Source organism: Pseudomonas sp. TWI923 (assembly GCF_039673365.1).
GTDB classification, from domain to species: domain Bacteria; phylum Pseudomonadota; class Gammaproteobacteria; order Pseudomonadales; family Pseudomonadaceae; genus Aquipseudomonas; species Aquipseudomonas sichuanensis.
Genome location: NZ_JBDJLM010000007.1, coordinates 54,419 through 108,586, shown reverse-complemented (window position 1 = coordinate 108,586; position 54,168 = coordinate 54,419). Strand labels below are relative to the sequence as shown.

Genomic DNA, 54,168 nt, shown 5'->3' with positions numbered 1-54,168 from the left:
TCGATGTAGCAGCCGTCGTCGTTGGGTGTGTCCAGGCCCAGGTGGTAGCGGTAGGACCCGGCGTACGGGTCGCGGTGGCGCACCAGTTTGGCGCCCGGTGGCAGGGTGGCGAACATCGCCGCCTTGACCGTGCCGATACCCTGCAGCAGCTCGGTGGTGCGCGGGCACAGGCTCATCGCCGAGGGATGGCTCTCGCCGTACCACTTAAGGTAGAAGCGCTTCCAGCCGGTCTTGAAGAATGAGTTGAAACCGACGTCATCGTAATTCTCGGACTTCTTGATCTCGCCGGCATGCAGCAGTTGCTGGGCCTCGGCACGGATCTCCTGCCAGTGGTCCTTGAGCGGTTGCAGCTCGGGGAACGCCTCGACCGGCAGGTAGGGTTTGGCGGGGAGCCTGGAGAACAGGTAAAGGAAACTGTTGACCGGGGCGAGGAAGCTGGAGTGGTCGCCCAGCTGGCGGGTCAGCTTGTGACGAACCCGACCGCGCAGGTGAACATAGGCGATCGAGAGGACGAAGATCAGTACGAGTGCAATTTTCATGGACGGTTACTTGTCTAAAAAATGGCCATGCGCCATGGCATAAGCCCGCCAGCATAAACAAACATCGTCAGGGATTGTACTTATTGTTACGTAAATTCCGGGCGACTTAGGTGTAATGGCCTACAGCTTGCGCAAACGATTCAACTGGTTTTTCCATGCGCTTTGTGTTTTGGATTGCCCCAATCTTCTGACAAGGAACGCCCTATGGTCCAGGAATCCCGCCCCAGCGGCGCACCGTTCAAGCGCCTGTTCTTCGCCCTTTCGGTCAGTGATGGACAGCGCCGCGCCATCGCCCAGTGGCGCCGTGGCCTCAATCTGCGCAGCGGCAAGCCGGTGCCGGCGGACAACTTCCATGTGACCTTGTTGTTCCTGGGGGATGTGGATGCGGCCTTGGTGCCGGCGGTGTGCGCCGCCGTCGAGCCGTTGCCGCGCCCGGATGCGCCGCTGCGGGTGGTGCTCGACCGGTTGCAGGTGTGGCCGCGGGCGAGCGCCCTGGTGCTTGAGCCCGAGCAGGCGCCAGCGGCCCTGCGCCAGTTGGTCTATGCCCTGCAGCAGGCAGTGCTGCCGCTGGGTATCGAGGCGCAGGTGCGCGAGTACCGGCCGCACCTGACGCTGTCACGGGACTTTCGCGGGCCGCTGCCGGAGGCGGCGCAAGCGCCGGAGTTCTTCCTGGCGGCGCGCAGCTTCACCTTGTACGAGTCGCGCAAGGGCCAGTACTGGCCGCTGGCAGAATGGCCCCTGGCGGATTGAGGCGGATCAGAACTGCGGCGTGTACTTGACCGTGAACATGAAGTTGCGTGGCTCACCGTAGTTGTTGCTGCCATTGAGCTGGTTGAAGCCGGCCACCCAATATTTCTTGTCGAACAGGTTGTTGGCATTGACCGCCAGGTTCACCTCGGGCGTCAGCTGGTAGGCCAGGCGTGCGTTCCAGACCGTGTAGCCTGCCACTTCATAGTTGCGCTCGTAGCCCAGGGTGTGGCTCTGGCTGGTGAAGCCCAGCCCGGTGCTCCAGCGCTGGCCGTCCAGCGGCAGGGTGTAGTCGGCCCAGGCGCGCAGCATGTGCTTGGGGGTCCACTGGCTGAATACACGGCCCTTGTTGTCCGGGTCGTCGAGGAACTTGGTGGTGTTGTAGGTATAGCCGGCGAACAGTTGCAGGCCGCTGAGCACTTCGCCGCTGACCTCGGCTTCGACGCCCTGGCTGCGCACCTTGCCTGCAGCGGTCGAGCAGTACCAGTCATCGCAGGCAAAGCCCGAGGCGACGTCGGTGACGGCACGATTTTCCTGGTCATAGCGGAACACGGCCAGCGAGGCATTGACGCGGCCGTCGAGCAGTTCGCCTTTCAGGCCGGTCTCGTAGTTGCTGCCCACCACCGGCTTGAGCGGCGTGTTACCCACGGCGCGCTCGGTCTGCGGCACGAACACATCGGTGTAGCTGGCGTACCAGGCCCATTCACGGGTCAGGTCGTAAACAAAGCCGGCATAAGGCGTGACCTGCCCGGTCTCGGTCATGCGGCTGGTCGGGTGTTGGTTACCGGGCTCGTTCGGGCCATTGAAGTCGGTCGAATCCCAGCGGTAGTCGAACCAGCTGACCCGCGCGCCGAGCACCAGGGTCAGGTCCTCCACCGGCTTGACGCGCCAGGCGCCATACAGGCCTTTCTGGCGGATGTCGTAGCTGGCGCGGTTGGCGCGGCCCATGTCGCCGGCGAGCAGGCTGTCGCGGCTAGGTTCCGGGCGGTTGTGATCGATGGCGAAGATGTTGTCGTCGGGATCGTCGACGAAGTTGCGCCAATAGGCATCGTCGGAGGTCAGCTTGGCGTAGTTGCCACCCAGGGTCACCTCGTGGGCCACGGAGCCGGTATCGAAATGCCCGACCAGGTTCATGTCCAGGCCGAGCTTGGTGTTGTGGAAGTCGGTGATCCAGTCGGCATAGCTGACGCCCGTGCCATCGGGGGCCAGGCCTTGGTCGATGGTCTGCACGCGCTGGTGGGTAGAGGTATTGGTTTCGTCCATGCGCACGGCGGCGGTCTTGAACGTCCAGTCGTCGTTGAAACGGTGCTCGAGGTCGAGGTAGTAGGTGGTGACGTCGGTCTCGGCGCGGCTCCAGCGCGCACCGGTGTAGGTGGAGCGGGGCAGGTCCACCGCCTTGCCGGTCGCGTAGCGGGGGATGCCGCGCAGCATCGGGCGCGACTGTTGGCGGCTGTAGCTGATGCCGCCACCCACGGTGGTGGCGTCGTTCAGGTCGATGTCCAGGGCGCCATACAGGGAGTGGTTCTTGCTCCACTGGTAATCGATGTAACTGTCGCTCTGGTCTTCGTCCAGCACCACGCGCCCACGTACCCGGCCATCACTGGTCAACGGGCCGCCGGCGTCCAGCTGCAGGCCGTAGTGATCCCAGGAGCCCGCCTTGCCGGTCAGGGCGACGGTCGGGGTAGCCTGGCCGCGCTTGCGCACCAGGTTGATCGCGCCACCCGGGCTGCCGGTACCTTGCAGCAGGCCGGAGGCGCCGCGCAGGATTTCCACGCGGTCGAAGAACACCAGGTCCTGGGTTGCCCAGTTGCCCAGCGAGTAGTTGTTGCGCTGGATCGGCACCCCGTCGTACTGCCAGTCGTCGATCTGGAAGCCGCGCGAGGTGATGACCACGCCTGGGCCGATGCCTTGGGCACCGACCAGGCCGGTGGTGTGGTTGACGGCGTCCTGCAGGTCGGTGATGCCCTGGTCGTCCAGCTGCTTGCGGGTGATGACGGTGACCGACTGTGGGATCTCCTTGAGCGTGTGCACGCCCTTGCCGAGGGTGACGGCACGCGCGGCGTAGCTGCCGCTGCCTTCACTGGTGGCGTCCAGGTAGTTGTCGCTGATGCTGGTGCTGCCCAGCTCCAGCGCGTTGCCCTCCAGGGTGGCCGGCGCCACGCTGAAGTGGCCGCTGGCGGTCACCCGCAGTTGCAGGCCGCTACCGGCCAGGGCGGCCTGCATGGCTTGTTCGGCACTCATCTCACCGACCACCGCCGGGGCCTGCTTGCCGCGCACCAGGCCGGGCTCCAGGGCGATGATGTGCCCGCTCTGGCTGGCAATGCGGTTGAGCGTGGTGGCCAGGTCTGCCGCCGGCAGGTTGAACGACTGAGTCTGCGCCTGGGCAAAGCCGCTGAGGCTGCTCAGGGCGATGACGAGGGGCAGGGCGCGGGGCCATAGGTTGTGCACGGTGTTCTCCCGAGTTTGAAGTTGGCTGTCAGGAGTTAGGTGCAACGAGAAATGAAAACCGGACACCTTTGCGAATGATTTTCAAAAATATTTTCAACCCGCAGCCGCCGGCCCGATCAGGGTCAGCCACGGGCCGTAGTGTTCGATGCGGATCGGCAGGGTTTCGCTCATGGCCTGCAGGGCCTCCCGGGGCTGATCCAGGGGGAACACGCCTTGTACCCGCAGGCTGCGCACTTCGGGAGCCAGGCGGATGAAACCGGGCTGGTAGTCGCGCAGGGCGTCGATCACCTGGTGCAGCGGCTCGTCGAGCACCTCCAGGCGGCCTTCGAGCCAGGCTGCGCGCTGGCGTTGTTCCTGCGCGAGCAGCTCGATACCGCTGCTGCGCAGCAAGGCGGCCTGGCCTTCCTGCAGGTCGAGCTGGCGGCCGTCGGCGAGGCTGGCGCGTACGCTGTGTTGCAGCACCACCACACGGGTCGAGCTTGCCTCCTGGCGGACCAGGAAGCGCGTGCCCAGGGCCTGCACCTGGCCTTGCGCGGTGCGTACCCGCAGCGGGCGTTGCGGGTCGGCCGCGACCTGGATCAATAGCTCGCCGCGGCGTAATACCACCAGGCGTTGGCCGGCATCGAACAGCACGTCGACCGCGCTGTGGCTGTTGAGGCTCAGGCGGCTGCCATCGTCCAGGGTGAAGCTGCGGCGCTGGCCGCTGGCGGTATGCAGGTCGGCCCGCCAGCCCAGGGCCGCGTCACTGCGCCAGCCGGCCCATAGCCCGCCGCCCAAAAGACCAAGGCCGGCCATGGTGCGCAGCACGTCGCGGCGGCTGCGGGTGGGTTGCAACAGGAGGCGGCGGGTCGCTTCGGTCTGGCCGGGGGCGCGTGCATCGAGGCCACGCAGTACCGCGCAGGGGCGGCCAAGGCGCTGTTGCAGCAAGTCCCACGCTTGTTGGTGCCGAGGGTCCTGGCCCAGCCAGTGCTGCAGGCGCGCGGGCAGGCTGGCGTCATGGCCGCCAGCGTTGAGTTCCACCATCCAGTCGATGGCTTGTTCGCTGATGCTGTCGAGCACTTGGCGGCTCATGGCTGCAGCTCGCACAGGTAGCATTGGCGCAGCGCCTGCTTCATGTAGCGGCTGACGGTGCGCTCGGACAGGTTCAGCTTGGCGGCGATGTCGACGTAGCTCAGGCCATCGAGCTGGCTATAGAGGAAGGCCGCCTTGACGATATCCGGCAGGCCATCGAGCACCTGGTCAATGGTGACCAGCGCTTCGAGCAGCAGCAGTTGTTCCTCGGCCGAAGGGGCCACTGGCTCCGGCAACAGGGCCAGGCGGTCCAGGTAGGCCTGTTCGAGTTGGCGGCGACGGTGACGGTCGAAGATCAGCCGGCGGGCGATGGTCGACAGGTAGGCGCGGGGCTGCTGGATGCTATCTGGGTCGACCCGCGCGCCGAGCATCTGGCAGAACGCTTCGGCGGCAGTGTCCTCGGCGTCGGCACGGTTGCGCAGGCGCTTGTTGATGTGTTGCAGCAGCCAGCGATGGTGGTCGCTGAAGAAGAAGCCCAGCTTGCGGGTTGAAGTGCTGTCCAACGACCGGTTTCCAGAGTGTTAGTGAAAATCGTTCTCAATAGTAGCCGGGTCGCTCGGGTTGCTGCAATGGGGCGGTGGTCTGCCGCCCCCGGTTAGTGCGGCTCAGGCGAGGGCGAGATGGCCTTCGAACAGTCGCTCGCCCAGTTGCCGTGCACGTTCGAGGTTGGCGTGGTTGTCCTGGATTTCGCTGTCGGTGAGCAGCGTGGTGCTGAGCACCTCGGCGCCGCAGTAGTCGAAGATGCCGTGTTCGATCTGCGTCGTCATCGCCTGGTTGTAGCCGTGGCGCTCGAAGGTGCTAGCGTCGGCCCCGGCCACGCCGACCAGGTGCACGGTCAGGCCATCGAGCTTTTTGATCAGCTTGCCGTCGGCGTGGTAGTCGAATGCCCAGCCATTGCTGAACACCCGCTCCACCCAGCCCTTGAGCAAGGCTGGCAGCGACCACCAGTAGATGGGGTAGACCAGCACCAGGGTGTCGGCCCGTGCGATGCGCGCCTGCTCGGCCAGCACGTCTGCCGGGGCCGCAGCCTGGCGCCGGTGCACGGCGTGGTCGGCAAGGCCGAAGCGCGGATCGAACTGCTCGGCCCCCAGGTCGGCGAACTCGCTGGTATGGCCGGCGGCGTGCAAACCGGCAGCGATCTGCCCGGCGAGCGCGTGGGTGAGGGATGCTGGGTCGTGGTGACCAATGACGATCAGGGCATGCATGGCGAAGACTCCATCAAGCTGTGCAGGAAAACCGTGAGCGCTATATACTCGCGGTAAGTTACCCTTGGTAAGTTACTTTTGGTAGGTAAGCGATGTCAAGCGATGACAAGACCCCCTCGCGCAAGCGCCTTTCACGTGAGCAGCGCCGCCGTCAGTTGCTCGATGTGGCCTGGCAGCTGGTGCGCGAAGAGGGTACCGAAGGTTTGAGTCTGGGTCGGCTGGCCGAACAGGCCGGGGTCACCAAGCCTGTGGTGTATGACCACTTCGAGACCCGCACCGGGCTGCTGGTGGCGTTGTACCAGGAGTACGACGCCCGCCAGACCGCCATGCTCGACAGCGCCCTGGCCGGCGGCCCGGCCGACCTGGCAGGGCGGGCGCAGGTGATCGCCGACGCCTATGTCAATTGCGTGATGAGCCAAGGGCGGGAGATTCCCGGGGTCAGCGCGGCGCTGGCGGGTTCACCGGAAATGGAGGCTCTCAAACGCGCCTACGAGGGGCCGTTTCTCGACAAGTGCCGACAGGCGCTGGCGCCGTTCGCCGCAGGTGGCGACATCGATGCCGCTGGCTTGCGGGCCTTGGTCGGGGCTGCCGAGGCACTGTCGCAGGCAGCCGCTTGCGGGGAGCTTGCGCCTGAGGCCGCCCGCCAGGAATTGCAGGCGACCATTGTCGCGATGGTCAGCCGGCGATGAGCCGGCGCTGGTGGGATAACCCCCGGACTCAAGCATTGGTCATGCTAGAATCCGCCCCTTCGAATCTGGAGGTACACGCGTGCGCAAACTGGCTGTGGTAATGGCGGTGTTGGCCCTGGCGGGCTGTAACAACGAGGTCGAAGGGGTACACAACCAGGTGGCTGAGCACCTGAAAAACCCCAAGACGGCCAAGTTCGCCAATGTGCGCTTCGACACCCAGGGCTCCATCTGCGGCCAGGTGCGCGGCAAGGACGATGCCGGACAGTACGAGGCGTATCGCAGCTACGTGGCGATCAAGCGCGACGGCCAGTACCAGATCATCATCGATGAAACCGGCAATGACCTGCGCATCCGCGAAATCTGCGGCGGCGCCGAGCTGCAGCGCCGCGCCGAAGCCCTGGCTGACCAGCCGGCGCCGGAAGGCTGGGATGTGGAAGTGATCCAAGGGCCGAACATGGGCGCCCTGACCGACATGACCGCGCGCCTGATCGAGAAGGGCATCCCGTCCTGGGTCGAATACCGCGAGGGCAAGCCGGTGGTGTTGATCGGGCCGTACCCGAGCAAGGCCGAGGCCGATGCGCGCAAGGCGGAGGTGATGGCCAAGCTTGGGACCGACTCGGTGGTTATCCAGCACGGTGTCGAGCGCTGACAGGACCGTCAAGAAGCTGTCATGTTGCGAGCGGCTTACCCTTGGCAGGGCCTTGATGTCGAAGGACATTTTTACCGGCTATGCTGAGGGGGCGAACGCTGAGCAGGAGAGCCACATGGCAACGCTGGAACGTGCCATCGCGCTGGCCATCAAGGCCCATGAAGGGCAGTACGACAAGGGTGGGGCGGCCTATATTCTCCACCCGCTGCGGGTGATGGCGCGGGTGACCACGCCCGAGCAGCGGATCGTCGCGGTGCTGCACGATGTGCTGGAAGACACCCCGTTCACCCTCTCCGACCTTGCCCGCGAAGGCTTCCCGCTGAAGATACTCGCCGCGCTGCTGGCCCTGAGCCGGCGCGAAGGCGAAAGCTACGAAGCCTTCGTCATCCGCCTGGGCGTCGACCCGCTGGCCCGTGAAGTGAAGCTGGCAGACCTGGCCGACAACAGCGACCTGTCGCGCATCGCCTGCCCGGGCCCGGCGGATCTCGCCCGTCTGGTCCGCTACCAGCAGGCCAGCGCCTACCTGCAAACACTGGGCTGAGCGCCGTCAGCCACAGGCCTTGAGGTTGACCGGCCCGACGAATGCGTTGCCATGGCCCATCACGCACGCAACCCGCTGGTTGCGCTGCTGTTCCCACGCCTGCGGCGGGTAGGTCTTGTTCCACGCCTCAAACAGCTGGCGATCCTGTTTCGACAGGCGCAGGTCGTACTGCTGGCTCATGTAGAAGTAAGTGCGCGCGATCATCCCGCGGATCGACGGGCGCGGCATGACTTTTTTCGCCTTGAAGTCGACCTGGGTCAGGCAACTGCCGTACTGGCCATGCTGCACCGGCAGCCAGCCGAAGCTGTAGTTGCTGCGGTCGCCGTTCACTTCACCAATGCTCGGTACAAGGTTGTGCAGGTCGGCTTCGGCGCGCTGGTAGGCGACATCGTTGCGCGCGCAGTTCTTGCGCCCGCCGCTCTGCCAGCACTGGCGCTGGTGGCCGATCTGCCAGGCCGGAACGATATGCTCCCATTCGATGCGCGCGGCGCGCTGGGCGTTCTTGCGCGGCGTGTAGCCGCAGGAGGCCAGGTCGACCTTGTTGCCGTTATATTTGCAGCCGCAGTAGAACTCGGTGGATTGCGGCGCATACAGGCGCCAGGCGACCTGCTTGGCTTCCTGGAAGGTGCGTGGGGCGTCGGCTTGGGCAAGCGGGGTGGTCAATAGCAGGCAGGTGGCCGCGTAAAGCAGAACTCTCATGGGCGGTCAGTCTTCCTGCGGAACGGTCCAGAAGATCTGCACGCCGCCGTCATCGCGGTGGGCGAGGGTGACGTTGTCGTTCTCGGCGATTTCTGCGAGCAGGGTGTCCCAGTCTTCGGGCGTTTCCTGTTCGAGGCGGAAGATCAAGGCGGCGCGGCTGCGCTGGGCGATTGGGCTGTTGATGATCTTCTGGATGCGCTGACCCAGTTGTTCATAACTGCTTGGCGTTGCTGCGGAGGTGCTGGCCACGGGCTGTTCCTTGTTTTGCTGTATGTGCATACAGTATTTCACTGTAGGCAATTTCGCAATAACAGGCAGGAAGAAAGCCGTGATCGAAGGGGTTGGGGCCGCAAGGCGGCCCCAGGCGTTGCTCAGTGATTCAGCGCGAATCACGCACCATGTCGACGTGCGGGATACCGGCCTCGAGGAACTCCTCGCTGACCACGCGGAATCCCAGGCGCTCGTAGAAGGGGGTGGCGTGCACCTGGGCGCTGAGCATCTGCTGCTTGAGGTCGCGGTTCTGCGCCTCGCTGATGACCGCATGCATCAGCGCATCGCCCACGTGCAGGCCACGCCAGTCCTTGAGCACCGACACCCGGCCGATGGTGCCGTCGGGCAACAGGCGCGCGGTGCCGATCGGGTATTCGCCTTCCATGGCCAGGAAATGCACGGCCGTAGGGTCTTCGGCGTCGAACTCGAGCTCTGGCGGCACGTGCTGTTCAGCGATGAACACGGCGCTGCGGATGCGGTGGATGTCGGCGTTGTCTTTGTGCCAGTCGGCCAGGCGAACGCTGATCTTATTCATCGGCGAACCCCAGGCTGCCTTGCATGACCAGCTGCTGGACCAGCATCAGGCCGTCTTCGTCCTGCAGCCACTCGGCCAGGTTTTCACTGTGCAGGGCGTCGGCGGAGCAGATCAGTTTCAGCAGCTCGCGCAGTTTCCCCGGCAGCGGGCAACTGCGGCCGCTGGCGAACAACAGCAGGTCATCGCCGAACTCCGACCAGGCCAGGCGTGCGCTCGGGTTGCGGATCAGGATAGCGCCCTGGCCGAGGTGGTCGAGCAGATCCTGTTCGGACAGCTCCTCGCCTACCACCTGCTCGGGGTAGCGCGGCTCGGTCATGAACTGGCCGAACCAGGTCAGCAGCAGGTCCTTGTCGGACATGTGCTTGTCGATCAGGGCCTTGAGGCGGTCGAGGGCGTCGTGCTGGATCTCGTGCGGGTCGCTGACCGGTTGGGCGTCGGCGTCGCTGTAGCGCTCTTCTTCGGGCAGGAACTGGCCGAGGAAGTCGGTGAAGTGGGTCAGCACTTCGGCGGCGCTCGGCGCGCGGAAGCCTACCGAGTAGGTCAGGCATTCGTTTTCGGCAACGCCGTAGTGGGCCAGGCGCGGCGGCAGGTAGAGCATGTCACCTGGCTCCAGGGTCCACTCGTCGCTCTGTTCGAAGTCAGCGAGGATGCGCAGGTCGGCGTGGTCGATCAGCGGGCTGTCGCTGTTGCACATCTGGCCGACTTTCCAGTTGCGCTTGCCGTCGGCTTGCAGCAGGAACACGTCGTAGTTGTCGAAGTGCGGGCCGACGCTGCCACCGGGGGCGGCGTAGCTGATCATCACGTCATCGATACGCCAGCTGGGCAGGAAGCGGAAGTTTTCCAGCAACTCGGCCACTTCCGGCACGAACTGGTCCACGGCCTGGACCAACAGGGTCCAGTCGCGCTCGGGCAGGTCGCTGAAGGCGTCTTCGGCGAACGGGCCGCGGCGCAGCTCCCATGGGCGCTCGCCGTGCTCGAGCACCAGGCGCGACTCGACTTCTTCTTCCAGGGCCAGGCCGGCCAGTTCGTCGGCGTCGATCGGGCTGGTGAAGTCGGGGAAGGCCTGACGCACCAGCAGCGGCTTCTTCTGCCAGTAGTCGCGCAGGAATTCACGGGCCGTAAGGCCGCCCAGCAGTTGCAGTGGAGTAACAGAATTCATGTTCAACCTATTGATAAAACGTAATTTTTGTACGGGAATAAAAACGCCCGGCCAGGCCGGGCGTTGAACGCGACGGTCAGCTTAGACGCGTTTGGCCTGGGCCACGGCGTTGCCGATATAGGTTGCAGGCGTGAGCTGCTTGAGCTCGGCCTTGGCGTCGGCCGGCATATCCAGGCCGTCGATGAAGGTCAGCAGCGCTTCAGGGGTAATGCCCTTGCCACGGGTCAGCTCTTTGAGCTTCTCGTAGGGGTTCTCGATGTTGAAGCGGCGCATCACGGTCTGGATCGGCTCGGCGAGGACTTCCCAGCAGGCGTCCAGGTCGGCGGCGATGCGGGCTTCGTTGACTTCCAGCTTGCCGATGCCCTTGAGGCTGGCTTCGTAGGCGATGACGCTGTGGGCGAAGCCCACGCCCAGGTTGCGCAGCACGGTGGAGTCGGTCAGGTCACGCTGCCAGCGCGAGATCGGCAGCTTGCTGGCCAGGTGCTGGAACAGTGCGTTGGCGATACCCAGGTTGCCTTCGGAGTTTTCGAAGTCGATCGGGTTGACCTTGTGCGGCATGGTCGAGGAGCCGATTTCGCCAGCGACGGTCTTCTGTTTGAAGTAGCCCAGCGAGATGTAGCCCCAGACGTCGCGGTCGAAGTCGATGAGGATGGTGTTGAATCGGGCGATGGCGTCGAACAGCTCGGCGATGTAGTCGTGCGGTTCGATCTGGGTGGTATAGGGGTTGAACACCAGGCCCAGCTCGTCTTCGATGAAGGCGCGGGCGTTCTGCTCCCAGTCGATCTGCGAGTAGGCCGACAGGTGGGCGTTGTAGTTGCCCACGGCGCCGTTGATCTTGCCCAGCAGCGGCACGGCGGCTACCTGGGCGATCTGGCGCTCCAGGCGGTAGACGACGTTGGCCAGTTCTTTGCCCAGGGTGGTCGGCGAAGCCGGCTGGCCGTGGGTGCGCGACAGCATCGGCACGGCAGCGTGGGTGTGGGCCAGGGTGCGGATCGCTTCGGCGATCTGACGCATCAGTGGCAGCAGCACTTCGTCACGGCCAGCGCGCAGCATCAGGGCGTGGGACAGGTTGTTGATGTCCTCGCTGGTGCAGGCGAAGTGGATGAACTCGCTGACCTTGGCCAGCTCAGGCAGTTGAGCGGCCTGCTCCTTGAGCAGGTACTCGATGGCCTTGACGTCGTGGTTGGTGGTGCGCTCGATTTCCTTGACGCGTTCGGCGTGCTCAAGTTTGAAATCAGTGGCCAGGCTGTCCAGCACGGCGTTGGCTTCGGCGGAGAACGCCGGCACTTCGCCGATTTGCGGATGGGCGGCCAGGCGCTGGAGCCAGCGCACTTCGACCAGGGCGCGGAAACGGATCAGGCCGAATTCGCTGAAGATGGGGCGCAAGGCCTGGGTTTTGCCGGCGTAACGGCCGTCTACAGGGGAAACCGCAGTGAGCGAAGAGAGCTGCATGGGGTGTTCTCGGACAGTCAGGCTTTTGGGGGGCGCATATCATACATGAAAAAAGCAGTGGCGAGTTGCAAGCTACAAGCGGCAAGTAGAAGCAGTACGCTGTATCGCCTTTACTTGCCGCTTGAAGCTTAGAGCTTGCAGCTTATCCCTGCATCATGCCGTACAGCTCGTTGAGCAATTTGCGTCGGCTGAACACCAACTGCCAGCGGTGCCCGCCCAGCTGGCGCCACAGGCGCGCGGCGCGGATGCCGGCCAGCAGCAGGGCGCGAATCTTCGAGGCATTGTTGGCTTGCTGCAGGAAGCGCATGTCGCCGTGCACCTGGATGCGCTGGCGCAGGGTGCTCAGGGTGTCCTGGTACAAGGCTCCGCTGGAAGCGATGACGTTATCGTGAACCAGGCCGAAATGCTCAGCCTGGGACTGGATCTGCGGCAGGCGGTTGCCGATGGTGTCGAGCAGGTCGCCACGCTTGGCCAGTTGGCGTTCCAGGCCGAGCATCGACAACGCATAGCGCAGTGGTTCGCGCTGCAGGCTGCTGGGGTCGCGCTCCAGGGCGCCGACCAGCGCGCGGTAGCCGTCGCGCAGGTTGAGGTCGTCGCCGCCAAATACTTCCAGGGTGTCCTTGGGGTCGCGCACCAGCAGGCTGCCGAGCATGCAGCCCAGCGTCGCTTCGCTGGCCTGGCCGGTGCGGGCGATGCGGTCTACCAGCACGGCGGCCTGGAACACACCGCCCAGGGCGATCAATTGCTCCTGCAGGTTGCTCATGCGCGCGGGCTCCACGGCTCGGCGATTTCGATCACGCCGCCGCCCAGGCACACTTCACCGTCGTAGAACACCACCGACTGGCCGGGGGTGACGGCGCGTTGCGGCTCGTCGAACACGGCGCGGTAGCCGTTTTCGGTCTGTTCGAGGGTGCAGTGCTGGTCACCCTGGCGGTAGCGCACCTTGGCGGTGAGGCGGCGCGGGCTGCTCAGGTCGATGGGGTTGACCCAGAAGATTTCCGAGGCCAGCAGGGCACGGGAGAACAGCCACGGGTGCTCGTTACCCTGGCCGACCACCAGTACGTTGCGGGCCAGGTCCTTGTGCAGCACGTACCATGGCTCGTCGCCGGCATCCTTGAGGCCGCCGATACCCAGGCCCTGGCGCTGGCCGATGGTGTGGTACATCAGGCCGTGATGGCGGCCGATCACTTCACCGTCGGTGGTCTGGATATCGCCGGGTTGGGCCGGCAGGTACTGCTTGAGGAAGTCGCTGAAGCGGCGCTCGCCGATAAAGCAGATGCCGGTGGAGTCCTTCTTCTTGGCCGTGGCCAGGCCGTGTTTCTCGGCAATGGCGCGCACTTCGGGTTTTTCCAGTTCGCCGACCGGGAACAGCGTGCGGGCGATTTCCTTGCCGCCGACGGCGTGCAGGAAGTAGCTCTGGTCCTTGTTCGGGTCCAGGCCCTTGAGCAGTTCGGTGATCGCGCCGGTGTCGCGGCGGCGCACGTAGTGGCCGGTGGCGATCAGGTCGGCGCCCAGCGACAGGGCGTAGTCGAGGAACGCCTTGAACTTGATTTCGCGGTTGCAGAGGATGTCCGGGTTGGGCGTGCGGCCGGCCTTGTATTCTTCGAGGAAGTGCTCGAACACGTGGTCCCAGTACTCGGCGGCGAAGTTGGCGGTGTGCAGCTTGATGCCGATGCGGTCGCACACGGCCTGGGCGTCGGCCAGGTCTTCGCGGGCGGTGCAGTATTCGGTGCCGTCGTCCTCTTCCCAGTTCTTCATGAACAGACCTTCCACCTGGTAGCCCTGCTCGATGAGCAGGAGGGCGGAAACGGAAGAGTCCACGCCGCCGGACATGCCGACGATGACGCGGGTCTTGGCGGGGTCTTTGAGTGCTGGGCTGGTCATGGCTACCGGTGTGTATCAGGGGGAAAAGCGCGGATTCTATCAAACCCGCGGCGTGGCGTCAGTCGCGGAGCAGTTCGAGGCTGTGCAACGGGCCTGCGAGGTAGTCGTCGAGGCAGCGCGGCACCAGCTCGCTGCGCCAGCGGGTGGGGGCGGCCAGCAACTCGTCGCGGGTCAGCCACACGGCGCGGACGATGTCACTGTCCAGGGCGAGGTCTTCGTGGTGGCGCACAGGGCGGGCGGCGAAGCAGATGCGCTGGTAGGTCACGCCGTTGCTGGGGGCGGTGTAGAGGTAGATGCCGACCACGCCGGTGAGTTCGACCTCCCAGGCGGTTTCTTCCAGGGTTTCGCGCAGGGCGGCCTGGGGCAGGGTCTCGTTGGCTTCGAGATGGCCGGCGGGTTGGTTGAAGACGTGCTGGCCGGCCTTGAACTCCTCGACGAAGAGGAACTTGCCGTCGTGCTCGACGATGGTGGCGACGGTGATGTGGGGTTGCCAGGTCATTGATAGCTCCTTAAGGGCCTGCTCGGACCCTGTGGGAGCGGGTTTACCCGCGAATGCGATGGTGGCGCAAATAACGCATTCGCGGGTGAACCCGCTCCCACAGGGTTCGCGTTGGCCGCTAGAAATCTATATTCCAGAAAGCACAAACCCCGGTGCGTGGCCGGGGTTTGTGCTGTTACGTCAAGCGAACCTTACAGGGCGGCAATGGCGCTGTTCAGGGTCTGGCTTGGGCGCATCACCTTGGCGGTCAGCTCGGCATCCGGGGCGTAGTAGCCACCGATGTCGGCCGGCTTGCCCTGAACGGCGTTGAGCTCGGCGACGATGGTCGCTTCGTTCTCGGCCAGGGTTTTTGCCAGCGGGGCGAAGCGCGCCTGCAGGGCAGCGTCGTCACTCTGGGCGGCCAGGGCTTGCGCCCAGTACAGGGTCAGGTAGAAGTGGCTGCCACGGTTGTCGATACCGCCGACCTTGCGCGAAGGCGACTTGTTGGTGTCGAGGAACTTGCCGGTGGCCTGGTCCAGGGTGTTGGCCAGCACCTTGGCGCGCGGATTGGCGTAGGTGTTGCCCAGGTGCTCCAGGGAGGCGGCCAGGGCCAGGAATTCACCCAGCGAGTCCCAACGCAGGAAGTTCTCTTCGACCAGCTGCTGCACGTGCTTCGGTGCCGAACCGCCGGCGCCGGTTTCGAACAGGCCACCGCCGTTCATCAGCGGGACGATCGACAGCATCTTGGCGCTGGTGCCCAGCTCCATGATCGGGAACAGGTCGGTCAGGTAGTCGCGCAGCACGTTGCCGGTCACCGAGATGGTGTCCTTGCCTTCGCGGATGCGGGCCAGGGAGAACTTGATGGCGTCGACCGGGGCCAGGACGCGGATGTCCAGGCCAGTGGTGTCGTGATCCTTCAGGTACTTCTGCACCTTCTCGATCATCACGCCGTCGTGGGCACGGGCCGGGTCCAGCCAGAACACCGCCGGGGTGTTGCTCAGGCGGGCGCGGTTGACGGCCAGCTTGACCCAGTCCTGGATCGGCGCGTCTTTGGTCTGGCACATGCGGAAGATGTCACCGGCTTCGACGTCCTGCTGCAGAACGACCTGGCCCTTGCCATCGACCACGCGCACGACGCCGTCGGCCTTGATCTGGAAGGTCTTGTCGTGGGAGCCGTATTCTTCGGCTTTCTGCGCCATCAGGCCAACGTTCGGTACGCTGCCCATGGTGGTCGGGTCGAAGGCACCGTTGACCTTGCAGTCTTCGATGGTGGCCTGGTAGATGCCGGCGTAGCAGCGGTCCGGGATTACGGCCTTGGCGTCTTGCAGCTCGCCGGCGGTGTTCCACATCTTGCCCGAGTCGCGGATCATCGCTGGCATCGAGGCGTCGACGATGACGTCGCTTGGTACGTGCAGGTTGGTGATGCCTTTGTCCGAGTTGACCATGGCCAGGGCCGGGCGAACGGCGTACAGGGCCTGGATGTCGGCTTCGATCTCGGCCTGCTTGTCAGCTGGCAGGTCCTTGATGCGGGCGTACAGGTCGCCGATACCGTTGTTGGCGTTGAAGCCCACTTCGGCCAGGGCTGCGGCGTGCTTGTTGAGCACGTCGCCGTAGAACTCTTCGACGATCACGCCGAACATGATCGGGTCGGAGACCTTCATCATGGTGGCTTTCAGGTGCACCGACAGCAGCACGCCGGAGGCCTTGGCATCGGCGATCTGTTCGGCGATGAAGGCCTTGAGCGCTTTGCGGCTCATGGTGGCGCAGTCGATGACTTCGGCGGCTTTGACCGCGGTCTTTTCTTTCAGGACGGTGGTGCTGCCGTCTTTGCCGACCAGCTCGATGCGCAGGCTGTCGTCAGCTTCGATCAGTGCGGCTTTCTCGCTGCCGTAGAAGTCGCCCTGGGTCATGTGGGCAACGTGCGACTTGGAGTCGGCAGCCCAGGCGCCCATCTTGTGCGGGTGCTTGCGGGCGTAGTTCTTGACCGACAGCGGCGCGCGGCGGTCGGAGTTGCCTTCGCGCAGTACCGGGTTCACAGCCGAACCTTTGATGCGGTCGTAGCGGGCGCGGGATTCTTTCTCTTCGGCGCTGGCCGGCTCGTCGGCGTAGTCAGGAATGTTGAAGCCCTTGGCTTGCAGTTCCTTGATGGCGGCCTTGAGCTGCGGAACCGAAGCGGAGATGTTCGGCAGCTTGATGATGTTGGCTTCAGGGGTGGTGGCCAGCTGGCCCAGTTCCGCCAGGTGATCGGCTACCTGCTTCTGGGCGCCCAGTTGCTCCGGGAATGCCGCGAGGATGCGGCCGGCCAGGGAGATGTCGCGGGTTTCGACGGCGATGTCGGCGCAAGCGGTGAACGCTTCGACGATCGGCAGCAGCGAATAGGTGGCGAGGGCGGGGGCTTCGTCGGTGAAGGTGTAGATGATCTTGGAACGGGTGGGCATGCGGGTTAACTCTCTATGTGCTGAGCGTACTCGAGTCTCGAGGTGCGCAGGGTAGGCGCTTCGCCCTGGCATCGCCATGAGCGGAAAGTCGAGAGGCTGCGAGCGGTGATGGTGGATGCATCAGTCGAGCGTCAAGTGCTGGGGTGCGGTAACAGCCCAGGCTTCGTGGCCATTCATGGCCAAGGGCGGTCCGCATTTTCCTGGGATTCGCCCCGATGACCCTGCGGTCGCGGCGCAGTATATCAAACCCTTTGGTCGATTCAGCAAGGTCAAGTGCGATCGCGCCATTTATAAGACCAAAGACGTAGGGGCAATGTGGCGCAATGCCGCAGGGCGGCAGCTTCGAGCTGTCAGCTGCAAGCTGCAAGAACAGCTCCTCTCTTGCCGCTTGAAACTTGCAGCTTGCAGCTCGGCAATCCTGGTTTAGGCTCAGTGCATCGCGCGTTTTTCAATCACACCAGCGAAAAGCGGAGTAGTGCAGCATGGGATACCAGAAAATCAAGGTTCCGACTGACGGCAGCAAGATCACCGTCAATGCAGACCATTCGCTCAATGTTCCCGACAACCCCATCATCCCCTACATCGAAGGCGACGGTATCGGCGTGGACGTTTCGCCGGTGATGATCAAGGTGGTGGACGCAGCCGTGCAGAAGGCCTACGGCGGCAAGCGCAAGATCGCCTGGATGGAGGTGTATGCCGGCGAGAAGGCCACGCAAGTGTATGACCAGGACACCTGGCTGCCCCAGGAAACCCTGGATGCCGTGAAAGACTATGTAGTGTCGATCAAGGGGCCGCTGACCACGCCGGTCGGTGGTGGTATTCGCTCGCTCAACGTGGCGTTGCGTCAGCAGCTCGACCTCTACGTGTGCCTGCGGCCTGTCGTGTGGTTCCAGGGTGTGCCCAGCCCTGTGAAGAAGCCGGGTGACGTCGACATGGTGATCTTCCGCGAGAACTCCGAGGACATCTACGCCGGTATCGAGTGGAAGGCCGGCTCGCCCGAAGCGAACAAGGTGATCAAGTTCCTCAAGGAGGAAATGGGCGTTACCAAGATCCGTTTCGATCAGGATTGCGGTATCGGCGTCAAGCCGGTTTCCAGGGAGGGCACCAAGCGCCTGGTGCGCAAGGCCCTGCAGTATGTGGTGGACAACGATCGCAAGTCGCTGACCTTGGTGCACAAGGGCAACATCATGAAGTTCACCGAAGGTGCGTTCAAGGATTGGGGTTATGAAGTGGCCCGTGACGAGTTCGGCGCCGAACTGCTGGACGGCGGCCCGTGGATGAAGTTCAAGAACCCCAAGACCGGCCGTGAAGTGATCGTCAAAGACGCCATCGCCGATGCCATGCTCCAGCAGATCCTGCTGCGCCCGGCCGAATACGACGTGATCGCCACGCTCAACCTCAATGGTGACTACCTATCTGACGCGCTGGCGGCGGAGGTGGGCGGCATCGGCATTGCGCCGGGGGCCAACCTGTCGGATACCGTGGCCATGTTCGAGGCTACCCATGGCACCGCGCCCAAGTACGCAGGCAAGGACCAGGTCAATCCGGGGTCGGTAATCCTGTCTGCCGAAATGATGCTGCGGCACATGGGCTGGACCGAGGCCGCCGACCTGATCATCAAGGGTACCAATGGGGCGATTGCGGCCAAGACGGTGACTTATGATTTCGAACGTCTGATGGACGGTGCGACGCTGGTCGGCAGTTCCGGTTTTGGCGAGGCCATGATCAAGCACATGTAAGGCGGGCAAAAAAAAACCGGCCGCCTCTTTATATTAAAGAAGCGGCCGGTTTTTTCGTATTCCGGCTGTAGGCAGGGGTTAGGCTTGGAGCGGGACGGCCGGGGCGGCATTGCCTGTGCTGGTGCCTGCACTGCTGGCGGTGGCACTCTGGATGTTCACCGCATGGTTGCCCTTGGGACCTTGCGCGAGCTCGAACGTGACTGCCTGGCCGGCTTTCAATGTCTTGTAGCCTTCCATCTGGATGGCGGAGTAATGGGCGAACAGGTCTTCGCTCTTACCCTCCTCATTGATGAATCCGTAGCCCTTGGCATTGTTGAACCACTTGACTTTACCGCTTGCCATCCCTATGTCCCTCTGCAAAGGACTCCATCACTGGAGTATCATCCACGTCATCCGCATACGAACCTTGCGAAAAATCTGGTTGACTGCGCGGATCTTTATCGACCACGGTGGGTTCTTATTGGTTGTAACACCGTTTTGCCGATAGTCAAGGTCAGCCGGCGCCCGCGCCGACAGGGGCCTGTGCGGTCAACTCACAACCTTAACCTGTCGATCATGATGAAATTCTTTCCATGCATGTACCCAGTGAGATTCGACTAACATTCAATCAGGACCGCCCGCAGTCCCATGAGGACGGGCATGAGGATGACGGTGCCGGCCTTGCGGTGCAGGAGGCCAAACCTATCCTGCAGGCGCCACCGATGTACAAGGTGGTTTTGTTCAATGATGACTACACACCGATGGATTTCGTCGTCGAAGTGCTCGAGACGTTCTTCAATCTGAACCGCGAGCTGGCGACCAAGATCATGCTGACCGTCCATACCGAAGGGCGGGCAGTGTGCGGATTGTTTACCCGGGACATCGCCGAGACAAAGGCCATGCAGGTCAACCAATACGCCAGGGAAAGCCAGCATCCGCTACTCTGTGAAATCGAGAAGGACGGTTAATCGCCGACCACTTGGGTATGAGGTGAAGCTATGTTAAACCGCGAGCTCGAAGTCACCCTCAATCTGGCCTTCAAGGAGGCTCGTTCGAAGCGTCATGAGTTCATGACCGTCGAACATCTGCTGCTGGCACTCCTTGACAATGAGGCTGCCGCGACCGTTCTGCGCGCCTGTGGCGCCAATCTCGACAAGCTCAAGCATGACCTGCAGGAGTTCATCGATTCGACCACGCCGCTGATCCCCGTGCATGACGAGGACCGTGAAACGCAACCGACGCTGGGCTTCCAGCGGGTGCTGCAGCGTGCCGTGTTCCATGTGCAAAGTTCCGGCAAGCGCGAAGTGACCGGTGCCAACGTGCTGGTGGCGATCTTCAGCGAACAGGAAAGCCAGGCGGTGTTCCTGCTCAAGCAACAGAGCGTGGCGCGCATCGATGTGGTCAACTACATCGCCCATGGCATCAGCAAGGTGCCGGGCCATGGCTCGCACAACGACAACGACCAGGACATGCAGGACGAGGAGGGTGGCGAAACCTCGTCGTCCAGCAATCCGCTGGACGCCTATGCCAGCAACCTGAACGAACTGGCCCGTGCCGGGCGTATCGATCCGCTGGTGGGGCGCGAGCAGGAGGTCGAGCGCGTTGCGCAGATCCTCGCCCGTCGGCGCAAGAACAACCCGCTGCTGGTCGGCGAGGCCGGGGTGGGCAAGACCGCCATCGCCGAAGGCCTGGCCAAGCGCATCGTCGATGGCCAGGTGCCCGACCTGCTGGCCCAGAGCGTGGTCTATTCGCTCGACCTGGGTGCGCTGCTGGCCGGTACCAAGTACCGCGGCGACTTCGAAAAGCGCTTCAAGGCGCTGCTCGGAGAGCTGAAAAAACGTCCGCAGGCCATCCTGTTCATCGACGAGATCCACACCATCATCGGTGCCGGTGCAGCCTCCGGCGGGGTGATGGATGCCTCCAACCTGCTCAAGCCATTGCTGTCGTCGGGTGATATCCGCTGCATCGGCTCGACCACTTTCCAGGAGTTTCGTGGCATCTTCGAGAAGGACCGCGCCCTGGCGCGGCGTTTCCAGAAGGTCGATGTCACCGAGCCTTCGGTGGAAGACACCGTTGGCATCCTGCGCGGCTTGAAGGGGCGTTTCGAGAGCCATCACAACATCGAGTACAGCGATGAGGCGCTGCGTGCAGCTGCAGAGCTGGCTTCGCGCTACATCAATGACCGGCACATGCCGGACAAGGCCATCGACGTGATCGACGAGGCGGGTGCCTACCAGCGCCTGCAGCCGGAAGCCAGCCGGGTCAAGCGTATCGAGGTGCCGCAGGTCGAGGACATCGTTGCCAAGATCGCGCGGATTCCGCCGAAGCACGTCACCAGTTCCGACAAAGAGCTGCTGCGCAATCTGGAGCGTGACCTGAAGCTGACCGTATTTGGTCAGGATCCGGCCATTGATTCGCTGGCCACGGCGATCAAGCTGTCGCGTGCGGGCCTGAAGGCACCGGACAAGCCAGTCGGCTCGTTCCTGTTCGCCGGCCCCACTGGCGTGGGCAAGACCGAAGCCGCCCGCCAGCTGGCCAAGGCGTTGGGTGTGGAGCTGGTGCGCTTCGACATGTCCGAGTATATGGAGCGGCATACCGTGTCGCGCCTGATCGGTGCGCCGCCCGGCTACGTCGGTTTCGACCAGGGTGGCCTGCTGACCGAGGCGATCACCAAGCAACCGCACTGCGTTTTGCTGCTCGATGAAATCGAGAAGGCCCACCCGGAAGTCTTCAACCTGCTGCTGCAGGTGATGGACCACGGCACCCTGACCGACAACAACGGGCGCAAGGCGGACTTCCGCAACGTGATCCTGATCATGACCACCAACGCCGGCGCCGAAACCGCCGCGCGGGCCTCGATCGGTTTCACCCATCAGGATCACTCGTCCGACGCGATGGAGGTCATCCGCAAGAGCTTCACGCCGGAGTTCCGCAACCGTCTGGACACCATCATCCAGTTTGGTCGTCTCTCCCACGAGACCATCAAGAGCATCGTCGACAAGTTCCTCATCGAGTTGCAGGCGCAGCTCGAGGACAAGCGCGTGCTGCTGGAAGTCACCGATGCCGCACGCGGCTGGCTGGCGGCCTCGGGCTACGACGTGCAGATGGGCGCGCGGCCTATGGCGCGGCTGATCCAGGACAAGATCAAGCGGCCGCTGGCCGAAGAGATCCTGTTTGGCGAGCTGGCCGAGCACGGCGGTGTGGTGCACATCGATCTGCGCGACGGTGAGTTGGTGTTCGATTACGAGACCACGGCAGAGGTGGCGTAAACGTCATCGCGGGGCAAGTCGAATCGGCGGTGCGCCGATGCGGCTTGCCCCGCGATGTTTTTGCGGCCATAAAAAAGCCCGGCACATGGCCGGGCTTTTTTATGGCTGGAGCTTAGCGCGCACGGTAGGTGATGCGGCCCTTGCTCAGGTCATACGGCGTCAGTTCGACGCGGACCTTGTCGCCAGTGAGAATACGGATGTAGTTCTTGCGCATCTTGCCAGAGATATGCGCGGTAACGACGTGCCCGTTTTCCAACTCCACGCGGAACATGGTGTTGGGCAGGGTGTCGACGACAGTGCCTTCCATTTCGAAGCTGTCTTCTTTCGACATGCAGTAAAGCCCTCGGTGTCCAGAGTTGGCCCGACGCGTAACTGCACCGGGCAAAAAAAGTGGCGTGGATTATGCCCGAAAATTGTGTTTCAAGCCAATGCTTTCAGTTGAGGCTGACCCAGCGCTGGTTGATCAGCAGTTCGATGGGGCGGTACTGGGTCTTGTAGTTCATTTTCTTGCAGTTCTTGATCCAGTAGCCAAGGTAGACGGCATCGAGGTTTTGCCGCAGGGCTTCGCCGATCTGCCAGAGAATGGCATAGCGGCCGAGGCTGCGACGTTCCTCCTCGGGCTCGTAGAAGGTGTACACCGCCGACAGGCCGTTGGGCAGCAGGTCGCAGACCGCGATGGCCAGCAGGCGGCCATCGAGGCGGAACTCGTAGAACCAGCAGAACGGCAGGTCGCGCACCAGGAAGGTGGCGAACTGGTCGCGGCTTGGCGGGTACATATCGCCATCGGCGTGGCGCTGCTCGATGTAGCGCCGGTAGAGGTCGAAATACTCTTCCTTGAACGCCGGGCGTGCGGCCGTGACGGTCAGGTCGGCGTTGCGCTTGAGGATGCGCCGTTGCTGGCGATTGGGGATGAAGCGCGCAGCGGGAATGCGCGCCGGTACGCAGGCATTGCAGTGCTGGCAATGCGGGCGATAGAGATGGTCGCCGCTGCGCCGAAAGCCCATTTCCGACAGGTCGGCGTACACGTGCACGTCCATCGGCTGGCTCGGGTCGAGAAACAGCGTGGTGGCCTGTTCGTCCGGCAGGTAGCTGCAGGAGTGGGGTTGAGTGGCATAGAACTTCAACCGCGCCAGCTCTGTCATGATCAACCCCTTCGGTGAGACGTTGTTTCTAAGTGTAAGCCAGCTCCGGGAACTCGCCTAGCGAACCCAGGTGGCATGATTGGGGGCATCGAGGTACCTGGCCAGATGTTCGGCGAAGTTCGCCCGGCTGATGGCGCGGGCGCCCAGGCTATGCAGGTGGTTGGTCGGCATCTGGCAGTCGATCAGGACGAAACCGGCCTCGCGCAAGTGCTCGACCAGGGCCACAAAGCCCACTTTCGACGCGTTGTCGGCGCGGCTGAACATCGATTCACCAAAGAACAGCCGGCCCATGGCCAGCCCGTAGAGGCCGCCCACCAGCTTGCCGTCCTGGCGTACCTCCACCGAGTGGGCGATGCCGCGCCGGTGCAGTTCGCAGTAGGCGGCACGCATGTTGTCGGTGATCCAGGTGCCGTCTGCGTAATCGCGTGGCGCGGCGCAGGCGGCAATTACGGCAGCAAAGTCGGTGTCAAAGCTGACCTGGTAGCGGCCTTGGCGGATCAGCTTGGCCAGCGAGCGCGAAACGTGCAGTTCGTCAGGGAGCAGCACGGTGCGCGGATCGGGCGACCACCAGAGGATTGGCTGGCCATCCTGGTACCAGGGGAAGCAGCCGTGGCGATAGGCTGCGACCAAGCGCTCGGGGGTGAGGTCGCCGCCAGCTGCCAGCAGGCCGTTGGGGTCGTGCAGGGCTTTTTCCAGGGGCGGGAAGGTCAGCGAGTCGCGGGTCAGCCAGGTGAGCATGGGTCTTGGGCGGTGGGGGAGGGGAGGGCGACCAGCATGGCGTGCGCGCCTGGCAGGGTCAATCATCCTGTGCCTGTTCGCGGGTAAACCCGCTCCCACAGGTAGTGCGCGGTCCCTGTGGGAGCGGGTTTGCCCGCGAATGCGTGCGCTCAGGCCGCATATTCATCAGCCGGCTGGCACCATCTGGCGCATTTGCTGTCACACCTGTGCAAAAACACAGCATAAGCCTTTGTCACAAAAGAAAATGCGTGCTCAAATTGCAACTAAATGAAAGTAGCCCCCGTTCACGCCCGAAACGGCGTGCCGCCATGGCGGCTGGCGGGCAGTAATGTTAAAAGTAGTGATTTGTTGGCCAGTCACCGGCCAATCACTATTCGCGCAGGAATAGACGCGTTTTGAAGAAATCCACCGCAACTCCAGCCCCCTTGCCTGTGCCCCTGTGGCGGCAACAGCTGCATTACCGCCTCAAGGAAGGTGCGTTGATCGCCGTCGGTGCCCTGTGCCTGTACCTGTGGATGGCGCTGCTCACCTACGACACCTCCGACCCTGGCTTCAGCCACACCAGCAACGCCGACCAGGTGGTGAACGCCGCTGGCCGTGCCGGTGCCTACTTCGCCGACATCCTGTTCATGGTGCTCGGCTACTTCGCCTACATTTTCCCGCTGCTGCTGGCGATCAAAACCTGGCAGATCTTCCGCGAGCGTCACCAGCCCTGGCAGTGGAGTGGCTGGCTGTTTTCCTGGCGGTTGATCGGCCTGGTGTTCCTGGTGCTGTCGGGCGCGGCGCTGGCGCATATCCATTTCCACCCCTCGGAGAGCCTGCCGTTCTCCGCCGGCGGGGCCCTGGGTGAAAGCCTTGGGGATCTGGCGCGCAACCTGCTCAACGTGCAGGGCAGCACGCTGATGTTCATTGCGCTGTTCCTGTTCGGCCTGACCGTGTTCACCGACCTGTCGTGGTTCAAGGTGATGGACGTCACCGGCAAGATCACCCTCGACCTGTTCGAGCTGGTGCAAGGTGCCGCCAACCGCTGGTGGGAAGCGCGCAACGAGCGCAAGCGCCTGGTGGCGCAGCTGCGTGAAGTGGACGAGCAGGTCGATGAAGTGGTTGCCCCGGTAGTGCCGGACAAGCGCGAGCAGATCAAGGCCCGTGAGCGCATCATCGAGCGCGACGACGCCCTGACCAAGCATGTGGCCCAGCGCGAACAGCAGCCGGCCCCGGTAATCAACATGCCGCCACCGCAGGTCAAGGCGCCCGAGCCGAGCAAGCGGGTGATGAAGGAGAAGCAGGCGCCGCTGTTCGTCGACAGCGCCGTGGAAGGCACGCTGCCTTCGATTTCCATCCTCGACCCGGCCGAGCAGAAGAAGATCGAGTACTCGCCGGAGTCCCTGGCTGGTGTCGGCCACTTGCTGGAAATCAAACTGAAAGAGTTCGGCGTCGAAGTCTCTGTCGATTCGATCCACCCGGGCCCGGTGATTACCCGTTACGAAATCCAGCCCGCCGCGGGCGTGAAAGTCAGCCGCATCGCCAACCTGGCCAAGGACCTGGCGCGTTCGCTGGCCGTGACCAGCGTACGGGTGGTCGAAGTGATCCCCGGCAAGACCACCGTGGGTATCGAGATCCCCAACGAGAACCGCCAGATGGTGCGTTTCTCCGAAGTGCTGTCGTCGCCGCAGTTCGACGAGAACAAGTCGCCGGTCACCCTGGCCCTGGGCCACGATATTGGCGGCAAGCCGGTGATTACCGACCTGGCGAAGATGCCCCACCTGCTGGTGGCCGGTACCACCGGCTCCGGTAAGTCGGTGGGTGTGAACGCCATGATCCTGTCGATCCTGTTCAAGTCGGGCCCGGAAGACGCGCGATTGATCATGATCGACCCGAAAATGCTCGAACTGTCGATCTACGAAGGCATCCCGCATCTGCTGTGCCCGGTGGTCACCGACATGAAGGACGCCGCCAACGCCCTGCGCTGGAGCGTTGCCGAGATGGAGCGGCGCTACAAGCTGATGGCGGCCATGGGGGTGCGTAACCTGGCCGGCTTCAACCGCAAGATCAAGGACGCGCAAGAGGCCGGCGAGGTCATCCACGACCCGCTGTACCGTCGCGAGAGCATGGATGACGAACCGCCGACGCTGAAGACCCTGCCGACCATCGTGGTGGTGGTCGACGAATTCGCCGACATGATGATGATCGTCGGCAAGAAGGTTGAAGAACTGATCGCCCGTATCGCCCAGAAGGCCCGTGCCGCCGGTATCCACCTGATCCTGGCCACCCAGCGCCCCTCGGTGGACGTGATCACCGGCCTGATCAAGGCCAACATCCCGACCCGCATGGCGTTCCAGGTGTCGAGCAAGATCGACTCGCGGACCATCATCGACCAGGGTGGCGCCGAGCAGTTGCTGGGCCACGGTGACATGCTGTACATGCCGCCGGGCACCAGCCTGCCGATCCGTGTGCATGGCGCGTTCGTTTCCGACGACGAGGTGCATCGCACGGTCGAGGCGTGGAAACTGCGCGGTGCGCCGGACTACAACGACGACATCCTCAATGGCGTCGAGGAGGCCGGCAGCGGCTTCGACGGCGGTGGCGGCGGCGGTGGCGACGGTGACGACCCGGAAGCCGACGCCCTCTACGACGAAGCCGTGCAGTTCGTGCTGGAAAGCCGCCGGGCATCGATTTCCGCGGTTCAGCGCAAGCTGAAGATCGGTTACAACCGCGCCGCGCGAATGATCGAGTCGATGGAGATGGCCGGTGTGGTCACCCCCATGAACAGCAACGGCTCGCGGGAAGTGATTGCCCCGGGCGGCCCACGCGATTGAAGATCACCCTGCCGGGCACACGAAGTGCCCGGCCCACCCACTGTTCTACGAGGATTTCCATGCGCGCGATTCGCATGCTGTTGGTTACTGCCCTGGCTGCGGGCACTCTGTCGGCCCATGCCGGCGAGCAGGATGTGCAGCGCCTGACCCAGTTGCTGGAGAAGTCGCAGACCATTGAAGCCAACTTTTCCCAGCTGACCCTTGCCGCCGATGGTGCCAACCTGCAGGAAACCTCCGGCAAGATGACCGTCAAGCGCCCGGGCCTGTTCTACTGGCACACCAATGCACCGCAGGAGCAGGTGGTGGTGTCCGACGGCAAGAACGTCACCCTGTGGGACCCGGACCTGGAGCAGGCCACCATCAAGAAGCTCGACGTGCGTCTGAACCAGACCCCGGCGCTGCTGCTGTCCGGTGACGTGTCGAAGATCAGCCAGAGCTTCGACATCACCTCCAAGGAGCAGGGCGAAGTCATGGACTTCACCCTCAAGCCCAAGACCAAGGACACCTTGTTCGATTCGCTGCGCGTGTCGTTCCGCAAGGGCCTGATCAATGACATGCAACTGATCGACAGTGTCGGCCAGCGCACCAATATCCTGTTCAATGGCGTCAAGGCCAACCAGGCGGTACCGGACAGCACCTTCAAGTTCGACATCCCCAAAGGCGCGGACGTCATCAAGGAGTAAGCGGAGCCCGTGATGGACCTGTTTCGAAGCGAACCCGTCGCCCAGCCCCTGGCCGCCCGGCTGCGCCCGTCCAACCTGGACGAGTACGTTGGCCAGGAGCATTTGCTGGCGCGCGGCAAGCCGCTGCGCGAGGCGCTGGAGCAGGGTGCGCTGCATTCGATGATCTTCTGGGGGCCGCCCGGGGTGGGCAAGACCACCCTGGCGCGGCTGCTGGCGCAGTTCTGCGATGCGCACTTCGAAACGGTCTCGGCGGTGCTGGCCGGGGTGAAGGAGATTCGCCAGGCGGTCGAGGTGGCCAAGCAGCAGGCCGGCCAGTTCGGTCGGCGCACCATCCTGTTCGTCGACGAGGTGCACCGCTTCAACAAGTCGCAACAGGACGCCTTCCTGCCCTATGTGGAGGACGGCACGCTGATCTTCATCGGCGCCACTACCGAGAACCCCTCGTTCGAACTGAACAACGCCTTGTTGTCGCGGGCGCGGGTATATGTGCTCAAGAGCCTGGACGAAGCGGCGCTGCGCAAGCTGGTCGACCGTGCGCTGAGCGAAGAGCGCGGCCTGGGCAAGCGCAACCTGCGGGTTGGCGACGAGGCCTTCAAGATGCTCATGGCCGCCGCCGATGGCGATGGCCGGCGCATGCTCAACTTCCTCGAGAACGCCTCGGACCTGGCCGACGATGGCGGTGAAATTGGCGTCGAGTTGCTGCAAAGCCTGCTCGGCGACAGCCGTCGACGTTTCGACAAGGGCGGTGAGGCGTTCTACGACCAGATCTCGGCGCTGCACAAGTCGGTGCGTGGCTCCAACCCCGATGGCGCGCTGTACTGGTACGCGCGCATGCTCGACGGCGGCTGCGACCCGCTGTACATCGCCCGGCGCGTGGTGCGCATGGCCAGTGAAGACATCGGCAACGCCGACCCGCGTGCCCTGAGCCTGTGCCTGGCGGCCTGGGACGTGCAGGAACGCCTGGGCAGCCCGGAAGGCGAGCTGGCGGTGGCCCAGGCCATCACCTATATCGCCTGCGCACCGAAAAGCAATGCGGTGTACATGGGCTTCAAGGCAGCCATGCGCGAAGCAGCCGAGCACGGTTCGCTGGAAGTGCCGCTGCACCTGCGCAATGCCCCGACCAAGCTGATGAAGCAGCTCGGCTACGGCGAGGAATACCGCTACGCCCACGACGAGCCGGATGCCTATGCCGCCGGTGAGGACTATTTCCCCGAACAACTGGAACCGCGCCAGTACTACCAGCCGGTGCCACGCGGGCTGGAGCTGAAAATCGGCGAAAAGCTGCGTCACCTGGCCGAGCTCGACCGCACCAGCCCCCGCCAACGGAGAAAACCGTGATCGCACTCATCGCCGCCGTCAGTGCCGGCGGCATCGCCGGCACCCTGCTGCGTTTTGCCACCTCCAACTGGGTCGCTGCCAACTGGCCGAAGCATTTCTATCTCGGTACGCTGGCTGTCAACCTGGTGGGCTGCCTGCTGATCGGCCTGTTGTACGGCTTGTTCCTGCACAAACCCATGGTGCCGGTGGAGCTGCGCGCTGGGCTGATCGTCGGTTTTCTCGGTGGCCTGACTACCTTTTCTTCCTTTTCCCTGGATACCGTGCGCCTGCTCGAAAGCGGGCAGGTTCCACTGGCCTTGGGCTATACCGGTATTAGTGTGGTGGGCGGGCTGCTTGCGACCTGGGCCGGCCTCACCCTTACCCGATTCTGAACCAACACCTACCTATAACGAGAGAACGATATGCTCGATTCCAAACTGTTACGCGGCCAACTTCAGGAAGTGGCGGACCGCCTGGCCTCCCGTGGCTTCAGCCTGGATGTCGCGCGCATCGAATCACTGGAAGAGCGCCGCAAGGCGGTGCAGACCCGTACCGAGCAACTGCAGGCCGAGCGCAACGCTCGCTCCAAGTCCATCGGCCAGGCCAAGGCCAAGGGTGAGGACATTGCCCCGCTGATGGCAGACGTCGAGCGCATGGCCAACGAGCTGGCCGCCGGCAAGGCTGAGCTGGACGGCATCCAGGCGGAGCTCGACGGCATCCTGCTGACCATCCCCAACCTGCCGGACGCCAGCGTACCGGTCGGTGCCAGCGAAGACGACAACGTCGAAGTGCGCCGTTGGGGCACGCCGAAGGCGTTCGACTTCGAAATCAAGGACCACGTCGCCCTCGGCGAAGTCAGCGGTGGTCTGGACTTCGAGGCGGCGGCCAAGCTGTCCGGTGCCCGCTTCGCCGTGCTGCGTGGCCCGATCGCCTGCCTGCACCGCGCCCTGGCGCAGTTCATGATCAACCTGCACACCGGCGAGCATGGCTACGAAGAGCACTACACCCCGTACCTGGTCCAGGCCCCGGCCCTGCAGGGCACCGGCCAGCTGCCGAAGTTCGAGGAAGACCTGTTCAAGATCAGCCGCGAAGGCGAGGCCGATTTCTACCTGATCCCGACTGCCGAAGTGTCGCTGACCAACCTGGTGGCCGACCAGATCCTCGACGCCAAGCAGCTGCCGCTCAAGCTGGTTGCTCACACCCCATGCTTCCGCAGCGAGGCCGGCGCGTCGGGCCGTGACACCCGCGGCATGATCCGCCAGCACCAGTTCGACAAGGTCGAGATGGTCCAGGTGGTCGAGCCGGCAAAATCCATGGAAGCCCTGGAAGGCCTGACCGCCAACGCCGAGCGTGTGCTGCAGCTGCTGGAGCTGCCGTATCGCGTGCTGGCGCTGTGCACCGGCGACATGGGCTTCGGCGCGGTGAAAACCTACGACCTGGAAGTGTGGGTCCCGAGCCAGGACAAGTACCGTGAAATCAGCTCCTGCTCCAACTGCGGTGACTTCCAGGCCCGCCGCATGCAGGCGCGCTGGCGCAACCCGGAAACCGGCAAGCCTGAGCTGGTGCACACCCTCAACGGTTCCGGCCTGGCAGTAGGCCGCACCCTGGTGGCCGTGCTGGAGAACTACCAGCAGGCCGACGGCTCGATCCGTGTGCCGGAAGTGCTCAAGCCATACATGGGCGGCGTCGAGGTCATTCGCTGAGATGGATTACCTGCCGCTGTTCCATAAGCTGCAGGGCGGCCACGTACTGGTCGTCGGCGGTGGCGAGATCGCCCTGCGCAAGGCGCGCCTGCTGGCCGATGCCGGCGCCGCGCTGCGGGTGGTGGCGCCGGACGTAGACGGCCAGCTTGCCGCGCTGGCCCGTGAGGGCGGTGGCGAGGTGCTGGTGCGCGGCTATCAGCCGTCGGACCTGGACGGCTGTCGGCTGGTGATCGCGGCCACCGATGACCCCGGGCTCAATGCCCAAGTCTCGGCGGATGCGCAGGCGCGCAGCCTGCCGGTCAATGTGGTTGACGCGCCGGCCTTGTGCACGGTGATCTTCCCCGCCATCGTCGATCGCTCACCCCTGGTGGTGGCGGTCTCCAGCGGTGGCGACGCCCCGGTGCTGGCGCGGTTGATTCGCGCCAAGCTCGAAGCCTGGATCCCGTCCGCCTATGGTGAGCTGGCTGGGCTGGCCGCGCGTTTCCGGCACAAGGTCAAGGCCTTGTACCCTGATGTCAACCAGCGCCGCGGCTTTTGGGAGAACGTGTTCCAGGGGCCGATCGCCGAGCGCCAGCTGGCCGGGCAGGGTGCCGAGGCCGAACGCCTGTTGCAGGCGATGGTCGACGGCGCACCGGTGCAGCAGGGTGGCGAGGTGTATCTGGTCGGTGCCGGCCCGGGTGACCCGGACCTGCTGACCTTCCGTGCCCTGCGCCTGATGCAGCAGGCCGACGTGGTGCTGTACGACCGGCTGGTGGCTCCCGCCATCATCGAGATGTGCCGACGCGATGCCGAGCGTATCTATGTCGGCAAGCGCCGCGCCGACCACAGTGTGCCGCAGGACCAGATCAACCGCCTGTTGGTCGATCTGGCCCGGCAGGGCAAGCGTGTGTTGCGGCTCAAGGGCGGTGATCCGTTCATCTTCGGCCGGGGCGGCGAAGAGATCGAGGAGCTGGCCGAGCAGGGTATCCCGTTCCAGGTGGTGCCTGGCATCACCGCAGCCAGCGGTTGTTCCGCCTACGGCGGTATTCCGCTGACCCACCGCGACTATGCCCAGTCGGTGCGCTTCGTGACCGGCCACCTGAAAGATGGCACCAGCAACCTGCCCTGGCACGATCTGGTGGCGCCTGCGCAAACCCTGGTGTTCTACATGGGGCTGGTGGGGCTGCCGACCATCTGTGCCGAGTTGATTCGCCATGGCCGTGCGGCCAGTACCCCTGCAGCGCTGGTGCAGCAGGGGACCACGCGCAACCAGCGGGTGTTCACCGGTACCTTGGCCGACTTGCCTGAACTGGTGGCCCGGCATGAAGTGCACGCGCCGACCCTGGTGATTGTCGGGGAAGTGGTGCAGTTGCGCGAGAAGCTGGCGTGGTTCGAAGGTTCGCAAAACGCCTGAGCACTCTGTAGCACCTCGTGGGAGCGGGCTTGCCCCGCGATGGCGACAGCAGCGGCAACATTGCCCTGCGCTGTGATGCTATCGCGGGGCAAGCCCGCTCCCACGTGGGGTCTTTATTTGCTCTGCCAGATGCCTTTGCCCGGCAGCCGCTCCCGGTCATGGGGCTGATTGAAGTCCTGCAGTGGCCCCTTGGGCACGATGCCGTTCGGGTTGATGGTCTTGTGGCTCATGTAGTAGTGCTTCTGGATATGCTCCATGTTCACCGTATCCGCCACCCCCGGCCACTGGTACAGGTCGCGCAGCCAGTTGGACAGGTTCGGGTAGTCGCTCAGGCGGCGCAGGTTGCACTTGAAATGGCCATGGTACACCGCATCGAAACGCACCAGCGTGGTGAACAGGCGTACGTCGGCTTCGGTCAGGTATTCACCGGCCAGGTAGCGCTGGCGAGCCAGTAACCCTTCCAGATAGTCCAGCTCATTGAACACCTCGTCGAACGCCGTTTCGTAGGCCTCCTGCGTGGTGGCGAAACCTGCGCGGTAGACGCCGTTGTTCACTGCTGGGTAAATGCGCTCGTTGAGTGCATCGATAGTGCTGCGCAGCGGCGCTGGATAGAGGTCCAGAGTATTGCCGGTCAGCTCGTCGAATGCCGAGTTGAAGAGGCGGATGATCTCGGCCGACTCATTGTTGACGATGCGTTTTTCCTGCTTGTCCCACAGCACAGGCACCGTCACGCGACCGGTGTAGTGCGGGTCGTCCTGGGTATAACGCTGGTGCAGGTACTGCAGGGCATCGAGGTGGTCGCCGCTGGAGCCTTCCTGCTGGTCGAAGGTCCAGCCATGCTCGCCCATCAGCCAACTGACCACCGACACGTCGATCAGCGGCTCCAGGCCTTTGATGGCGCGCACGATCAGGGTGCGGTGGGCCCAGGGGCAGGCGAGCGACACATACAGGTGATAGCGGCCGGCTTCGGGGGCGGGCAGCGGGTTGCGTCGTTGCGAATTCTCGCGCTGGAAGGCGCCGTCCTTGCTGGTCTGGTACCACTGGTCATGCCAGCGGCCATCGATCAAAAGGCCCATGCTGGAGCTCCTCGGAACAAAGTGTTTGTCGTTGGAGCTCAGTCTAGAGCAAAGCGTTCGAACGAATAGCGCAAAGAGTGGGGTTAACAGATCTGTTTATTTGATGTTTCCGCGCGCGGCCCAGTAGGCGCGGGCGGTACTGAACGCCAACTCGCGGTCTTGGCCCAGGCCACGCAGGGCCAGGGCCATGGTCGCGACCACGGCCATTTCGCCGTAGCTGTCTTCGGCTTCGCCGCGCCAGACGGCAAGCAGGTGCTCCGCTTGCAGGCTGGCGGGCTTCACGTGGCGCTGGGCGCTCAGGGCTGGCCACTCCTCGTCCCAGGCAGCGCCGGCCGAAGCGCCGTAGAGATGGCTGGTGACATCCGGGTTGATCTCGATCTCGCCACCGTCACCCTTGATCACCAGTGCGTGGTCGCCCAGCAGTCGGCTGGCCTCGCGGTGCACGGCCTGGTAACCGGGGTGGAAGATGCTCTGCAGGCCGCAGCGCGCGGCGAGGGGGTTGAGTACCCGGGCCAGCGAGTGGATCGGTGAGCGCAGGCCGAGGGTGTTGCGCAGGTCGATCATGCGCTGCAACTGCGGCGCCCAGTCCTGCAGCGGGAAGAAGGCCAACTGGTGAGTGTCCAGGGTTTGCGCAACGCTTGCCCAGTCACGGCACAGCGGGATGTCCAGCAGGCCGAGCAGTTGTTCGGTGTACAGGCGCCCGGCGGTGTGGGCGCCGCCGCCATGCATCAGGATGCGTACGCCATTACCGGCCAGGCACTTGGCCGCCAGCAGGTACCAGGGCAGGTGGCGCTTCTTGCCGGCGTAGCTCGGCCAGTCCAGATCGACGTTGATGCGTGGTGCCTGCAGGTGGGCGCGCAACGCCTCGGTGAAGCCCGCAAGCTCCTCGGCGCTTTCCTCCTTGTGCCGCAGCAGCATCAGGAAGGCGCCGAGCTGGGTGTCTTCGACCTTGCCCTCGAGCAGCAGGGTCATGGCTGCGCGGGCCTCCTCGCGGGTCAGGCCGCGGGCGCCGCGCTTGCCTTTGCCCAGGATGCGCACGAATTCGGCGAAGGGGTGTTCGGTCGGTGTTTCCAGGGTGAGCGGGCGAGGTGCGTTCATATGCAGTTGGTCGGCTTGGGCAGGCCCGCCAGCTTGGCGGCGAGTTTGGCGGGAGTGCCGTTGAACAGGCGGTTGAGGTGCGGGCTGTTGCCCTTCTCCGTGCCCAGTTTGAGCGCGGTGTACTTGATCAGCGGGCGGGTGGCTGGCGACAGCTGGTACTCGGCGTAGAACTGGCGCAACAGTTCGAGGATTTCCCAGTGGTCGGTGGTCAGGGCGATGTCTTCGCGGGCCGCCAGTGATTCGGCGACCTCGTGGGACCAGTCCTGCAGGTCGACCAGAAAGCCGTCTTTGTCCAGGGCGATGGCGCGATCGCCGACAGTCAGGGTGCTCATAGCCAGCTGTTGACCTTGTCGTAGTGCAGGGTGAGTTCGACGAAGGCCGGGTAGTCCACGGCCTTGGCCAGTGGGCTGGTGAGGGCGCGGGCTTGCAGGTCTTCGTCGAGGGCGTACAGGCGCTGTTCGAGGTTGGCCGCTTGCAGGGCGCGCAGGGGCTCGCTACCGGCTTTGAGCGCATAGGTGGCGTCGCCACACAGCAATATTGCGTCTTGTGGGCCGAGCAGGCGCAGGCAGCTGGCCAGGCGTTCGTCCGCGAAAGGCGAGTGGGCAATTACGTGCAGGGTCGTCATCAGAGGGTTACCACCTGGTCGAAACGGGCGATCAGTGCGGCCAGTGCGGCATCGTCGAGAACCTCGACGGGCAAGGCCAGCGTGGTGCTGTCCAGGCCGCGGCGGGCCAGGCTATGCGCGCAGGCGAACAGCTCCTCGACGCCGAACATCGGCAAGGCCTGGAGGTTGGCGGCCAGGTTTTTTTGCTGCAGGGCGTCCGGGTGCTGATCTTGAGCCAGCTGGAATACCCCGTCGTCTAGGAACAGCATGCCCAGCGGCAGGTCGAAGGCGCCGCCGGCCAAGGCGATATCCAGGGCTTCACGGGCGGACGGGCCACTCCACGGCGCCTGGCGGCTGATGATCAGAAGCGATTTGGCCATTTCAATCACCCCCAAAGCAGATCAGGCGGTCGGCAACCTGCGCGGCCTCGTGCAATTGGCCCAGGCCGGACAGCTCCCAAGGTGCCGGCAGGTTCACGGCCGGGCGCTGGTAACGGTTGGCTTCTTCTTCATTGAGCACGCCCCTGCGCAGGGCTGCGGCAATGCAGACCACGGCGTCGAGCTGGTGCTCGCTGATGAACGCGCGCCATTGATTGGCCACGTCGAGTTCATCCTGCGGCGCGACGATATTGGCCGAGGCGCTGTGCACGCCGTCCTGGTAGAAGAACAGCCGAGCAATTTCATGCCCGCCGGCCAGCGCCGCCTCGGCGAAGCGCAGGGCGCGACGCGAGGAGGGCGCATGCGCCGGGGAAAAGACCGCAATGGCGAATTTCATGGAAAACCCGTGTAAAGGAAGGCGGCCATGATAAAGCAAAAAGCCCGCGCTGGTGGGCGCGGGCTCGGTCTGCAAGGCCGTGATCAGTCAAGCCTGTTCCTTGCTCTCCGGCAGGAACCAGTTGAGCACCAGGGCGCAGATGCCCCCAGTGGCGACGCCCGACTCCAGCACGTTGCGCAGCGCCGCTGGCATGTGTGCGAGGAACTCCGGCACCTGAGCCACGCCAAGGCCCAGGGCCAGCGACACGGAAATGATCAGCAGCGCCCGGCGGTCAAGGCGGGTGCTGGCGAGGATGTTGATACCCGATGCGGCAACTGCACCGAACATCACCATGGCCGCGCCACCCAGGACCGGCTCCGGCACCGCCTGGATAACCCCGGCAACGCTGGGGAACAGGCCCAGCAGGACCAGCATGGCGGCGATCCAGATGCCGATATGGCGGCTGGCGATACCGGTCAGCTGAATGACGCCATTGTTCTGGGCGAAGATCGAGCTGGGGAAAGTGTTGAAAACGCCGGCCAGCAGCGAGTTGGCGCCGTTGACCAGCACCCCGCCCTTGATCCGCTGCATCCACACCGGGCCTTCGACCGGTTGGCGCGATACCTTGCTGGTGGCGGTGACATCGCCGATGGCTTCCAGCGAGGTGACCAGGTAGATCACCAGCATCGGAATGAACAGCGCCCAGGAGAAGCTCACGCCAAAGTGCAGCGGCGTCGGTACCTGGAACAACGCGGCCTGGTGCATGCCGGTGAAGTCCAGGCGCCCCAGGTAGCCGGCCAGCGCATAGCCCACGGCCAGGGCGATGACGATGGCGCAGCTGCGCATCCACACCACCGGAATACGGTTGAGGATGACGATGATTGCCAGCACCACACCCGACAGCAGCAGGTTTTCGCCGTTGGCGAAGGTGCCGTTGGCCATGGCGCCGAAGCCGCCGCCCATGCTGATCAGGCCGACCTTGATCAGGGTCAGGCCGATCATCAGCACGACGATACCGGTGACCAGCGGGGTGATCAGGCGTTTGACGAAGGGCAGGATGCGCGAAACGCCCATCTCTACGAACGAACCGGCGATGACCACGCCAAAGATGGCCGCCATCACGCCTTCTACCGGCGTGCCCTGCTTGACCATCAGTGCGCCGCCCGCGATCAGCGGGCCAACGAAGTTGAAGCTGGTGCCCTGCACGATCAGCAAGCCGGCGCCGAACGGCCCAAAGCGCTTGCACTGCACAAAGGTGGCGATGCCGGAGATCACCAGCGACATGGACACGATCAGGTTGGTATCGCGAGGCGAGACCCCCAGCGCCTGGCAGATCAGCAGCCCTGGGGTAACGATCGGTACGATGATCGCCAGCAGGTGCTGCAGTGCCGCCAGCAGGCCGATCAACAGGCGAGGCTTGTCCTCAAGGCCCAGGACCAGTTCGTTGGCAGGCGCCGCCGCGCCCGGCCCGTGTTCGTGTGAACTCATGGGAAATGCTGCCCCGGAAGAAAAAAGGAGCGCATTCTACGGGCTGAATCCCGATAGGGGTAGAGGTTAGGAAGATAGCGTCACAATCGCAGATGAAGCTGACTTAAAGGTCAGTTTGTGCGGCCTTTTCATCGGCCACGAAAAAGCCCGCCGAAGCGGGCTTTTCCTGGCTACTCGACGGGTTTGAATCAGTCGTCGCGGCCCATGATGCCGAACAGCTGCAGCAGGCTGATGAACAGGTTGTAGATCGACACGTACAGGCTGATGGTCGCCATGATGTAGTTGCGCTCGCCGCCATGGATGATGGCGCTGGTCTGGAACAGGATGCAGACCGACGAGAACAGTACGAAGCCGGCGCTGATGGCCAGTTGCAGGCCGCTGATCTGGAAGAAGAAGCTGGCCAGCACGGCGCCCAGCAGGACGAAGAAGCCTGCGGTGATGAAACCACCGAGGAAGCTCATGTCCTTGCGGGTGATCAGTACATAGGCCGACAAGCCGCCGAAGACCAGTGCGGTCATGGCGAATGCCGAGCTGACGACTTCGGCGCCACCGCTCATGCCCAGGTAACGATTGAGGATCGGGCCGAGGATGAAGCCCATGAAGCCGGTGAGGGCGAAGGTCGATACCAGGCCCCAGACCGAATCACGCAGCTTGGCGGTGAGGAAGAACAGGCCGTAGAAGCCGATCAGCACGACGAACACGTTGGGATAGCGAAAGCCCATCTGCTGCGAGACGAAGGCCATGATGCCGCTGAAGGCGAGGGTGAGCGCCAGCAGGCTGTACGTGTTGCGCAGGACCTTGCTGATCTCCTGCTGCTCGACCTGCTGGCCGTGGTGGACGGCGTAATCCTGTTCGCGCATGGCGACACTCCTTTGGTGTGTACCCAGGCGTTGAAGCCTGGCGAATGAAACGTATGGTTGCTGGAGCATACCAGAGCTGCCGCAACCCGCGACACAGAGAGTTTGACAGCTTGTTACATTAAGGTATTATTGCCGCCGCAAAACCAGCTGGAAGCGTGGCCGAGTGGTTTAAGGCAACGGTCTTGAAAACCGTCGATGGGCAACTATCCTAGAGTTCGAATCTCTACGCTTCCGCCACTTTCAAAGCCCTGATTATTCAGGGCTTTTTGCGTTTTTGGGCATAGTGATCCCCGCCGAATTCCCCCATCAGGCACCCTGCCCGAACGTCGCATTCAAAAACCACAACTCCAGCACCGCAACCAGCACGCAGAAGGCCACGAAGCCACGGGTGAACACCCGGCGTGGCTTGTCGAAACTTGGCCAGTTGAGCAGTGCATTACAGAGATTGCCGATGGCTTCGAAAATGCTGCCAATCGCGCTTAGTAAACTATCGAGTGCGTCGTGCACGTGTCGGATCTTCCTGGTGCCTGAGGGTGAGCCCTAGGTTGCCACCATCATGGCCAAACGCTCGCCCAGCCCCTGTGTTCACTGCAACGTCGGTGACCTGAAGGGGGAGGCCATGTCAGCCAGCGTCAGTTCGATATGCGCGATCAACCCGGCGAGGTGATCTGCCTTTTCCAGTTGGCCGTCTGCCTTCAACCGCACCAGCTCCTGGCGCAGGTTCAGCAGATGTTTTTGCAGGGCGAGGGCGGAGGTGTGGTACTGATCCATGTCGATCTCATATGAAGGGCCTCCTTGCCGTTGTTAGTGCCAATGAAGGTATCAGCTCATTCCGCGTGCCAATACTGATCATTCATACACGCTTCCTGAATTGGCGATAAGTCGGCTACAGAACATTCAGATTGGTCCTACGAATAGATCAGGGCTTATTTTTTGGGTGTCCCCCAACGGTCGCGCCAGAAGCCTTGGCATGGTTGGGCTTAAGCCATACACGCAGCGTCGATTATGAACCTGACGCCGTAGGACGTCTTCGAATGGGTCGAAACGATATGTTGCAATTGACTTGCGCGGGAAGTTGCCGGCCCCGGCGATCCCGCGTTGGCGGTTTCTGCTAGCATCGACGCTTTTCACCGCCAGGGAGAGGCATGTGAAGTACGTCGTGATAGAGCACCACCGCAGCGAATACCCCACCCCTATCACCTTCGCTGGCGGCACGTTGCTGGACATCGGTCAGCGCTATGAGGGCGAGGAACCTTGGCAGGACTGGTACCTGTGCAGTTGCAGCGGGCAGGCGCCGGGCTGGGTACCGGCGCAGGTGATCGAGCGGATCGGCGTCGACCGGGGCAGGGCGGTGGAGGCTTATTGCGCCCATGAGCTGGACATCGACCCGGGCCAGCAGGTCGAGGGCCTGCGGCCACTGAACGGCTGGCTGTGGTGCCGCAACTTGCGCAACGGCGAACTGGGCTGGTTGCCCCAGGAGAAACTGCGCTTGCTGGGCTGCTGAAAGATCATCTGATCTGCTTTTTTTCCACGAACCTGAATCTGTAACCGTATCAGCGCCGAGCCGACAATACCTTCCAGGCCCGGCGCTTGCGAACCGGCAAATGCCGGGCCGGTTGTGCTGCTCTGCACCCGCATCGGCCGGCCCCGCTGTTCCGTCATCACACTGTAGAGGTTCCGATGGGCAAGCTTGCTCTGTTCCTGGGTGGTTTTCTGCTGCTGACTATCATGATCGGTTTGCTGGGTACCATTCCGCCAGGTTGAAAACCCGCGCTTCATCCCTCAGCCCGTCTGGCACCAAGGCGGGCTCGATTTTCTCCCTCCGGCCCTTGGCCATTTGCCGCAGTCGTCTAGACAGGCGGTAGCTGCAAGTCATTCTCAAGTGCAAGGTGCTCGTGTACTCTCCCGCCCCCGTAAAAAGGGCCCGGGAACACGGGCCGATCACTTGCCTTGGAGACAATACGCACTATGGAATGCAAGAAAGACACTGCAGCGATGCTGGAGTGGCGCAGTCGCTATCTCGCAGAGGGCATCCTGCATGAGGAGGACTACGATCAGGCGCTGCGCAGTGCCGAAGCGTTGGAGCATTCTGGAGTGATCAGTGCAAGTGAATGGATCGAAATGGTCAGGTTGGCCAATACGGCGTTGCTCAAGCTCAGATAAATCCTGCAAGCGTTGCTGAAACTGTCCACAAAAAACGTGGGTAGGTCTGTGGATAAAGTTCTCTGGGCCTTGTAGTCCGTGGCCTCTGTCAAATTGAGCAGAAAGTGAACAGCGTTTTCACCCTCTGTTTTTGTGCTCACGGACGCGCGGCGCGCAGGGCCTGCAGCAGCTCGCGTACCCGCGCCGGCACGTCGCCTGTCGGGTACAGCGCATGCATCTGCGGGTCCTGGCCGCTGCTGGAGGTCAGGTGGTAAGCGGCGCAGACCCGCACCAGGCGCCCGGCGCGCACCTCGGGTTCGGCCAGCCAATCGGCCAGCCGGGCGATGCCAGCGCCGGCCAGGGTGCTTTGCAGCACCGCGACACCTGAACCCAGGCGCAACCGTGGTTGTGGCCGCAGGCTGGTGATGTGCCCCTCGCGGCAGAAGTGCCAGGCCTTGAGGATGCGTGGCGCGGTGTGCAGGATCAGCGCGTGCCGCTCCAGATCCTCCAGCCCCTGGGGTGTGCCTTCGCGAACCAGGTACTGCGGGCTGGCATACAGGTGTCGACGGTAGCTCCACAGCGGGTAGCCGATCAGCTCGCTGGACTGGGGGAATGCGCCGCGGATGACGAAGTCGAGCTTGCCCAGCAGCGGGTCGAGCGCCTGGTCGCTGAACTGCACATCGAGGGTCACCTGTGGATGACGCCTGGAGAACTCGGCCAGTACCTGCGGCAGTACCTGCTGGGCCAGAACCTCGGGTGCGGCCAGGCGGATCCAACCCTGCGCGCTGCCCGCCAGCGCGGCCAGTTCGTCGGCGGCATCGCGTTGCACATCCAGCAAGCGCTCGGCATGGGGCAGCAGGCGTTCGCCGGCTTCGGTGAGGGTCACGGTGCTGGCGCTGCGGTTGAACAACTTGGCACCGCTGTTATCTTCCAGCGCCTGCACCGCGCGGGTAACGGCGCTGGGGGAGCGGCCCAGGGCGCGGGCTGCGCTGACGAAGCTGCGCTTGTGCGCAACGCTGACGAATGCTTGGATCTCACGCAGCATGTCCAGGGCCATGGGCTTTTCCTCGTTGCAGTTTTCGCAACGTGGCATTTCAACACAAGCGCGGCGCTTTGATTAGTCTGGCGGCCTGCTTATTGCCGCCTGGACTGCCGACATGATGGATATCGCCCTGCTTTCGCTGTTTGCCTTCGCCGCTGGCCTGATCGACGCCGCCGTGGGTGGCGGCGGGCTGATCCAGATCCCGGCCCTGTTCAACGTGTTGCCCACTGCCCAGCCGGCCGCGTTGCTGGGTACCAACAAACTGGCGTCGGTCTGTGGCACCAGCTTTGCCGCGCGTTCGTTCATCCGCAAGGTGCAGCTGGACTGGGGGCTGATCGTGCCGGCGGCGCTGAGCGCCTTCGTCATGTCGTTCTGCGGCGCGGCCACGGTGTCGCTGGTGCCGGCCAGCGTGATGCGGCCGATGGTGCTGGCGATGATCGTGCTGATGGCCGTCTACACCTTCTGCAAGAAGGACTTCGGTACCTTGCACAAGCCCACCGTCATCGGCCGCAAGGAGCAATGCCTGGCGGTGTTGATCGGTGGCGCCATCGGTTTCTATGACGGCTTGTTCGGGCCGGGTACCGGCAGTTTCCTGATCTTCCTGTTCATTCGCTTCTTCGCCCTCGACTTCCTGCATGCCTCGGCCTCGGCGAAGCTGGTCAACATTGCCACCAACCTGGCGGCACTGGTGTTCTTCATTCCTTCGGGCAATGTGCTGTGGGCGATTGCCCTGCCGATGGCGCTGTTCAATATCCTTGGCGCGCTGACGGGCACTTGGCTGGCGGTGCGCAAGGGGGCGGGGTTCGTGCGCGGGTTGTTCCTGATCCTGCTCTGTGTGCTGATCGCCAAGCTGAGCTGGGACCTGTTCAGCGGCTGAGTCAGACCACTATCTGGCGCTGGGCTTCGTCCAGCTCGATACGATTGCGGCCGTGGGCCTTGGCGCGGTACAGCGCCTGATCGGCCCTGGCCAGCAGCACGTCGAGGCTGGGCGCGGCAACGTCACTGCTGCAACCAGCGATGCCGATACTGACCGTGATCTGCAGGCGCTGCCCGGCCTGGGCGAACTGCAGGTCCTGGACGGCACGGCGCAGGCGTTCGGCAGTGAACCTGGCCAACTCCGGAGCCAGCCCCGGGACGACAATGGCGAACTCTTCGCCACCCAGGCGGGCGAACAGCTCGCCGTCATGCAACTGGTCCTGCAGGGTGTCGGCAAACTGGCGCAGTACCAGGTCACCCACCGCGTGGCCGTGGCGGTCATTGATGGTCTTGAAATGGTCGATGTCGAGCATCATCAGGGTCAACGGCAGGGCCGGAGCCTGCTGCTGACGGCTGTCGAGCAGGCCGTTGGCGCGGCGGGTGAAGGCGCTGCGGGTGAGGGTGCCGGTGAGGTGGTCGATGGTGGCCTGGTGCGCCATGCGCGCCATCAGGCTGCGGTTGGCATTGCTCACGCAGGCCACCACCAGCGGGCCGAGCACCAGCATGGCGATGCCCAGGCGTGCCGACATCAAGGTGGTCACGCCCGGCTCGCTCTGCGGCACGCTGAAGTGCATGAGGTTCTGCGCCACGGCAACGATCAAGGTGCTGCCGGCAGTGAGGGTCAGCAACGAAACGAGAAAAGGCGAGTAGCTCAAGGCGCACCACAGCAGGGCGGCGATCGGGAAGGCAATCGCCCCAGGCCCGCCGAAGAAGATGCTCAATGCCAACGAGGCCAGCAACACCAGCAGGGGGGCCATGGAGATTGGCTGGCTGCCGCTGCGGGTGAAGGCGCGGGGCGAGGGGGCGGTGAGCAGTACCGGCAGGACCAATACGCTGGTGGAGAACTGCTCGCTGAACCAGGCCAGCCAGGTGGCGCGCAATGACTGCTCGAACCACGGCGCGGCCATGACGCAGGCCAGGCTGGCGGCCACCATGCCACCGACAGCGCAGGCGCCGAACAGGCACAGGGTGCCGTGGGGTGTGCGCAGGCGCCTGTGAAGCCGTGGCAAACGGGCCATCAGGTACCAGATGCTGAGGATGGCGCCGAGGTTGCACAGGTTGAACCACAGGGCCGGTTGCCAGGCGGAGCCGGTGACCAGGTCGGCAGCGACCATCCCCAGGTAGATCAGGCCGAAGCCGAGCACTGTGGCCTGGCGCGGGTTGCGCAGCAAGACCCCGGCCAGCACGGCGTTGACCGGCCAGAACAGCGACAGGGATTCGATCGGCCTGGCCAGGATACCCGTAAGTGTCAGGGCGAGCGTCAAGCCGAACAGGATGGCTAAAGGCAGCAGGCGCGACGGAACTGGAGACACCATAAGCTCGACCGACAAGCGAGGACGGAATCCAGGAAAACGGCCGTAGGCACCTGGGGCAAAGTCGCGTCAGTTTGTTTCAAGTCGCCAATTGATGTCAATTCGCCGGGAATTTCCTGAATACTGTGTCAGATTACAAGCCAAAAACCCACGGCACCATCAGCACGGTCACCAGCATCACCAGCAAGGTGAACGGCACCCCGACCTTGACGAAGTCTGCAAAGCGATACTGCCCGGGGCCCAGCACCAGGGTGTTGACGGGTGACGACACCGGGGTCATGAACGCAGCCGATGCCGCGAGCGCGACCGTCATGGCGAACGGGTAGGGCGACATGCCCAGCTGTTGCGCGGTGCTGATGGCCACCGGCGCCATCAATACCGCCGTGGCGGTGTTGGAAATGAACAGGCCGATGACTGCGGTGACGGCGAACAGGCAGGCGAGGATCGCGCTTGGCCCAGCATCGCCGAGCAGGCTCACCAGGGCGCCCACCGCCAGGTCGATGCCGCCGGTCTTCTGCAGCGCCAGGGCGAACGGCAACATGCCGACGATCAGCACCAGGCTCTGCCAGTGGATGGCGCGATAGGCGCTGTTCATATCGATGCAGCGCCCCGCGCCCATCAGCAGGCAGCCGATCAGCGCGGCGAGCACGTTGGGCACCAGGCCACTGACCATCAACCCGACCATCACCGCCAGACTCAGCAAGGCATAAGGCGCCCGGGCGCTTGCGGGTGCCACCTGGTCGATCTCGGCCGGCAGGCTCAGCACCAGGAAGTCGCGGGGCTTGGCCTGCAGCTGGCGCACCGCTTTCCACGGGCCGACTACCAGCAAGGTGTCGCCCAGGCGCAGCTTTTCTTCGACCAGTTGCTCCTCGATGGCCAGCTGGTCGCGCCGCAGCCCCACCACGTTGAGGTCGTAGCGGGTACGGAACGCAAGTTCGAGGATGCTCTTGCCGATCAGTTGCGAGCCTGGCGGCAGCGACACTTCCGCCATCCCCAGTTCCTGGGACTGGTCAATGAAGTAGGCCGCCTTGAAGTGCAGCGGCTCCAGTTGCATGGTCTGGCACAGGCTGCGCAGGTCGTCGCGGTTGGCGAACAGGTCGAGCAGCAGGATATCGCCCTGCTGCAGCACGGTGCCCGAGTCGGCGGCGATCACCCGGGTGGTGAACTTGTGCTGGCGTTCGATGCCGACCACGTTGGCGCCATGCCGAGTGCGCAGTTCCAGTTCGCCCAGGGTATGGCCGATCAGCGGCGAGTGCGGGCGAATGCGCAGGCGGCGTTCGCGGCCGTTGAGTTTGTAGTCCAGCACCAGGTCGAGCAGGGTGCGGCGGGTTTCCACCCGGCCATCCTTGCGCACTTCGCCATTGAGCCAGTGGCGGGTCAGCAGCATGTAGCCGATGCCTAGTACCAGCACCACCAGGCCAAACGGGGTGAAGCTGAAAAAGCCGAAGCCGCTTTGCCCGTGGCGCATCAGCTCGCTGTGCACGACCACGTTGGGTGGCGTGGCCACCAGGCTGAGCATGCCGCTGATCAACCCGGCGAAGCTCAGCGGCATCATCAGCCGGCTGGGTGAGAGCTTCAGGCGCGCGGCAATGCTCAGCACCACCGGGATGAAAATCGCCACCACCCCGGTGGAACTCATCACCGAGCCCAGCCCGGCCACCGCCACCATCAGCAGCACCAGCAGGCGCGCCTCGCTGTTGCCGGCGCGCTCGCTCATCCATTCGCCGATCCGGTAGGCGATGCCGGTGCGTACCAGGCCTTCGCCGATCACGAACAGTGCAGCGATCAGTACCACGTTGGGGTCACTGAAACCGGCCAGGGCCTGGTCCACGGTAAGGATGCCGGTGAGCGGCAGGATGAGGATCACCAGCAACGCAACCACGTCCATGCGTGGGCGGTTGATGATGAACAGCACGACGACGACGGCCAGCAGGCCGAGGACCCAGAGCAACTCTTGGTTCATGGGGAGGGGGTGTTCCTTCACACAAGGGCGCGAAAAGCGATGGCCCTAGTGTGGCAGCTTGACGCGAATGCGTCGTTGACGTGCTGCAATGTTTTGCCGGGCGAAACGATCGCGGGCGGTGCGGCCATGTAACAAGCCTGCACCGCCCGCGAGGGTGTCAGCGGTCGATCAGTGACGGTGCTTGTGCTTGCGGTTGCTGTCACCCATGTGGTTGCCGATGGCGCCACCGGCCGCACCGCCCAGGCCCGCGCCGATGGTCGAACCATTGGAGCCGCCGAGCTTGCCGCCGATCAGCGAGCCGCCTGCCGAACCCAGGCCGCCACCAATGGCTGCTTCGGTGCGGTTGCCCTTGCGTGCGCCGACGGCACTGCCTGCCGCGCCGCCCAGGCCTGCGCCGATGGCGGCGCCGGTGCTGCCGCCGATCTGTTTACCGACCACGTTACCCAAGGCGCCGCCCAGGCCGCCGCCGATGGCCGCGGTACCGTCACCGGCGAAAGCACCCTGGCAGAGCAGCAGGCCGAGGGCGAGGGAAGGCAGAGTCAGACGCATGTTGTGAACCTCAGAGGAATCATCAGGGTGGGGTGCCGCCTTGCGGGCGGCGAATCAAGGTTGGGAAGACGCTTCAGCGCTGGTAGCGGTCACGGTACTGGCGATCGTCGTCGTCATCGCGATCATGGCGGTGGTGATGGCGGTGGCCGCGATCACCGTCGCGCCAGCCATCATCATCGTCGTGGTAGTGGTGGCTGTAGCAGCCGCCAAGCAGTAGCACGGCGGTGATCAGCGAAAGGCTTGCGAGGCGAGTCATCACGATATAGGTCCTTGATCGGTAAAGGTTTACCGGGTACTCGCTGAGACCTTGGTCGATCGATTTGGTTTCTTTACCCCGCAAAATATTGGTGCCCTGGCGATAAGCGGCATCCAGGCCAGGGCGGATGGACGAAACGTCGTGCGCATGGTTGGTACTGAATCAGTTCGGGACAGACGCCGAACCCTGGTTTGCCGTGCTAGAGTCGCGTTCTTTTTTGTCCCGAGGATGGAACATGCGAGCGATTCTGCCGATGACTGTGGCGCTGCTGCTGGTGGGCTGTGCGTCGTCGACCATGGAGGCAGCGCGTACCGGCGCGCCGACCGCGCGCCTGGACTCGCACAAGACCCCGGATGTGGTCGCCCAGTGCATCCAGTTCAGCTGGCAGGAAGAGAAGACCTTTGGCGTGGATGCCAGCGGCTACCTTGAAGCGCGCAAGGCGGGCGGTTTCACCGTGTATACCCGCGAGGCGGAATCGTTCGTCGATGTCTACGCCCAGGCCGGCGGCACGCGGGTGGACTACTACGCCCAGCACAACGACGGCATGGCCCTGCAGCGCCGGGCGGCAGCGGCGACCTGCCTGTAAGGCTGCGCTTAGCGCAGCCGCGCCTCCAGCCCGGCAATATGCGCCTGCAAACGTTCATGCTCTTCGCGCTCGGCACCGATGTCCTCGAACACGCTGATCAGATGTTCCGGCTGGCCATCGGCATGCCGTTGCAGCGAAGTGCGCGCGCGCACCCAGATAAAGCGGCCATCCTTGTGCCGCACGCGTTTTTCCACTTCATAGCGCTCGATTTCGCCGGCCAGCATGCGCCCTAGCAGCACGAGGTTGCCCGGCAGGTCGTCGGGGTGGGTCAACTGCTGGAAGGTCATGGCATACAGCTCGGCCTCGCTGTAGCCCAGCAATTCGCAGAGGCCACCATTGACCCGTCGCCAGGTGCCGTCCGGGTCGATATAGGCCAATGCCCCCCAGGCCAGTTCGAAGATCGCGCGAAAGCGTTCCTCGCTCTGGCGCAGGTGTTCTTCGGCGACCTTGCGCTCGGTGTTGTCCATGCTGATGCCGACCATTTTCACCGGGCGCCCGACGCTATCCTGCAGCACCGTCGCGCGCGAGGCGATCCAGCGCTCGCTGCCATCGGGACGGGTGATGCGAAAATCACACTCGCAGCCAGTGCCTTGCGCGACCGCCTGGGCGTACATGCCCTGCATGTCGCGGGCGTCGTCGGCGTGGATATGGGCCCAGAAATCCTCGTTGCGCCGTACCGGCCAGCCATACACCGCCTCGACGTTGGGTGAGTAGGTGACCTCGTCGCTGACCAGATTCCACTCCCAGGTGACGATGCGCGCGCCTTCCTGGGCCAGCTTCATGCGCATTTCGCTCTCCATGATCTCGGCGGTGTAGCGTCGGCGCACATCGGTCATCGGCAGCTCGACCACCTCGGCCTGCTGCACGCTGTGCAGGGCTTCCTCGCCGTAACGCAGCCAGATCCAGTTGACCTTGAGAAAGTCCGCCAGCTTGCGCAGGTTGTCGTAGTCGATCTCGCCGCCGCGTGTCCATTTGTGCACCGCCGTGCGCGATATCCCCAGGGCCGTGCCAACCGCTTGCAGGGTCAGCTTGTGGTGTTCGAGCAGTTCCTTGAGGCGAAAGGCGAAGCTGTTTTCCGTCATGGGCGCTGGATCCTTGGGCGAGGGCCGAAGACCGCAGTATACCCGAGCTGTCAACCTCAGGTTGACGGGTGTTGCCGTGGCGGCGCAGTGGCGGTTAACGTGGCGTCTGACTCCATCAGGACAGGGATGTACCGCATGAGCCGATCACTGGAACTCAATCGCGCCAGTTGGGATGAGCGCGCGCCGCTGCACGCGGCCTCGAAGGATTATGAAGTCGAGACATTCGTCCGCGACCCCGGGCACCTGTCCGAGGTCGTGCGTTTCGACCTGCCGAGGCTGGGCGAGCTTCGCGGTTTGCGCGCGGTGCACCTGCAATGCCATATAGGTACCGATACCCTATCGCTGGCTCGGCTGGGTGCCCAGGCCTGGGGCCTGGATTTCTCGGCGGCGTCGCTGGCGCAGGCGCGCAGTTTGGCCGGGCGCTGCGGCGCGAGCATCGAGTACGTGCAGGCGGACGTTTATCGTGCCGAGCAGGTGCTGCCGGTAGGCAGCTTCGATCTGGTCTACACCGGCATCGGCGCCTTGTGCTGGTTGCCTGATATCGAGCGCTGGGCGCGCACGGTGGCGGCCTTGCTCAAGCCGGGCGGACGCCTGTTCCTGCGCGATGGCCATCCGATGTTGATGGCAGTCAACGAGGACCATCAGGACCGGCTGCAACTGGACTACCCGTATTTCGAGCGTGAAGCGCCCACGGTGTGGCACAGCGACCAGACCTACGTGGACACCGACCAGGCGCTGGCCCAGACCGAAACCCACGAGTGGAACCATGGGCTGGGCGAGGTGATCAGCGCACTGCTGGGCAATGGCCTGCGGCTGACCGCCCTTGAGGAGCACCAGAGCATCCCCTGGGAGGCGTTGCCGGGGCAGATGGAAAGGGGCGCCGACGGTGAGTGGCGCCTGATCGAAGCCCCCTGGCGCCTGCCGCTGAGCTACACGCTGCAGGCGCTCAAGGGTTGAGCCTCAGGACAGGTAACCGCCATCGACATTCAGTGCGGTGCCGGTGGTGTAGCTGGACGCGCTGCTTGCCAGGTACAGCACGGCGCCGGCCATTTCGCTCGGGTCGGCCACGCGCTTGAGCGGGATGTGTTGCAGGGCGGCGTTGAGGATGCTGTCGTTCTTTACCAGTGCCGAGGCGAACTTGGTGTCGGTGAGGCCCGGCAGCAGGGCGTTGCAGCGGATGCCGAAGGGTGCGCACTCCTTGGCGAACACCTTGGTCATGTTGATCACCGCCGCCTTGGTCACCGAGTAGATGCCCTGGAACAGGCCGGGCGACACGCCGTTGATCGAGGCCACGTTGATGATGCTGCCGCCGCCGTGCTCGCGCATCAGCTTGCCGGCCTCCACCGACATGAAGAAGTAGCCGCGGATGTTCACGTCGACGGTCTTCTGGAAGGCGCCCAGATCGGTGTCCAGCACATTGCAGAACTGCGGGTTGGTGGCGGCGTTGTTGACCAGGATATCGAGGCGGCCGAACTGCTCGCGGATCCCGGCGAACACCTGCTGGATCTGCTCCATCTCGCCAATGTGGCAGGCCACCGCGGTGGCCTTGCCGCCAGCGGCGATGATCGCCTCGGCCACCTGCTGGCAGCCGTCGAGCTTGCGGCTGGAGACGATCACATGGGCGCCCTGCTGGGCCAGCAGGTGGGCGATGGCTTCACCGATGCCGCGGCTGGCGCCGGAGACGAAGGCGATCTTGCCATCGAGGTCGAACAGCTGGGTCTTGGACATGCTTGTATTCCTTGTTGTCTGTCGCTGCCGGGTTTACAGGCGGGATTTGTCGATCAGTTGCAGGCTCATGTGCTCCAGCAGGCGGTTCATGTGGATGAACTGGGCGAAGCGTTTGTCCTGGGTCTGGCCGTGGAAGAAGCGGTAGTAGATCTGCTGCACGATGCCGGCCAGGCGGAACAGGCCATAGCAGTAATAGAAGTCGAAGTTGTCGAGCGTGATACCTGCACGCTCGGCGTAGTAGTCGACGAACTGTTGGCGGGTCAGCATGCCCGGTGCGTTGCTGGGCTGGCGGCGCATCAGTTGCACCGGTGCCGGGTCGCTGGCCTCGATCCAGTAGGCCAGGCTGTTGCCCAGGTCCATCAGTGGGTCGCCAATGGTGGCCATCTCCCAGTCCAGCACGCCGATGATGCGCATGGGGTTGTTGCTGTCGAGGATGACGTTGTCGAAGCGGTAATCGTTGTGCACGATGCCAGGGCGCGGGTGGTCGGCCGGCATTTTTTCGCGCAGCCAGGCAATGACTTGCTCCCAGCGCGGCGCATCGGGCGTCAGGGCCTTTTCATAGCGGCTGGCCCAGCCTTCGATCTGGCGTTGCACATAGCCTTCCGGCTTGCCCAGGTCGGCCAGCCCGCAGGCGTTGTAGTCCACTTGGTGCAGTTCGACCAAACGGTCGATGAAGCTCTTGCACAGGGCTTCGGTGCGGGCAGGGGCCAGGCTCAGTTCGACCGGGATATCCGAACGCAGGATGATGCCGTTGACCCGCTCCATCACATAGAACTCACCGCCGATCAGCGATTCGTCGGTGCAGTGCACGTAGGCTTTGGGGCAGTAGGGGAAGCCTTCGTTGAGGCGGTTGAGGATGCGGAATTCGCGGCCCATGTCATGGGCCGATTTGGCCTTGTGCCCGAACGGCGGGCGGCGCAGCACGAATTCCCGCTGCGGGTAGGCCAGCAGGTAGGTAAGGTTGGAGGCGCCACCAGGGAACTGGCTGATGGTCGGCAGGCCTTCAAGGCCGGGAATGTGATCCTTCAGATAGGGATCGATGACGGCGGCATCGAGTTCTTCGCCGGGGCGGACCTGGGTGGACTGATCGGTGATCGTCATGCGATTTCCTTATGATCAATAGCAAGGACTATTGGCTAATCTAATTTCCCATGGCTGTTGGTACAAGCGTGCCAGGCGCTTATTGGTCGGGGTGTTGCCGGGCGATCAATGGCCTTGATGCTGGGCAGGCAAAAAAAAACCGAAGCGCAGGACGCTTCGGTTTTTTCATTCGCAGTTCGCGTTGCCGATCAGGCCGGGAACAGCTCGCTGAGCTTCATCGACAGCATCATGTCGCCTTCGACGCGCAGCTTGCCGCCCATGAAGGCCTGCATGCCATCGGTGTCACCGCTGACGATGCCCTTGAGGGTTTCGCTGTCCAGCACCAGGGTGCAGTTGGCGTCGGCGTTTTCGCCTTCCTGGATCTCGCAGGTGCCATCCTTGACGAGCAGCGCGTAGTGCTTGTCTTCGTCGGTGATGTTGAAGCCGAACACCAGGTCCAGGCCGGCGGCAGCGGCGGGGTTGAATTTCGCTTTCATTGCCTCGACGGCTTTTGCTACATCGCTCATGGTGTTTTCCTTATTAAGTGATATTCAAGTCCGCAGGGACAAAACAGGCCGGGCTCATCGGTAGGTGATGAGCTCCGGCGCCCTCAGCAGCTGCACGTGGGCTTGGCTGTTGAAGGAGGCCAGTACCACGTCACGGCCACGGAACTTCAGGTGGCTGAGCGACGTGTTGATGATCTGCCAGTTCAGGGCGAAGGCCTGAGCCGGTGTGATTGCGCAAGTCAGGTGGAGCAGGGCGGCAATGGTGCCACCCGAGGTGAACAGGGCGATGTTTTCACCGCTGGCAGCGCTGTCGAGCAACCGCTGCAGCCCGTCACCCACCCGGCCAGTGAAGGCTTGCCAGGTTTCCAGGTTGTCGTCGTGGGCATGCTCGCCCGCGTGCCAGCGCTGTACCATCAAGGCGAACAGGCGCTGGAACTCACTGCGGTTCTGCGCACCGTTGCGCAGTACGTGCAAAGCTTCGGGCTCATCGGCCAGCAGGCCGGGGAGCAGGGCGCGAATCACCCCGTCGGCATCGAATTCGTTGAAGGCCGGGTCGGTCTCGATGGCAGGGGCCTGGCTGCCGTTGGCGTGCAAGGCTTGCAGTGCCAGGCGGGCGGTATCCTGTTGGCGGCGCAGGCTGCCAGCGACGCAACGATCCAGGCGCAGCCCGAGTTGGCCGAGGTGCTCGCCCAGCGCCAGGCTCTGACGCTCGCCTACGGCCGAGAGGACGTCGTAGTCGGCGGCACCGAAAGAGGCTTGGCCATGTCGGATCAGGTAGAGGTTGCCCACGAAGTTGTCCGGCCCGGTTGGAGGTTGCAGCGAGGTTAGGATGCCCTGCCAAGGCTGTCAACGAAAAAACATACAAGCGTTTGAAAAGGTCGTTTGAACTGTGTTGCCGGCGTTGTCGATGGCTGGCAGCAGCCCAGGCAGCCCGGTATGCTGCAAGCATTTCGTGCCTGTCTGGCGCTGGTCTATCAAGGAGTCAACGTGGAGTTTCTTGCCAACTGTCTGGGGGCCCGCAACCACTGGACATTGACCCTTGAGCACACCAGCCGCGTCACAACCTGTCACAACTACTACCCTCGCTAAGGCCTATGTGTACCGCCGAGGACCACAAGGTCTCTTCAGTCTCCGTGTGCGCCTGCTGGGCTCGCACAGGTCCTACACGCTTGCCTTGAAGACCAGTCACCGAGCCACCGCTATGTCCACCTCTCACGCCATGCTGACCGCGCTGAAGGCATTCCACCTCGATAACCCTGAAGCCACCTTTGAGGAACTGACCGAGCACCTGCGCGATATCGCCGTGAATGCACTGGAGCAGCCGCAAGGTGATGTGTACGGGCTGGTCCTGTCTGACCTTGCTGAAGGCCTCGCTGAGGCTGAGCACAGCGCTTCCCTTACCGTGGCCCAAGCGAAGGCCTTGAAGCTTGCCTATCAGGTTCTGAGGGCTCACAGGGACCGCGTGGAGGGGAATGTGGGTCCGCTCGTGGACCTGCTGGAGGGGCCGCTGGGAGATCCAATAGGTAAGGGCTATCAGGATCAGCTGACCAATAGGGATTCAGGCCTCTCTGTCTCCTTATCTGTAAGTGCCCCTCAAGTTCCCGCTACGGCATCGCTGAGCGCCTGTGAAGCTGGCTCCAAGGCCGTGGCCTACATGGACCTCTTCGACGCCTACATGGTCGAGCGTGGCGGCGACATGGCACCGGCAACTGTGAAGAACCTGACCAGTTCCGCTAAGACCGTAGCGACCCTCTTGGGTGAAGGTCTCGACATGCGCAGCCATACACGCGCCGATATGGTCAGGCTACGGGATGCCCTGTTGGTGGACCGTAAGCCCTCGACCGTGAACAAGCTTCTGACCACGGTGGGCACCTTGACCGCTTGGGGAGTCGCTACGGGCCTTATCGACCGTGACTTCGCTAAGAAGTTGAACATTGCCAAAGGGGCTGAGAGTGAGCGACAAGCGTTCACCGCTGGGCAGATCAAAGAACTGACCCGTGCGTGCTCTACAGGTCACCTGCGCGATGACTGGAAAGGGCGCGCTCTGGCCCTTGGCGTGGCCACTGGGGCCCGTATAGGTGAAATCCACCAGTTGCATGGCTGTGACTTCATCCAAGGCGAGGATGGTCAGTGGGCTGTCTCGATCAACGACGACAACGGCAAGACCCTAAAGAACTCTTACAGTCGCCGTATCGTCCCGCTGGTTGGTATTCCTGAGGCGACCTTGAAGGCCCTTGCGGGGACCAATGGCCGTATCTTCAAGATGTCCATGTCGGGGTTCTCGGCCCAGCTCAATACCGTCATACGGGACCTACTGGGCACCGTAACGGGCGAAGGTCTGTCGTTCCACTCCCTGCGTCACTCGATGGCGTCTGACCTGAAGGTCGAAGGGGTGCTCTTGGGCGTGAGTCAGGAGATTCTCGGGCACAGCAGCGGGTCGATCACCTACGACCTTTACGGGAAGGGCAGCGGGGTAGACCTTGGGCGACTCCGTGAGGCGTTGGAGCTGGTCCGTTAGGTTGATCGGATGCGGGTAGCTAAGTGATATCATCAAGGTTTCGAATGGAGGCGCTATGAGAAACCTTGACCTTTATGGAATTGAAAAAGTAAACAAGGAGCTGCACGAGAGAGCTGCTGTTGTTGATCGGCTCCCTTCTCTCGGGGAGAAAACCGCTCGCATCATGGCTTGGCAGTGTTTTATTCAGGACCAGCTTCAACTTGATGACGGTAACGAAAGAACCGCTAATCTCGCTCGTATCAAGCATGGTGAGGCAGTGGCGGCCTTCTGGGAAACAGGCGAGCAGATCGACATTGACTCTAATGCTTTCGTGTCGCACTTTTTTGATGAGCTTGGAGTTATCAATAAGAAAGTCACCCAGAAAGGCGTGCAAATCGTCTTCTATGTTTTTGTTGCCCTTGGGCTGTTCGGTCTTTACAAGATCTTTTTCTGACTCGTATGGGCATCGAACTGGATGTCCTCGTGGGTCACCCCGAGCACGAGCTGTTGTTTGTGGCGACCCAAGTGGCACGGGCTGCTGGCTTGAAGCATCCCGCTGAGTCGATCCGAAGCGCCCGGAACCACCTCGGTGCCGGTCAGAACCTCGCCACACTGATCCAACAAAACTGCATCAGTCTCCCGCTCGACATTCACGGCAAGCGGATGCGCTCCAACACCGTGATGTTCGGTGAACCGGAAGTGTACGGAATGCTCCTGCGAGGTCACGCGCCCCAGTCCGTACCCTTCCGCAAATGGGTCACCGAAGAGGTCCTCCCGACCATCCGCAAGACCGGCAAGTACAACGCTGCTGGGTCATCGAACCCAATCGCACAGGCAGGGCGTGACCGAAGGGCCAAATACGGTCACGACGGATACGAAATTAAAAACCCTCACGTAGACAGGGAGAGACCACACCGCCGTGGCGTCCCCTGCAAGATGCCGTAAGGTCACCTCCAAGGTGGCCCGCTACGGGCAAGGCGTACCTCG

The 54,168-nt window shown here is 63.5% G+C and carries 59 protein-coding genes and 1 tRNA gene (1 of these 60 running past the window's edge); 22 read left to right on the top strand and 38 right to left on the bottom strand.

Annotated features, from left to right (window positions below):
- Positions 1-539, bottom strand: the 5' portion of a protein-coding gene (lpxO, locus tag ABE459_RS05510; protein ID WP_110993179.1) for a lipid A hydroxylase LpxO. Its footprint begins 361 nt before the window's first position; the window shows 539 of its 900 coding nt (coding positions 1-539); it begins with the start codon at positions 537-539; the stop codon falls past the left edge of the window.
- 204 nt (positions 540-743) lie between these two features.
- Between lpxO and thpR the strand changes: the two genes are divergently transcribed.
- Complete coding sequence (thpR, locus tag ABE459_RS05505; RefSeq protein WP_323828834.1) at positions 744-1,289, top strand: RNA 2',3'-cyclic phosphodiesterase; 546 nt, start codon at positions 744-746, stop codon at positions 1,287-1,289.
- A gap of 6 nt (positions 1,290-1,295) precedes the next feature.
- On the opposite strand, the gene ABE459_RS05500 is transcribed toward thpR, so the two are convergent.
- The 4 genes from ABE459_RS05500 to ABE459_RS05485 all read right to left on the bottom strand — a co-directional run bounded on the left by ABE459_RS05500 (position 1,296) and on the right by ABE459_RS05485 (position 6,010).
- Positions 1,296-3,734: a TonB-dependent receptor gene (locus tag ABE459_RS05500; protein WP_258704686.1), complete on the bottom strand. Its 2,439-nt coding sequence runs from the start codon at positions 3,732-3,734 to the stop codon at positions 1,296-1,298.
- Positions 3,735-3,827: 93 nt separating this feature from the next.
- The gene (locus tag ABE459_RS05495; protein ID WP_323828838.1) at positions 3,828-4,805 is read right to left on the bottom strand and encodes a FecR family protein; all 978 of its coding nucleotides are present in this window, start codon (positions 4,803-4,805) and stop codon (positions 3,828-3,830) included.
- Positions 4,802-5,308 (bottom strand): sigma-70 family RNA polymerase sigma factor, encoded by a 507-nt coding sequence (locus ABE459_RS05490; RefSeq protein ID WP_110993183.1) that lies wholly within the window; start codon positions 5,306-5,308, stop codon positions 4,802-4,804. Before ABE459_RS05490 ends, ABE459_RS05495 begins: the two co-directional genes overlap by 4 nt.
- Before the next feature lie 102 nt (positions 5,309-5,410).
- Positions 5,411-6,010, bottom strand: a complete 600-nt coding sequence (locus tag ABE459_RS05485; protein WP_323828840.1) for an NAD(P)H-dependent oxidoreductase — start codon at positions 6,008-6,010, stop codon at positions 5,411-5,413.
- Between the two features lie 92 nt (positions 6,011-6,102).
- On the opposite strand from ABE459_RS05485, the gene ABE459_RS05480 reads away from it, so the two are divergent.
- The 3 genes from ABE459_RS05480 (at position 6,103) to ABE459_RS05470 (ending at position 7,889) form a co-directional block, all read left to right on the top strand.
- Positions 6,103-6,699 carry a TetR/AcrR family transcriptional regulator gene (locus tag ABE459_RS05480; RefSeq protein WP_323828842.1) on the top strand — a complete coding sequence of 199 codons (597 nt, stop codon included), beginning with the start codon at positions 6,103-6,105 and terminating at the stop codon, positions 6,697-6,699.
- Positions 6,700-6,778: 79 nt separating this feature from the next.
- Positions 6,779-7,348 (top strand): SPOR domain-containing protein, encoded by a 570-nt coding sequence (locus ABE459_RS05475; RefSeq protein WP_110993186.1) that lies wholly within the window; start codon positions 6,779-6,781, stop codon positions 7,346-7,348.
- Between the two features lie 115 nt (positions 7,349-7,463).
- On the top strand, positions 7,464-7,889 hold the full coding sequence (locus tag ABE459_RS05470; RefSeq protein ID WP_125464668.1) for a GTP pyrophosphokinase: 426 nt from the start codon (positions 7,464-7,466) through the stop codon (positions 7,887-7,889).
- Positions 7,890-7,895: 6 nt separating this feature from the next.
- On the opposite strand, the gene ABE459_RS05465 is transcribed toward ABE459_RS05470, so the two are convergent.
- The 9 genes from ABE459_RS05465 to ABE459_RS05425 all read right to left on the bottom strand — a co-directional run bounded on the left by ABE459_RS05465 (position 7,896) and on the right by ABE459_RS05425 (position 16,804).
- Positions 7,896-8,588, bottom strand: a complete 693-nt coding sequence (locus ABE459_RS05465) for an endonuclease I family protein (RefSeq protein WP_323828845.1) — start codon at positions 8,586-8,588, stop codon at positions 7,896-7,898.
- A gap of 6 nt (positions 8,589-8,594) precedes the next feature.
- Positions 8,595-8,837 (bottom strand): DUF1654 domain-containing protein, encoded by a 243-nt coding sequence (locus tag ABE459_RS05460; protein WP_125464666.1) that lies wholly within the window; start codon positions 8,835-8,837, stop codon positions 8,595-8,597.
- A gap of 130 nt (positions 8,838-8,967) precedes the next feature.
- Positions 8,968-9,393, bottom strand: coding sequence for a GNAT family N-acetyltransferase (locus ABE459_RS05455; protein WP_125464665.1), 426 nt, complete (start codon positions 9,391-9,393; stop codon positions 8,968-8,970).
- Positions 9,386-10,552 carry a cupin domain-containing protein gene (locus ABE459_RS05450; RefSeq protein WP_323828848.1) on the bottom strand — a complete coding sequence of 389 codons (1,167 nt, stop codon included), beginning with the start codon at positions 10,550-10,552 and terminating at the stop codon, positions 9,386-9,388. Before ABE459_RS05450 ends, ABE459_RS05455 begins: the two co-directional genes overlap by 8 nt.
- Before the next feature lie 81 nt (positions 10,553-10,633).
- A complete protein-coding gene (purB, locus tag ABE459_RS05445) occupies positions 10,634-12,004 on the bottom strand; it encodes an adenylosuccinate lyase (RefSeq protein ID WP_110993192.1) in 1,371 nt (456 codons plus the stop codon).
- Positions 12,005-12,146: 142 nt separating this feature from the next.
- Positions 12,147-12,767: a high frequency lysogenization protein HflD gene (gene hflD / locus ABE459_RS05440; RefSeq protein WP_125859279.1), complete on the bottom strand. Its 621-nt coding sequence runs from the start codon at positions 12,765-12,767 to the stop codon at positions 12,147-12,149.
- Positions 12,764-13,888, bottom strand: coding sequence for a tRNA 2-thiouridine(34) synthase MnmA (mnmA, locus tag ABE459_RS05435; protein WP_323828851.1), 1,125 nt, complete (start codon positions 13,886-13,888; stop codon positions 12,764-12,766). The genes hflD and mnmA overlap by 4 nt, the downstream gene beginning before the upstream one ends.
- A gap of 58 nt (positions 13,889-13,946) precedes the next feature.
- Positions 13,947-14,387: an NUDIX hydrolase gene (locus ABE459_RS05430; RefSeq protein WP_323828853.1), complete on the bottom strand. Its 441-nt coding sequence runs from the start codon at positions 14,385-14,387 to the stop codon at positions 13,947-13,949.
- Between the two features lie 191 nt (positions 14,388-14,578).
- Entirely contained in the window at positions 14,579-16,804 is a 2,226-nt protein-coding gene (locus ABE459_RS05425; protein ID WP_323828855.1) for an NADP-dependent isocitrate dehydrogenase, read from the bottom strand.
- 482 nt (positions 16,805-17,286) lie between these two features.
- Between ABE459_RS05425 and icd the strand changes: the two genes are divergently transcribed.
- Positions 17,287-18,543, top strand: coding sequence for an NADP-dependent isocitrate dehydrogenase (icd, locus tag ABE459_RS05420; protein WP_125464659.1), 1,257 nt, complete (start codon positions 17,287-17,289; stop codon positions 18,541-18,543).
- A gap of 78 nt (positions 18,544-18,621) precedes the next feature.
- Here the strand turns inward: icd and cspD are convergent, their stop codons facing one another.
- Complete coding sequence (gene cspD / locus ABE459_RS05415) at positions 18,622-18,885, bottom strand: cold shock domain-containing protein CspD (protein ID WP_323828858.1); 264 nt, start codon at positions 18,883-18,885, stop codon at positions 18,622-18,624.
- 230 nt (positions 18,886-19,115) lie between these two features.
- On the opposite strand from cspD, the gene clpS reads away from it, so the two are divergent.
- Entirely contained in the window at positions 19,116-19,490 is a 375-nt protein-coding gene (gene clpS, locus ABE459_RS05410) for an ATP-dependent Clp protease adapter ClpS (protein WP_028692390.1), read from the top strand.
- Positions 19,491-19,520: 30 nt separating this feature from the next.
- Entirely contained in the window at positions 19,521-21,791 is a 2,271-nt protein-coding gene (gene clpA, locus ABE459_RS05405; protein ID WP_258642307.1) for an ATP-dependent Clp protease ATP-binding subunit ClpA, read from the top strand.
- A 112-nt stretch (positions 21,792-21,903) separates the two neighbouring features.
- On the opposite strand, the gene infA is transcribed toward clpA, so the two are convergent.
- The 3 genes from infA to aat form a co-directional block, all read right to left on the bottom strand.
- Positions 21,904-22,122, bottom strand: a complete 219-nt coding sequence (infA, locus tag ABE459_RS05400) for a translation initiation factor IF-1 (RefSeq protein ID WP_002553999.1) — start codon at positions 22,120-22,122, stop codon at positions 21,904-21,906.
- Between the two features lie 103 nt (positions 22,123-22,225).
- Complete coding sequence (locus ABE459_RS05395) at positions 22,226-22,933, bottom strand: arginyltransferase (RefSeq protein WP_125464656.1); 708 nt, start codon at positions 22,931-22,933, stop codon at positions 22,226-22,228.
- Between the two features lie 57 nt (positions 22,934-22,990).
- Positions 22,991-23,671, bottom strand: coding sequence for a leucyl/phenylalanyl-tRNA--protein transferase (gene aat / locus ABE459_RS05390; protein ID WP_323828864.1), 681 nt, complete (start codon positions 23,669-23,671; stop codon positions 22,991-22,993).
- Positions 23,672-24,066: 395 nt separating this feature from the next.
- On the opposite strand from aat, the gene ftsK reads away from it, so the two are divergent.
- The 6 genes from ftsK to cysG are packed head-to-tail and all read left to right on the top strand — an operon-like array spanning position 24,067 to position 31,583.
- Positions 24,067-26,487: a DNA translocase FtsK gene (gene ftsK / locus ABE459_RS05385; protein WP_125859273.1), complete on the top strand. Its 2,421-nt coding sequence runs from the start codon at positions 24,067-24,069 to the stop codon at positions 26,485-26,487.
- A 59-nt stretch (positions 26,488-26,546) separates the two neighbouring features.
- Positions 26,547-27,170: an outer membrane lipoprotein chaperone LolA gene (lolA, locus tag ABE459_RS05380; RefSeq protein WP_323828866.1), complete on the top strand. Its 624-nt coding sequence runs from the start codon at positions 26,547-26,549 to the stop codon at positions 27,168-27,170.
- Positions 27,171-27,182: 12 nt separating this feature from the next.
- On the top strand, positions 27,183-28,508 hold the full coding sequence (locus ABE459_RS05375; RefSeq protein WP_323828868.1) for a replication-associated recombination protein A: 1,326 nt from the start codon (positions 27,183-27,185) through the stop codon (positions 28,506-28,508).
- Positions 28,505-28,879, top strand: a complete 375-nt coding sequence (gene crcB / locus ABE459_RS05370) for a fluoride efflux transporter CrcB (RefSeq protein WP_110993205.1) — start codon at positions 28,505-28,507, stop codon at positions 28,877-28,879. Before ABE459_RS05375 ends, crcB begins: the two co-directional genes overlap by 4 nt.
- 30 nt (positions 28,880-28,909) lie before the next feature.
- On the top strand, positions 28,910-30,190 hold the full coding sequence (serS, locus tag ABE459_RS05365; protein ID WP_323828870.1) for a serine--tRNA ligase: 1,281 nt from the start codon (positions 28,910-28,912) through the stop codon (positions 30,188-30,190).
- A gap of 1 nt (position 30,191) precedes the next feature.
- The gene (gene cysG / locus ABE459_RS05360; protein ID WP_125859270.1) at positions 30,192-31,583 is read left to right on the top strand and encodes a siroheme synthase CysG; all 1,392 of its coding nucleotides are present in this window, start codon (positions 30,192-30,194) and stop codon (positions 31,581-31,583) included.
- A 113-nt stretch (positions 31,584-31,696) separates the two neighbouring features.
- Here the strand turns inward: cysG and ABE459_RS05355 are convergent, their stop codons facing one another.
- The 8 genes from ABE459_RS05355 to ABE459_RS05320 all read right to left on the bottom strand — a co-directional run bounded on the left by ABE459_RS05355 (position 31,697) and on the right by ABE459_RS05320 (position 37,462).
- Positions 31,697-32,659, bottom strand: coding sequence for a glutathione S-transferase family protein (locus ABE459_RS05355; RefSeq protein WP_323828872.1), 963 nt, complete (start codon positions 32,657-32,659; stop codon positions 31,697-31,699).
- A 96-nt stretch (positions 32,660-32,755) separates the two neighbouring features.
- Positions 32,756-33,757, bottom strand: coding sequence for a glycosyl transferase family protein (locus ABE459_RS05350; RefSeq protein ID WP_323828874.1), 1,002 nt, complete (start codon positions 33,755-33,757; stop codon positions 32,756-32,758).
- A complete protein-coding gene (locus ABE459_RS05345) occupies positions 33,754-34,089 on the bottom strand; it encodes a TusE/DsrC/DsvC family sulfur relay protein (protein ID WP_125464648.1) in 336 nt (111 codons plus the stop codon). The genes ABE459_RS05350 and ABE459_RS05345 overlap by 4 nt, the downstream gene beginning before the upstream one ends.
- Positions 34,086-34,382 (bottom strand): sulfurtransferase complex subunit TusB, encoded by a 297-nt coding sequence (gene tusB / locus ABE459_RS05340; RefSeq protein WP_258704675.1) that lies wholly within the window; start codon positions 34,380-34,382, stop codon positions 34,086-34,088. The genes ABE459_RS05345 and tusB overlap by 4 nt, the downstream gene beginning before the upstream one ends.
- Positions 34,382-34,741, bottom strand: coding sequence for a sulfurtransferase complex subunit TusC (gene tusC, locus ABE459_RS05335; protein ID WP_110993212.1), 360 nt, complete (start codon positions 34,739-34,741; stop codon positions 34,382-34,384). Before tusC ends, tusB begins: the two co-directional genes overlap by 1 nt.
- 1 nt (position 34,742) lies before the next feature.
- On the bottom strand, positions 34,743-35,135 hold the full coding sequence (gene tusD / locus ABE459_RS05330) for a sulfurtransferase complex subunit TusD (protein WP_125464645.1): 393 nt from the start codon (positions 35,133-35,135) through the stop codon (positions 34,743-34,745).
- An 87-nt stretch (positions 35,136-35,222) separates the two neighbouring features.
- Positions 35,223-36,602 carry a uracil-xanthine permease family protein gene (locus tag ABE459_RS05325; RefSeq protein ID WP_125859264.1) on the bottom strand — a complete coding sequence of 460 codons (1,380 nt, stop codon included), beginning with the start codon at positions 36,600-36,602 and terminating at the stop codon, positions 35,223-35,225.
- 188 nt (positions 36,603-36,790) lie between these two features.
- On the bottom strand, positions 36,791-37,462 hold the full coding sequence (locus tag ABE459_RS05320) for a Bax inhibitor-1/YccA family protein (protein ID WP_125464643.1): 672 nt from the start codon (positions 37,460-37,462) through the stop codon (positions 36,791-36,793).
- Positions 37,463-37,611: 149 nt separating this feature from the next.
- Between ABE459_RS05320 and ABE459_RS05315 the strand changes: the two genes are divergently transcribed.
- A tRNA-Ser gene (locus ABE459_RS05315) sits at positions 37,612-37,699 on the top strand.
- Positions 37,700-37,768: 69 nt separating this feature from the next.
- Here ABE459_RS05315 and ABE459_RS05310 read toward each other — a convergent pair.
- The gene (locus tag ABE459_RS05310) at positions 37,769-37,969 is read right to left on the bottom strand and encodes a hypothetical protein (RefSeq protein WP_110995563.1); all 201 of its coding nucleotides are present in this window, start codon (positions 37,967-37,969) and stop codon (positions 37,769-37,771) included.
- A 78-nt stretch (positions 37,970-38,047) separates the two neighbouring features.
- Positions 38,048-38,233 carry a hypothetical protein gene (locus tag ABE459_RS05305; protein WP_125464642.1) on the bottom strand — a complete coding sequence of 62 codons (186 nt, stop codon included), beginning with the start codon at positions 38,231-38,233 and terminating at the stop codon, positions 38,048-38,050.
- A gap of 376 nt (positions 38,234-38,609) precedes the next feature.
- Between ABE459_RS05305 and ABE459_RS05300 the strand changes: the two genes are divergently transcribed.
- The gene (locus ABE459_RS05300; protein ID WP_125464641.1) at positions 38,610-38,966 is read left to right on the top strand and encodes an SH3 domain-containing protein; all 357 of its coding nucleotides are present in this window, start codon (positions 38,610-38,612) and stop codon (positions 38,964-38,966) included.
- A 464-nt stretch (positions 38,967-39,430) separates the two neighbouring features.
- Positions 39,431-39,625, top strand: a complete 195-nt coding sequence (locus ABE459_RS05295; protein ID WP_125464640.1) for a hypothetical protein — start codon at positions 39,431-39,433, stop codon at positions 39,623-39,625.
- A 136-nt stretch (positions 39,626-39,761) separates the two neighbouring features.
- On the opposite strand, the gene ABE459_RS05290 is transcribed toward ABE459_RS05295, so the two are convergent.
- Positions 39,762-40,661: a LysR family transcriptional regulator gene (locus ABE459_RS05290; protein WP_125464639.1), complete on the bottom strand. Its 900-nt coding sequence runs from the start codon at positions 40,659-40,661 to the stop codon at positions 39,762-39,764.
- 100 nt (positions 40,662-40,761) lie between these two features.
- On the opposite strand from ABE459_RS05290, the gene ABE459_RS05285 reads away from it, so the two are divergent.
- Complete coding sequence (locus tag ABE459_RS05285) at positions 40,762-41,523, top strand: TSUP family transporter (protein ID WP_125464638.1); 762 nt, start codon at positions 40,762-40,764, stop codon at positions 41,521-41,523.
- A 1-nt stretch (position 41,524) separates the two neighbouring features.
- Here the strand turns inward: ABE459_RS05285 and ABE459_RS05280 are convergent, their stop codons facing one another.
- The 4 genes from ABE459_RS05280 to ABE459_RS05265 all read right to left on the bottom strand — a co-directional run bounded on the left by ABE459_RS05280 (position 41,525) and on the right by ABE459_RS05265 (position 45,702).
- On the bottom strand, positions 41,525-42,952 hold the full coding sequence (locus tag ABE459_RS05280) for a GGDEF domain-containing protein (protein ID WP_125464637.1): 1,428 nt from the start codon (positions 42,950-42,952) through the stop codon (positions 41,525-41,527).
- 115 nt (positions 42,953-43,067) lie between these two features.
- Positions 43,068-44,897: an SLC13 family permease gene (locus ABE459_RS05275; RefSeq protein WP_125859153.1), complete on the bottom strand. Its 1,830-nt coding sequence runs from the start codon at positions 44,895-44,897 to the stop codon at positions 43,068-43,070.
- Positions 44,898-45,065: 168 nt separating this feature from the next.
- Positions 45,066-45,446, bottom strand: coding sequence for a glycine zipper domain-containing protein (locus tag ABE459_RS05270; protein ID WP_110995555.1), 381 nt, complete (start codon positions 45,444-45,446; stop codon positions 45,066-45,068).
- Between the two features lie 73 nt (positions 45,447-45,519).
- A complete protein-coding gene (locus ABE459_RS05265; RefSeq protein ID WP_125464635.1) occupies positions 45,520-45,702 on the bottom strand; it encodes a hypothetical protein in 183 nt (60 codons plus the stop codon).
- A 235-nt stretch (positions 45,703-45,937) separates the two neighbouring features.
- Between ABE459_RS05265 and ABE459_RS05260 the strand changes: the two genes are divergently transcribed.
- The gene (locus ABE459_RS05260) at positions 45,938-46,288 is read left to right on the top strand and encodes a hypothetical protein (protein ID WP_125464634.1); all 351 of its coding nucleotides are present in this window, start codon (positions 45,938-45,940) and stop codon (positions 46,286-46,288) included.
- A gap of 8 nt (positions 46,289-46,296) precedes the next feature.
- Here the strand turns inward: ABE459_RS05260 and ABE459_RS05255 are convergent, their stop codons facing one another.
- Complete coding sequence (locus tag ABE459_RS05255; protein ID WP_258704656.1) at positions 46,297-47,370, bottom strand: PAS domain S-box protein; 1,074 nt, start codon at positions 47,368-47,370, stop codon at positions 46,297-46,299.
- A 135-nt stretch (positions 47,371-47,505) separates the two neighbouring features.
- Between ABE459_RS05255 and ABE459_RS05250 the strand changes: the two genes are divergently transcribed.
- Positions 47,506-48,327 (top strand): class I SAM-dependent methyltransferase, encoded by an 822-nt coding sequence (locus ABE459_RS05250; RefSeq protein WP_323828912.1) that lies wholly within the window; start codon positions 47,506-47,508, stop codon positions 48,325-48,327.
- 3 nt (positions 48,328-48,330) lie between these two features.
- On the opposite strand, the gene ABE459_RS05245 is transcribed toward ABE459_RS05250, so the two are convergent.
- From ABE459_RS05245 to ABE459_RS05230, 4 genes are all read right to left on the bottom strand, one after another.
- Positions 48,331-49,098 carry an SDR family oxidoreductase gene (locus tag ABE459_RS05245; protein WP_125859149.1) on the bottom strand — a complete coding sequence of 256 codons (768 nt, stop codon included), beginning with the start codon at positions 49,096-49,098 and terminating at the stop codon, positions 48,331-48,333.
- Positions 49,099-49,131: 33 nt separating this feature from the next.
- Entirely contained in the window at positions 49,132-50,199 is a 1,068-nt protein-coding gene (locus ABE459_RS05240; RefSeq protein WP_323828915.1) for a phosphotransferase family protein, read from the bottom strand.
- 188 nt (positions 50,200-50,387) lie between these two features.
- Entirely contained in the window at positions 50,388-50,705 is a 318-nt protein-coding gene (locus ABE459_RS05235) for an SCP2 sterol-binding domain-containing protein (protein ID WP_125464629.1), read from the bottom strand.
- 54 nt (positions 50,706-50,759) lie between these two features.
- The gene (locus tag ABE459_RS05230; protein ID WP_323828917.1) at positions 50,760-51,473 is read right to left on the bottom strand and encodes a histidine phosphatase family protein; all 714 of its coding nucleotides are present in this window, start codon (positions 51,471-51,473) and stop codon (positions 50,760-50,762) included.
- 412 nt (positions 51,474-51,885) lie between these two features.
- On the opposite strand from ABE459_RS05230, the gene ABE459_RS05225 reads away from it, so the two are divergent.
- The 3 genes from ABE459_RS05225 to ABE459_RS05215 are packed head-to-tail and all read left to right on the top strand — an operon-like array spanning position 51,886 to position 54,126.
- Positions 51,886-53,202 carry a tyrosine-type recombinase/integrase gene (locus tag ABE459_RS05225; protein WP_346647992.1) on the top strand — a complete coding sequence of 439 codons (1,317 nt, stop codon included), beginning with the start codon at positions 51,886-51,888 and terminating at the stop codon, positions 53,200-53,202.
- 55 nt (positions 53,203-53,257) lie between these two features.
- Positions 53,258-53,635 (top strand): hypothetical protein, encoded by a 378-nt coding sequence (locus ABE459_RS05220; RefSeq protein WP_346647991.1) that lies wholly within the window; start codon positions 53,258-53,260, stop codon positions 53,633-53,635.
- Positions 53,636-53,640: 5 nt separating this feature from the next.
- Entirely contained in the window at positions 53,641-54,126 is a 486-nt protein-coding gene (locus tag ABE459_RS05215; RefSeq protein WP_346647990.1) for a BRO family protein, read from the top strand.
- Positions 54,127-54,168 lie beyond the last annotated feature (42 nt).

Bases quoted from the DNA above. Each gene is read 5' to 3' on its own strand.
- thpR (WP_323828834.1), top strand. From the start codon at position 744: ATGGTCCAGGAATCCCGCCCCAGCGGCGCACCGTTCAAGCGCCTGTTC.
- ABE459_RS05495 (WP_323828838.1), bottom strand. From the start codon at position 4,805: ATGAGCCGCCAAGTGCTCGACAGCATCAGCGAACAAGCCATCGACTGG.
- ABE459_RS05485 (WP_323828840.1), bottom strand. From the start codon at position 6,010: ATGCATGCCCTGATCGTCATTGGTCACCACGACCCAGCATCCCTCACC.
- ABE459_RS05480 (WP_323828842.1), top strand. From the start codon at position 6,103: ATGTCAAGCGATGACAAGACCCCCTCGCGCAAGCGCCTTTCACGTGAG.
- ABE459_RS05470 (WP_125464668.1), top strand. From the start codon at position 7,464: ATGGCAACGCTGGAACGTGCCATCGCGCTGGCCATCAAGGCCCATGAA.
- ABE459_RS05465 (WP_323828845.1), bottom strand. From the start codon at position 8,588: ATGAGAGTTCTGCTTTACGCGGCCACCTGCCTGCTATTGACCACCCCG.
- ABE459_RS05455 (WP_125464665.1), bottom strand. From the start codon at position 9,393: ATGAATAAGATCAGCGTTCGCCTGGCCGACTGGCACAAAGACAACGCC.
- ABE459_RS05450 (WP_323828848.1), bottom strand. From the start codon at position 10,552: ATGAATTCTGTTACTCCACTGCAACTGCTGGGCGGCCTTACGGCCCGT.
- purB (WP_110993192.1), bottom strand. From the start codon at position 12,004: ATGCAGCTCTCTTCGCTCACTGCGGTTTCCCCTGTAGACGGCCGTTAC.
- hflD (WP_125859279.1), bottom strand. From the start codon at position 12,767: ATGAGCAACCTGCAGGAGCAATTGATCGCCCTGGGCGGTGTGTTCCAG.
- mnmA (WP_323828851.1), bottom strand. From the start codon at position 13,888: ATGACCAGCCCAGCACTCAAAGACCCCGCCAAGACCCGCGTCATCGTC.
- ABE459_RS05430 (WP_323828853.1), bottom strand. From the start codon at position 14,387: ATGACCTGGCAACCCCACATCACCGTCGCCACCATCGTCGAGCACGAC.
- ABE459_RS05425 (WP_323828855.1), bottom strand. From the start codon at position 16,804: ATGCCCACCCGTTCCAAGATCATCTACACCTTCACCGACGAAGCCCCC.
- icd (WP_125464659.1), top strand. From the start codon at position 17,287: ATGGGATACCAGAAAATCAAGGTTCCGACTGACGGCAGCAAGATCACC.
- cspD (WP_323828858.1), bottom strand. From the start codon at position 18,885: ATGGCAAGCGGTAAAGTCAAGTGGTTCAACAATGCCAAGGGCTACGGA.
- clpS (WP_028692390.1), top strand. From the start codon at position 19,116: ATGCATGTACCCAGTGAGATTCGACTAACATTCAATCAGGACCGCCCG.
- clpA (WP_258642307.1), top strand. From the start codon at position 19,521: ATGTTAAACCGCGAGCTCGAAGTCACCCTCAATCTGGCCTTCAAGGAG.
- infA (WP_002553999.1), bottom strand. From the start codon at position 22,122: ATGTCGAAAGAAGACAGCTTCGAAATGGAAGGCACTGTCGTCGACACC.
- ABE459_RS05395 (WP_125464656.1), bottom strand. From the start codon at position 22,933: ATGACAGAGCTGGCGCGGTTGAAGTTCTATGCCACTCAACCCCACTCC.
- aat (WP_323828864.1), bottom strand. From the start codon at position 23,671: ATGCTCACCTGGCTGACCCGCGACTCGCTGACCTTCCCGCCCCTGGAA.
- lolA (WP_323828866.1), top strand. From the start codon at position 26,547: ATGCGCGCGATTCGCATGCTGTTGGTTACTGCCCTGGCTGCGGGCACT.
- ABE459_RS05375 (WP_323828868.1), top strand. From the start codon at position 27,183: ATGGACCTGTTTCGAAGCGAACCCGTCGCCCAGCCCCTGGCCGCCCGG.
- serS (WP_323828870.1), top strand. From the start codon at position 28,910: ATGCTCGATTCCAAACTGTTACGCGGCCAACTTCAGGAAGTGGCGGAC.
- cysG (WP_125859270.1), top strand. From the start codon at position 30,192: ATGGATTACCTGCCGCTGTTCCATAAGCTGCAGGGCGGCCACGTACTG.
- ABE459_RS05355 (WP_323828872.1), bottom strand. From the start codon at position 32,659: ATGGGCCTTTTGATCGATGGCCGCTGGCATGACCAGTGGTACCAGACC.
- ABE459_RS05350 (WP_323828874.1), bottom strand. From the start codon at position 33,757: ATGAACGCACCTCGCCCGCTCACCCTGGAAACACCGACCGAACACCCC.
- ABE459_RS05345 (WP_125464648.1), bottom strand. From the start codon at position 34,089: ATGAGCACCCTGACTGTCGGCGATCGCGCCATCGCCCTGGACAAAGAC.
- tusB (WP_258704675.1), bottom strand. From the start codon at position 34,382: ATGACGACCCTGCACGTAATTGCCCACTCGCCTTTCGCGGACGAACGC.
- tusC (WP_110993212.1), bottom strand. From the start codon at position 34,741: ATGGCCAAATCGCTTCTGATCATCAGCCGCCAGGCGCCGTGGAGTGGC.
- tusD (WP_125464645.1), bottom strand. From the start codon at position 35,135: ATGAAATTCGCCATTGCGGTCTTTTCCCCGGCGCATGCGCCCTCCTCG.
- ABE459_RS05325 (WP_125859264.1), bottom strand. From the start codon at position 36,602: ATGAGTTCACACGAACACGGGCCGGGCGCGGCGGCGCCTGCCAACGAA.
- ABE459_RS05320 (WP_125464643.1), bottom strand. From the start codon at position 37,462: ATGCGCGAACAGGATTACGCCGTCCACCACGGCCAGCAGGTCGAGCAG.
- ABE459_RS05305 (WP_125464642.1), bottom strand. From the start codon at position 38,233: ATGGATCAGTACCACACCTCCGCCCTCGCCCTGCAAAAACATCTGCTG.
- ABE459_RS05295 (WP_125464640.1), top strand. From the start codon at position 39,431: ATGGAATGCAAGAAAGACACTGCAGCGATGCTGGAGTGGCGCAGTCGC.
- ABE459_RS05290 (WP_125464639.1), bottom strand. From the start codon at position 40,661: ATGGCCCTGGACATGCTGCGTGAGATCCAAGCATTCGTCAGCGTTGCG.
- ABE459_RS05285 (WP_125464638.1), top strand. From the start codon at position 40,762: ATGATGGATATCGCCCTGCTTTCGCTGTTTGCCTTCGCCGCTGGCCTG.
- ABE459_RS05275 (WP_125859153.1), bottom strand. From the start codon at position 44,897: ATGAACCAAGAGTTGCTCTGGGTCCTCGGCCTGCTGGCCGTCGTCGTC.
- ABE459_RS05270 (WP_110995555.1), bottom strand. From the start codon at position 45,446: ATGCGTCTGACTCTGCCTTCCCTCGCCCTCGGCCTGCTGCTCTGCCAG.
- ABE459_RS05265 (WP_125464635.1), bottom strand. From the start codon at position 45,702: ATGACTCGCCTCGCAAGCCTTTCGCTGATCACCGCCGTGCTACTGCTT.
- ABE459_RS05260 (WP_125464634.1), top strand. From the start codon at position 45,938: ATGCGAGCGATTCTGCCGATGACTGTGGCGCTGCTGCTGGTGGGCTGT.
- ABE459_RS05255 (WP_258704656.1), bottom strand. From the start codon at position 47,370: ATGACGGAAAACAGCTTCGCCTTTCGCCTCAAGGAACTGCTCGAACAC.
- ABE459_RS05250 (WP_323828912.1), top strand. From the start codon at position 47,506: ATGAGCCGATCACTGGAACTCAATCGCGCCAGTTGGGATGAGCGCGCG.
- ABE459_RS05245 (WP_125859149.1), bottom strand. From the start codon at position 49,098: ATGTCCAAGACCCAGCTGTTCGACCTCGATGGCAAGATCGCCTTCGTC.
- ABE459_RS05240 (WP_323828915.1), bottom strand. From the start codon at position 50,199: ATGACGATCACCGATCAGTCCACCCAGGTCCGCCCCGGCGAAGAACTC.
- ABE459_RS05235 (WP_125464629.1), bottom strand. From the start codon at position 50,705: ATGAGCGATGTAGCAAAAGCCGTCGAGGCAATGAAAGCGAAATTCAAC.
- ABE459_RS05225 (WP_346647992.1), top strand. From the start codon at position 51,886: ATGTCCACCTCTCACGCCATGCTGACCGCGCTGAAGGCATTCCACCTC.
- ABE459_RS05220 (WP_346647991.1), top strand. From the start codon at position 53,258: ATGAGAAACCTTGACCTTTATGGAATTGAAAAAGTAAACAAGGAGCTG.
- ABE459_RS05215 (WP_346647990.1), top strand. From the start codon at position 53,641: ATGGGCATCGAACTGGATGTCCTCGTGGGTCACCCCGAGCACGAGCTG.